This is a genomic window from Streptomyces sp. CB02009, from assembly GCF_001905825.1.
In the GTDB taxonomy this organism is placed as follows: Bacteria; Actinomycetota; Actinomycetes; order Streptomycetales; family Streptomycetaceae; genus Streptomyces.
This window is the reverse complement of sequence record NZ_LIVV01000009.1, coordinates 397,238-452,625: the sequence shown is the minus strand read 5'-3', so window position 1 is coordinate 452,625 and position 55,388 is coordinate 397,238. Positions and strand designations below refer to the sequence as shown.

The 55,388-nt window shown below is 71.9% G+C and carries 54 protein-coding genes (2 of these 54 running past the window's edge); 32 read left to right on the top strand and 22 right to left on the bottom strand.

What is annotated here, in order from left to right:
* The 7 genes from AMK27_RS32745 to AMK27_RS32715 all read left to right on the top strand — a co-directional run.
* Nucleotides 1-955: the 3' portion of an MFS transporter gene (locus AMK27_RS32745; protein ID WP_073916495.1), read on the top strand. Its footprint begins 251 nt before the window's first position; the window shows 955 of its 1,206 coding nt (coding positions 252-1,206); the start codon falls outside the window, past its left edge; the stop codon is at nt 953-955.
* A complete protein-coding gene (locus tag AMK27_RS32740; RefSeq protein WP_073916492.1) occupies nt 924-2,099 on the top strand; it encodes an acetoin utilization protein AcuC in 1,176 nt (391 codons plus the stop codon). The genes AMK27_RS32745 and AMK27_RS32740 overlap by 32 nt, the downstream gene beginning before the upstream one ends.
* Before the next feature lie 96 nt (nt 2,100-2,195).
* A complete protein-coding gene (locus AMK27_RS32735) occupies nt 2,196-3,011 on the top strand; it encodes a phosphatase (RefSeq protein ID WP_073916489.1) in 816 nt (271 codons plus the stop codon).
* A gap of 127 nt (nt 3,012-3,138) precedes the next feature.
* On the top strand, nt 3,139-3,348 hold the full coding sequence (locus tag AMK27_RS32730; protein WP_015034391.1) for a helix-turn-helix domain-containing protein: 210 nt from the start codon (nt 3,139-3,141) through the stop codon (nt 3,346-3,348).
* Between the two features lie 164 nt (nt 3,349-3,512).
* Nucleotides 3,513-3,611 carry a 30S ribosomal protein bS22 gene (locus tag AMK27_RS32725; protein WP_003948845.1) on the top strand — a complete coding sequence of 33 codons (99 nt, stop codon included), beginning with the start codon at nt 3,513-3,515 and terminating at the stop codon, nt 3,609-3,611.
* 148 nt (nt 3,612-3,759) lie between these two features.
* Nucleotides 3,760-4,872 carry an NAD-dependent epimerase/dehydratase family protein gene (locus tag AMK27_RS32720; protein WP_073916486.1) on the top strand — a complete coding sequence of 371 codons (1,113 nt, stop codon included), beginning with the start codon at nt 3,760-3,762 and terminating at the stop codon, nt 4,870-4,872.
* A 15-nt stretch (nt 4,873-4,887) separates the two neighbouring features.
* Nucleotides 4,888-5,955: a lysophospholipid acyltransferase family protein gene (locus AMK27_RS32715; protein ID WP_073916483.1), complete on the top strand. Its 1,068-nt coding sequence runs from the start codon at nt 4,888-4,890 to the stop codon at nt 5,953-5,955.
* A 132-nt stretch (nt 5,956-6,087) separates the two neighbouring features.
* Here the strand turns inward: AMK27_RS32715 and AMK27_RS32710 are convergent, their stop codons facing one another.
* The 3 genes from AMK27_RS32710 to AMK27_RS32700 form a co-directional block, all read right to left on the bottom strand.
* Complete coding sequence (locus tag AMK27_RS32710) at nt 6,088-7,335, bottom strand: DUF5667 domain-containing protein (RefSeq protein WP_073916480.1); 1,248 nt, start codon at nt 7,333-7,335, stop codon at nt 6,088-6,090.
* A 298-nt stretch (nt 7,336-7,633) separates the two neighbouring features.
* On the bottom strand, nt 7,634-8,419 hold the full coding sequence (locus tag AMK27_RS32705) for an ECF subfamily RNA polymerase sigma factor, BldN family (protein ID WP_073916477.1): 786 nt from the start codon (nt 8,417-8,419) through the stop codon (nt 7,634-7,636).
* A 498-nt stretch (nt 8,420-8,917) separates the two neighbouring features.
* Nucleotides 8,918-9,877, bottom strand: a complete 960-nt coding sequence (locus tag AMK27_RS32700) for an HAD family hydrolase (RefSeq protein ID WP_073916474.1) — start codon at nt 9,875-9,877, stop codon at nt 8,918-8,920.
* A 93-nt stretch (nt 9,878-9,970) separates the two neighbouring features.
* Between AMK27_RS32700 and AMK27_RS32695 the strand changes: the two genes are divergently transcribed.
* The 6 genes from AMK27_RS32695 (at nt 9,971) to hemB (ending at nt 16,937) form a co-directional block, all read left to right on the top strand.
* Nucleotides 9,971-10,252, top strand: a complete 282-nt coding sequence (locus tag AMK27_RS32695; RefSeq protein ID WP_073916471.1) for a glutaredoxin family protein — start codon at nt 9,971-9,973, stop codon at nt 10,250-10,252.
* Nucleotides 10,253-10,524: 272 nt separating this feature from the next.
* Entirely contained in the window at nt 10,525-11,319 is a 795-nt protein-coding gene (locus AMK27_RS32690; RefSeq protein ID WP_073916467.1) for a redox-sensing transcriptional repressor Rex, read from the top strand.
* The gene (locus AMK27_RS32685) at nt 11,316-12,671 is read left to right on the top strand and encodes a glutamyl-tRNA reductase (RefSeq protein ID WP_073916463.1); all 1,356 of its coding nucleotides are present in this window, start codon (nt 11,316-11,318) and stop codon (nt 12,669-12,671) included. The genes AMK27_RS32690 and AMK27_RS32685 overlap by 4 nt, the downstream gene beginning before the upstream one ends.
* Nucleotides 12,668-13,654, top strand: coding sequence for a hydroxymethylbilane synthase (gene hemC / locus AMK27_RS32680; RefSeq protein ID WP_073916460.1), 987 nt, complete (start codon nt 12,668-12,670; stop codon nt 13,652-13,654). Before AMK27_RS32685 ends, hemC begins: the two co-directional genes overlap by 4 nt.
* Nucleotides 13,651-15,321: a bifunctional uroporphyrinogen-III C-methyltransferase/uroporphyrinogen-III synthase gene (locus AMK27_RS32675; protein WP_073916457.1), complete on the top strand. Its 1,671-nt coding sequence runs from the start codon at nt 13,651-13,653 to the stop codon at nt 15,319-15,321. The genes hemC and AMK27_RS32675 overlap by 4 nt, the downstream gene beginning before the upstream one ends.
* 611 nt (nt 15,322-15,932) lie before the next feature.
* A complete protein-coding gene (gene hemB / locus AMK27_RS32670; protein WP_073916454.1) occupies nt 15,933-16,937 on the top strand; it encodes a porphobilinogen synthase in 1,005 nt (334 codons plus the stop codon).
* Nucleotides 16,938-16,952: 15 nt separating this feature from the next.
* On the opposite strand, the gene AMK27_RS32665 is transcribed toward hemB, so the two are convergent.
* Entirely contained in the window at nt 16,953-17,732 is a 780-nt protein-coding gene (locus tag AMK27_RS32665; RefSeq protein ID WP_073916450.1) for a DUF4253 domain-containing protein, read from the bottom strand.
* Nucleotides 17,733-17,842: 110 nt separating this feature from the next.
* Here AMK27_RS32665 and AMK27_RS32660 point away from each other — a divergent pair, with 110 nt between their 5' ends.
* Nucleotides 17,843-18,112 carry a DUF1876 domain-containing protein gene (locus tag AMK27_RS32660; RefSeq protein WP_073916640.1) on the top strand — a complete coding sequence of 90 codons (270 nt, stop codon included), beginning with the start codon at nt 17,843-17,845 and terminating at the stop codon, nt 18,110-18,112.
* Between the two features lie 65 nt (nt 18,113-18,177).
* Here AMK27_RS32660 and argS read toward each other — a convergent pair whose 3' ends face one another.
* Nucleotides 18,178-19,974 carry an arginine--tRNA ligase gene (gene argS / locus AMK27_RS32655; protein WP_073916447.1) on the bottom strand — a complete coding sequence of 599 codons (1,797 nt, stop codon included), beginning with the start codon at nt 19,972-19,974 and terminating at the stop codon, nt 18,178-18,180.
* 161 nt (nt 19,975-20,135) lie between these two features.
* Here argS and lysS point away from each other — a divergent pair, with 161 nt between their 5' ends.
* Nucleotides 20,136-21,917: a lysine--tRNA ligase gene (gene lysS, locus AMK27_RS32650; protein ID WP_073916443.1), complete on the top strand. Its 1,782-nt coding sequence runs from the start codon at nt 20,136-20,138 to the stop codon at nt 21,915-21,917.
* A 79-nt stretch (nt 21,918-21,996) separates the two neighbouring features.
* Here the strand turns inward: lysS and AMK27_RS32645 are convergent, their stop codons facing one another.
* From AMK27_RS32645 to AMK27_RS32635, 3 genes are all read right to left on the bottom strand, one after another.
* Nucleotides 21,997-23,232 (bottom strand): DUF2637 domain-containing protein, encoded by a 1,236-nt coding sequence (locus tag AMK27_RS32645; protein ID WP_198955973.1) that lies wholly within the window; start codon nt 23,230-23,232, stop codon nt 21,997-21,999.
* A gap of 154 nt (nt 23,233-23,386) precedes the next feature.
* Nucleotides 23,387-24,124 carry a DUF3558 domain-containing protein gene (locus AMK27_RS32640; protein ID WP_073916440.1) on the bottom strand — a complete coding sequence of 246 codons (738 nt, stop codon included), beginning with the start codon at nt 24,122-24,124 and terminating at the stop codon, nt 23,387-23,389.
* 88 nt (nt 24,125-24,212) lie between these two features.
* Complete coding sequence (locus AMK27_RS32635; RefSeq protein WP_073916436.1) at nt 24,213-25,178, bottom strand: hypothetical protein; 966 nt, start codon at nt 25,176-25,178, stop codon at nt 24,213-24,215.
* Between the two features lie 174 nt (nt 25,179-25,352).
* Between AMK27_RS32635 and AMK27_RS32630 the strand changes: the two genes are divergently transcribed.
* Nucleotides 25,353-26,546 (top strand): RtcB family protein, encoded by a 1,194-nt coding sequence (locus AMK27_RS32630; protein ID WP_073916433.1) that lies wholly within the window; start codon nt 25,353-25,355, stop codon nt 26,544-26,546.
* 154 nt (nt 26,547-26,700) lie between these two features.
* On the opposite strand, the gene AMK27_RS32625 is transcribed toward AMK27_RS32630, so the two are convergent.
* Nucleotides 26,701-27,465: an SDR family NAD(P)-dependent oxidoreductase gene (locus AMK27_RS32625; RefSeq protein WP_073916430.1), complete on the bottom strand. Its 765-nt coding sequence runs from the start codon at nt 27,463-27,465 to the stop codon at nt 26,701-26,703.
* Between the two features lie 163 nt (nt 27,466-27,628).
* On the opposite strand from AMK27_RS32625, the gene AMK27_RS32620 reads away from it, so the two are divergent.
* Complete coding sequence (locus AMK27_RS32620; RefSeq protein WP_073916427.1) at nt 27,629-28,111, top strand: hypothetical protein; 483 nt, start codon at nt 27,629-27,631, stop codon at nt 28,109-28,111.
* 5 nt (nt 28,112-28,116) lie between these two features.
* On the opposite strand, the gene AMK27_RS32615 is transcribed toward AMK27_RS32620, so the two are convergent.
* Nucleotides 28,117-29,586, bottom strand: coding sequence for an FAD-dependent monooxygenase (locus tag AMK27_RS32615; protein ID WP_073916423.1), 1,470 nt, complete (start codon nt 29,584-29,586; stop codon nt 28,117-28,119).
* 115 nt (nt 29,587-29,701) lie between these two features.
* On the opposite strand from AMK27_RS32615, the gene AMK27_RS32610 reads away from it, so the two are divergent.
* Together AMK27_RS32610 and AMK27_RS32605 are read left to right on the top strand one after the other, a co-directional pair.
* Nucleotides 29,702-30,262 (top strand): TetR/AcrR family transcriptional regulator, encoded by a 561-nt coding sequence (locus AMK27_RS32610; RefSeq protein WP_073916419.1) that lies wholly within the window; start codon nt 29,702-29,704, stop codon nt 30,260-30,262.
* 41 nt (nt 30,263-30,303) lie between these two features.
* On the top strand, nt 30,304-30,789 hold the full coding sequence (locus tag AMK27_RS32605) for a MarR family winged helix-turn-helix transcriptional regulator (RefSeq protein WP_073916636.1): 486 nt from the start codon (nt 30,304-30,306) through the stop codon (nt 30,787-30,789).
* A 40-nt stretch (nt 30,790-30,829) separates the two neighbouring features.
* On the opposite strand, the gene AMK27_RS32600 is transcribed toward AMK27_RS32605, so the two are convergent.
* Both AMK27_RS32600 and AMK27_RS32595 read right to left on the bottom strand, forming a co-directional pair.
* Nucleotides 30,830-31,573 carry a Mut7-C RNAse domain-containing protein gene (locus tag AMK27_RS32600; RefSeq protein ID WP_073916415.1) on the bottom strand — a complete coding sequence of 248 codons (744 nt, stop codon included), beginning with the start codon at nt 31,571-31,573 and terminating at the stop codon, nt 30,830-30,832.
* 50 nt (nt 31,574-31,623) lie between these two features.
* Entirely contained in the window at nt 31,624-32,475 is an 852-nt protein-coding gene (locus AMK27_RS32595; RefSeq protein WP_073916411.1) for an NAD(P)H-binding protein, read from the bottom strand.
* 121 nt (nt 32,476-32,596) lie between these two features.
* Here AMK27_RS32595 and AMK27_RS32590 point away from each other — a divergent pair, with 121 nt between their 5' ends.
* A complete protein-coding gene (locus AMK27_RS32590; RefSeq protein ID WP_073916407.1) occupies nt 32,597-33,046 on the top strand; it encodes a GNAT family N-acetyltransferase in 450 nt (149 codons plus the stop codon).
* Here the strand turns inward: AMK27_RS32590 and AMK27_RS32585 are convergent.
* Together AMK27_RS32585 and AMK27_RS32580 are read right to left on the bottom strand one after the other, a co-directional pair.
* A complete protein-coding gene (locus AMK27_RS32585; RefSeq protein ID WP_073916404.1) occupies nt 33,043-33,582 on the bottom strand; it encodes a GNAT family N-acetyltransferase in 540 nt (179 codons plus the stop codon). The genes AMK27_RS32590 and AMK27_RS32585 overlap by 4 nt on opposite strands.
* A gap of 14 nt (nt 33,583-33,596) precedes the next feature.
* Entirely contained in the window at nt 33,597-34,565 is a 969-nt protein-coding gene (locus tag AMK27_RS32580) for a helix-turn-helix domain-containing protein (protein ID WP_073916400.1), read from the bottom strand.
* Nucleotides 34,566-34,645: 80 nt separating this feature from the next.
* Between AMK27_RS32580 and AMK27_RS32575 the strand changes: the two genes are divergently transcribed.
* A complete protein-coding gene (locus AMK27_RS32575) occupies nt 34,646-35,248 on the top strand; it encodes a TIGR03086 family metal-binding protein (protein ID WP_073916395.1) in 603 nt (200 codons plus the stop codon).
* A gap of 16 nt (nt 35,249-35,264) precedes the next feature.
* On the opposite strand, the gene AMK27_RS32570 is transcribed toward AMK27_RS32575, so the two are convergent.
* On the bottom strand, nt 35,265-35,507 hold the full coding sequence (locus AMK27_RS32570) for a hypothetical protein (RefSeq protein ID WP_073916393.1): 243 nt from the start codon (nt 35,505-35,507) through the stop codon (nt 35,265-35,267).
* 264 nt (nt 35,508-35,771) lie between these two features.
* Between AMK27_RS32570 and AMK27_RS32565 the strand changes: the two genes are divergently transcribed.
* On the top strand, nt 35,772-36,632 hold the full coding sequence (locus tag AMK27_RS32565) for an ABC transporter substrate-binding protein (protein WP_073916390.1): 861 nt from the start codon (nt 35,772-35,774) through the stop codon (nt 36,630-36,632).
* An 81-nt stretch (nt 36,633-36,713) separates the two neighbouring features.
* Here the strand turns inward: AMK27_RS32565 and AMK27_RS32560 are convergent, their stop codons facing one another.
* Complete coding sequence (locus AMK27_RS32560; protein ID WP_073916633.1) at nt 36,714-37,133, bottom strand: MerR family transcriptional regulator; 420 nt, start codon at nt 37,131-37,133, stop codon at nt 36,714-36,716.
* Nucleotides 37,134-37,258: 125 nt separating this feature from the next.
* Here AMK27_RS32560 and AMK27_RS32555 point away from each other — a divergent pair, with 125 nt between their 5' ends.
* Entirely contained in the window at nt 37,259-39,232 is a 1,974-nt protein-coding gene (locus AMK27_RS32555) for an APC family permease (RefSeq protein WP_073916387.1), read from the top strand.
* Between the two features lie 50 nt (nt 39,233-39,282).
* On the opposite strand, the gene AMK27_RS32550 is transcribed toward AMK27_RS32555, so the two are convergent.
* The gene (locus AMK27_RS32550) at nt 39,283-39,924 is read right to left on the bottom strand and encodes a hypothetical protein (RefSeq protein ID WP_073916384.1); all 642 of its coding nucleotides are present in this window, start codon (nt 39,922-39,924) and stop codon (nt 39,283-39,285) included.
* Nucleotides 39,925-40,154: 230 nt separating this feature from the next.
* Between AMK27_RS32550 and hemL the strand changes: the two genes are divergently transcribed.
* The 8 genes from hemL to AMK27_RS32510 all read left to right on the top strand — a co-directional run bounded on the left by hemL (nt 40,155) and on the right by AMK27_RS32510 (nt 48,676).
* On the top strand, nt 40,155-41,501 hold the full coding sequence (gene hemL, locus AMK27_RS32545) for a glutamate-1-semialdehyde 2,1-aminomutase (RefSeq protein WP_073916380.1): 1,347 nt from the start codon (nt 40,155-40,157) through the stop codon (nt 41,499-41,501).
* On the top strand, nt 41,498-42,202 hold the full coding sequence (locus AMK27_RS32540) for a histidine phosphatase family protein (protein ID WP_073916378.1): 705 nt from the start codon (nt 41,498-41,500) through the stop codon (nt 42,200-42,202). Before hemL ends, AMK27_RS32540 begins: the two co-directional genes overlap by 4 nt.
* A gap of 315 nt (nt 42,203-42,517) precedes the next feature.
* Nucleotides 42,518-43,795, top strand: a complete 1,278-nt coding sequence (locus tag AMK27_RS32535) for a hypothetical protein (protein ID WP_073916630.1) — start codon at nt 42,518-42,520, stop codon at nt 43,793-43,795.
* Between the two features lie 98 nt (nt 43,796-43,893).
* Complete coding sequence (locus AMK27_RS32530) at nt 43,894-44,499, top strand: TlpA family protein disulfide reductase (protein WP_073916375.1); 606 nt, start codon at nt 43,894-43,896, stop codon at nt 44,497-44,499.
* A gap of 4 nt (nt 44,500-44,503) precedes the next feature.
* The gene (locus tag AMK27_RS32525) at nt 44,504-45,241 is read left to right on the top strand and encodes a cytochrome c biogenesis CcdA family protein (RefSeq protein WP_073916373.1); all 738 of its coding nucleotides are present in this window, start codon (nt 44,504-44,506) and stop codon (nt 45,239-45,241) included.
* Between the two features lie 5 nt (nt 45,242-45,246).
* The gene (resB, locus tag AMK27_RS32520; protein WP_073916370.1) at nt 45,247-47,025 is read left to right on the top strand and encodes a cytochrome c biogenesis protein ResB; all 1,779 of its coding nucleotides are present in this window, start codon (nt 45,247-45,249) and stop codon (nt 47,023-47,025) included.
* Nucleotides 47,022-48,110 (top strand): c-type cytochrome biogenesis protein CcsB, encoded by a 1,089-nt coding sequence (gene ccsB / locus AMK27_RS32515; RefSeq protein ID WP_073916367.1) that lies wholly within the window; start codon nt 47,022-47,024, stop codon nt 48,108-48,110. Before resB ends, ccsB begins: the two co-directional genes overlap by 4 nt.
* 32 nt (nt 48,111-48,142) lie before the next feature.
* Nucleotides 48,143-48,676 (top strand): SRPBCC domain-containing protein, encoded by a 534-nt coding sequence (locus tag AMK27_RS32510; RefSeq protein WP_073916364.1) that lies wholly within the window; start codon nt 48,143-48,145, stop codon nt 48,674-48,676.
* A gap of 16 nt (nt 48,677-48,692) precedes the next feature.
* Here AMK27_RS32510 and AMK27_RS32505 read toward each other — a convergent pair whose 3' ends face one another.
* Entirely contained in the window at nt 48,693-49,661 is a 969-nt protein-coding gene (locus tag AMK27_RS32505; protein WP_079188658.1) for an AraC-like ligand-binding domain-containing protein, read from the bottom strand.
* 220 nt (nt 49,662-49,881) lie between these two features.
* Between AMK27_RS32505 and AMK27_RS32500 the strand changes: the two genes are divergently transcribed.
* A complete protein-coding gene (locus AMK27_RS32500; RefSeq protein WP_073916361.1) occupies nt 49,882-50,391 on the top strand; it encodes a peptidoglycan-binding domain-containing protein in 510 nt (169 codons plus the stop codon).
* Nucleotides 50,392-50,408: 17 nt separating this feature from the next.
* Here AMK27_RS32500 and AMK27_RS32495 read toward each other — a convergent pair whose 3' ends face one another.
* From AMK27_RS32495 to AMK27_RS32480, 4 genes are all read right to left on the bottom strand, one after another.
* Nucleotides 50,409-51,980 carry a hypothetical protein gene (locus AMK27_RS32495; protein ID WP_073916358.1) on the bottom strand — a complete coding sequence of 524 codons (1,572 nt, stop codon included), beginning with the start codon at nt 51,978-51,980 and terminating at the stop codon, nt 50,409-50,411.
* Between the two features lie 4 nt (nt 51,981-51,984).
* Nucleotides 51,985-54,078 carry a hypothetical protein gene (locus tag AMK27_RS32490; protein ID WP_073916355.1) on the bottom strand — a complete coding sequence of 698 codons (2,094 nt, stop codon included), beginning with the start codon at nt 54,076-54,078 and terminating at the stop codon, nt 51,985-51,987.
* 89 nt (nt 54,079-54,167) lie between these two features.
* Nucleotides 54,168-55,199: an isopenicillin N synthase family dioxygenase gene (locus AMK27_RS32485; RefSeq protein WP_241847670.1), complete on the bottom strand. Its 1,032-nt coding sequence runs from the start codon at nt 55,197-55,199 to the stop codon at nt 54,168-54,170.
* Nucleotides 55,192-55,388, bottom strand: the 3' portion of a protein-coding gene (locus AMK27_RS32480; protein WP_073916351.1) for a nucleoside deaminase. Its footprint extends 268 nt past the window's final position; the window shows 197 of its 465 coding nt (coding positions 269-465); its start codon lies off the right edge, out of view; its stop codon occupies nt 55,192-55,194. The genes AMK27_RS32485 and AMK27_RS32480 overlap by 8 nt, the downstream gene beginning before the upstream one ends.

Sequence of the window (55,388 nt, the reverse complement as noted above, 5' to 3'; positions counted from 1 at the left end):
CCTGGCGCTGCTCGCCGTGGGCGTGGGGGACCGGCTGTGGCACGCGGCTCTGGCGCTGGGGCTCTTCGGGCTCGCGGTCGGGGCGCTCGACGCCTCCATGAACATGCTGGGGGTCAGCCTCCAGCGGGCGTACGGGCGGAGCATCATGCTCGGCTTCCACGCCTCGTACAGTCTCGGCGGGATCGCCGGGGCCTCGCTGGCCTGGGTCGGGGCGCACTGGCATCTGTCGCTCTTCACGTCCTACCTGCCGGTGGTGGCGGTGCTGCTGCCCCTCGCGTTCGTCGGGAGCCGGTGGTACGTGGCCGGGGGCGACGGGCCCGACGCCGTGGCGGAGGCGGGGGACGGCAAGGGGAGCGGAGTCGCCTTCACGCTGCTGCTGCCGCTCTGCCTGGTGATGACGTTCGCGTACATCGGGGACTCGACCGTCTCCAACTGGAGTGCCAAGTACCTCCAGGACGTGCTGGGCAGCTCCGAGGAACTGGCGACCGTGCCGTACAACGCGTACATGGTGACGACCCTCCTCGGGCGGGCCGTGGGGGACTTCGGGGTCAGGCGGTTCGGGGCGGCGACGGTCGTGCGGGCCGGTGCCGTCCTGGGGGCGCTGGGGTTCGCGGTGGTGGCGGTGTCGCCGGGGGCCTGGGTGGGGATCGTCGGGTTCACGGTGCTGGGGCTCGGGCTGAGCGTGATCGTGCCGCAGACCTTCGCGGCGGCCGGGAGGCTGTTCCCCGGGGCGAGCGACGCGGCGGTGGCGCGGCTCAACGTCTTCAACTACGTCGGGTTCCTGATCGGCTCGCCCCTGGTGGGGGCGCTGGGTGACGCGTGGAGCTACCGGGGCGCGATGCTGGTGCCGATGGTGCTGGTCCTGGTGACGGTGGTGTATGCCACGTCGTTCGGTTCGCGACCGGCCCGATACGGTGGCGGGCATGAGCGGCCGCGCACTGTTGATGTGGGATGAAGCTGTCACGCAGTACGACTTCGGTTCCGAGCATCCGATGGATCCGGTACGGCTCGCGCTGACGATGTCGTTGGTGCGGGCGTACGGGCTCGACCGGGCCGTGGACGTGGTCGCGGCGAAGCCGGCGGGGGACTCGACGCTGCGTCTCGTGCACCGTGAGGACTATGTGGCGGCGGTGCGGGCGGCGTCGGCCGATCCGCGGCACGCCGACCAGTCCTACGGGCTCGGCACGGTCGACGATCCCGCGTTCGCCGGGATGCACGAGGCCTCCGCGCTGATCGCGGGGCAGTCGGTGGGCGCCGCGGAGGCGGTGTGGCGCGGGGAGGCCGCGCACGCGGTGAACTTCGCGGGCGGTCTGCACCACGCGATGCCCGGGGCCGCCTCGGGGTTCTGCATCTACAACGACGCGTCCCTGGCGATCGCGCGGCTGCTCGAGCTGGGCGCGGAGCGGGTCGCGTACGTGGATGTGGACGTGCATCACGGGGACGGGGTGCAGGCGGCGTTCTGGGAGGATCCCCGGGTGCTGACGGTGTCGCTGCACGAGCATCCCCGGACGCTGTTCCCGCAGACGGGCTGGCCGGAGGAGACCGGGGCGGCCGGGCCCGGTGAGGGCGGGGCCGTGAACGTGGCGCTGCCGGCCGGGACGGGGGACGCGGGGTGGCTGCGGGCGTTCCACGCGGTCGTGCCCGAGCTGCTCGCGGACTTCCGGCCGCAGGTCCTCGTCACGCAGCACGGGGCGGACACGCACTTCGAGGATCCGCTGGCCCATCTCGCGGTGTCGCTCGACGCGCAGCGGGCGGTGCAGGAGGCCTGTCACGAGCTGGCGCACGAGTACGCCGAGGGGCGCTGGCTGGCCCTGGGCGGGGGCGGATACGCGGTGGTCGACGTCGTACCGCGGTCGTGGACGCATCTGGTGGGGATCGCCGCGCACGCCCCGGTGGATCCGGAGTCGGTGATCCCGTCGTCCTGGCGGGACGAGGTGTACGCGCGGACGCGGCAGCTGGGGCCCGGGCGGATGACGGACGGGCTGTGGCCGGTGGGCTTCCGGGACTGGTCCGAGGGCTACGACCCGGCGGACCGGCTGGACCAGGCGGTGCTCGCGACCCGGAAGGCGGCTTTCCCGCTGCGGGGGATGCTCGCGTAGGGGTCTGCCGGAACGTTCTGGCGGGCGTTACGCCGACGGTGGGGTGTCCCGGGGGTTTCGGCTCCGGGGAAGGGGTGTTCCGGCAGCATCGGGAGGGTGTTGAGTACCGGGGCGCTGCGGGCGCATCTGTTGGCGGCGGGGTTGGCGGGCACGGTGGCGACGTCGCGGGAGGAGAGCCTGCGGAGCTATCGGCTCTTCGCGGCGCGGGATCCGCGGGTGCTCCTCGGACTGGATCCCACCTGGGGGTGGGGCGAGGCGGATCTGCTGCGGCTGATGGCCGACAAGTGCGGGGTGTCGGACGATCCCGGGCATCGGTCGGGGCCCGACGTGATCGATCCCGAGCGGACGCTGAGGGCGCTGGACGCCTTCGCCGCGCGGTTGGGCGCGGCGGCCGCTCGGCGGGTCCCGGTGCTGCTCGGGACGGGTCATCCGCATCGGCTGCTCGGTTTCTACGTCGCTCTCGCAGACGCTTTGTCGGCGGCGGGATGTCTTGTCCTCACACCGGCGCAGGGGCGATGTGTCGACATAACGACCCGGTTCGGCGTACGCACGTACCTTCTCGACTACGTACGGGGGGTCGCACTGGTGCGAGAGCCGGGGCCGTCGGGAGGCGGGCGCGAGCCGGGGGCGCACTCCCACTCCCCGCTGCCGGTTAGGGCGGCTCTGGAGAGCGCCGCCGAGGCCGGCGGGCCGCTGCCCGAGCTGGTCGTCGGCGACCACGGCTGGGTCTGCGGTGCTGGTCAGCTGGGTATCGAGGCCATCGGTCTCGCCGATACGGATGATCCGGCGCTGTTCGTCGGTGAGGCGGAGGGGCAGGTGTCGGTGGTCGTTCCGCTTGATGACGGCGTGCGCTCCGCCTCCTACCGTCCGCTGACGCGCTATGTACTCAATCGAGCGTGTCTGTCACGGTAAACGGCGGGTGGTAGCTCCTCTTCCCCACTCGTACCACCCGCCCCTAGTCTGGAGCGTGAGCGCTCGGCGACGAAGAGTCACCGGAGGGGAAGCCGGTGGGCGTCGCGGCGGAAGGTACAGGTGGGTCATGGCTGCTGGCGAACGACCTCTCAACGAGGTCAAGTTTCTGACCGTGGCGGAAGTCGCCTCGGTGATGCGCGTGTCCAAGATGACCGTGTACCGCTTGGTGCACAGCGGTCATCTGCCGGCGATCCGGGTGGGCAGGTCCTTCCGGGTGCCGGAACAGGCGGTTCACGAGTACCTGCGGGAGTCCTTCGTGGGGGTGGGGACCGCGTAGCGCGAGCGCGGCGACAACGCCGGGAAAGCTCCGTATGTCCCTCGGATTACAAGCGTGGTGCTCGGGACGGTAGGCTAGGCCGACGTAGGTCGTGTGGGCCCAGACGCCCCGCACCGATCCCCGCCGGGAGGCGGGGATGTTCCGAGAAGTGAGCGAGGGTAGTCGTGGGCTCTGTTATCAAGAAGCGGCGTAAGCGGATGGCCAAGAAGAAGCACCGCAAGCTGCTGAAGCGCACGCGCGTTCAGCGTCGCAACAAGAAGTAAGGCGACAGCTGCTCCGCAGCGTTCTGTGCGTCAGACGTGGCCCTCCACCGTTCGCGGTGGAGGGCCACGTTTGTTTGCGTGTTGTTCGCGCGGAAATCTCGAGGCGCTACGGTGGCCACCAACGGAAGACGGACGGAAGGCGCTGATCTTGGGCAAGGTCGTGCTCGTCACCGGTGCCGCCCGGCATCTCGGGGGCCGCTTCGTGCGGCGGATCCAGCGGGATCCGGAGGTGGACCGGGTGATCGCGGTCGACGCGGTCGACCCGGCGCACCAGCTCGGCGCGGCCGAGTTCGTACGGGCGGACATCCGCCGGCCGGAGATCGCGAAGGTCCTCGCCGAGCACGACGTCGACACGGTGGTCCATCTGGACGTCACCGGCACGGCGCTCGGCGGCGGTGGCCGTACGTCGGTCAAGGAGACCAACGTCATCGGCACCCTGCAGCTGCTCGGCGCCTGCCAGAAGTCGCCGCGGATCAGCCGGCTCGTGATCAAGTCCAGTACCAGCGTCTACGGCTCCGCTCCCCGCGACCCGGCCGTCTTCACCGAGACGACGGCCGCGAAGTCGCTGCCCAGCGGTGGCTTCGCGAAGGACGCCGTCGAGGTCGAGGGGTACGTGCGGGGGTTCGCCCGCCGCCGCCCCGACGTGGCCGTGTGCGTGCTGCGGTTCGCGAACATCCTCGGCCCCCGGATCGACTCGCCGCTCGCCGAGTACCTCGCGCTGCCGGTGCTGCCGACCGTCCTCGGCTACGACCCGCGGCTGCAGTTCGTCCACGAGGACGACGTCATCGACGTGCTGCGGCTGACGGCGCACGAGCCCCGCAGAGCCACCCTGAACAGCGGCACCTTCAATATCGCCGGCGACGGCGTGCTCCTGCTCTCGCAGTGCGCGCGGCGGCTCGGGCGGCCCACCGTGCCGGTGCTCCTGCCGGCCGTCACCTGGGTGGGGACGGCGCTGCGGACCGTCGGGATCACCGACTTCGCCCCCGAGCAGATCCGGCTGCTCACCCACGGCCGGGTGGTGTCGACGGTGCAGACGCGCGAGGTCCTCGGCTTCGCGCCGCGCTACACCACGGCGGAGGCCCTCGCGGACTTCGCGCGGGGCCGGGGGCCGGGGCTGCTGCCGCCGGAGATGCTGGCGGGGGCGGTGGACCGGATCGCGGGGCGGCTGGGCTCGTCGGCCGGCCGGCCGGGCGACCCCGGGCCCGCCGTACCCCCCGCGCACGCGGTGCGCTCTGTTCACTCTGTTCACGACGGCGCCTGAGGAGACCGGACAGCGATGGCGGACGCCAAGGTCATTCCGTTCGACGACGACCGGTCGCGGGCCCGGCGACGGCCCGGCGGCCGCGCCGACGGCGAGGCGGCGGCCGTACGGGCCCTGCCGGGGCCTCAGCAGGGCCACCAGGAGCCCGAGGGGATCCGGGAGGGCCCGGCTTCCGATACGGCCGGAGAGGCCCCTGGCGCCGACGTGGGGGCCGAGGGCGAGACCGGAGCAGGGGCGGCGGCCGGCGGCTGGGAGAAGCGGCTCGCGGGCGGGCTCGCGTTCCTGCGGCGCCGGATCACCGGCGACTACGAGGTCGACGAGTTCGGCTACGACGAGGAGCTCACCGACCAGGTCCTGATGTCCCTGCTCCGCCCGCTGTACGAGAAGTACTTCCGGGTCGAGGTGAAGGGTGTCGAGAACATCCCCGCCGAGGGCGGGGCGCTCATCGTCGCCAACCACTCGGGGACTCTGCCGCTGGACGGGCTGATGATGCAGGTCGCCGTCCACGACCACCATCCGGCCGGGCGGCATCTGCGGCTGCTCGCCGCCGATCTGGTCTTCGTGCTGCCGGTCGTCAACGAGCTGGCCCGCAAGGCGGGGCACACCCTGGCCTGCGCGGAGGACGCGGAGCGGCTGCTGCGCTCCGGCGAGATCGTCGGTGTGATGCCGGAGGGCTTCAAGGGGATCGGGAAGCCCTTCGGGGAGCGGTACAAGCTCCAGCGGTTCGGGCGGGGCGGCTTCGTGTCGACGGCGCTGCGGGCCGGGGTGCCGATCGTGCCCTGCTCGATCGTCGGGGCCGAGGAGATATACCCGATGGTCGGGAACGCCAAGACGCTGGCGCGGGTGCTCGGCTTCCCGTACTTCCCGCTGACCCCGACCTTCCCCTGGCTGGGGCCGCTCGGTGCGCTGCCGCTGCCGACGAAGTGGACGATCCAGTTCGGTGAGCCGATCCCGACGGACTCGTACGCGCCGGAGGCGGCGGAGGACCCGATGCTGATGTTCAACCTGACGGATCAGGTGCGGGAGCAGATCCAGCACACGCTCTACAAGCTGCTGGTGCAGCGGCGGTCGGTCTTCTTCTGACGCCGGCCGTGCGTCGGGAGCGCGGACCGTGGGAAGCGTGCCGCGTCGGGAGCGTGCGTTTCGTCCGGAGCAGGGAAGCCGGAGCATGGAAGAAGGGGCGCCCCCCGTCCGTGGGGGCGCCCCTTCTCCTTGTTAGCGAGCGTCCTCGCTGTCGATGCCGAGGCCTGGAAGCAGGCCCGGCAGGATGGGCGGAATGGTGACGTCCGGCATCTCGGTCGGCGCCTGGCCGTCCGCGGGGGCGGTCGGTGTGCCGGTCGGGGAGGCCGGGGGCTTGAGGAGCCCGCCGGTGCTGCCGCCGAGGAGACCGTCGTCCTCCGGCGATTCGGTGCCGCTGTCCGCGCTCGGGCTGGTGCCCGTGCTCGGGCCCGACGGGCGGGGCGGCGCGGAGTGGCTTCCCGAGGGCGGGGCCTCGTGGGTGGACGGCGGACGCTGGGTGTCCGTGCCCTGGGAGCTCTGGGGAGTGCCCGGGCGGCCGCTGGGGCTTCCCGTGCCGATCGCGCCCTTCTCGGGAGTGCGGGGGAGCACCGACTGGAGGGGTTCGACCTCCTCGTCCATGGCCTCGAAGACGTGCGTGACCTCGCTGCCCACGTCCGACAACTGGACGGGGAGTCGCTCGCGGAGGCCGTTCCAGGTGTCCCGGTGGGCCTGGGCGAAGGAGTTGAGCCGGGCCATCGGGGCGATCTCGCCGTCCCGCTCGTACGCCTGGCGGAGCAGCCGGTGGCCCTCGGACGCGTCGTGCTTCATCCCGCCCAGGACCCGGCGGATCTCGGTCAGCGACTCGTGGTCGAGGTCGCCGACGCGGCCGCGCTCCATGAGTCTGCGGGCCTCACTGAGCCGGGTGGACGCCTGGTCCAGGTAGATGCCGCCGCGGTCCGCGTCGTCGTCCGCCATGCCCAGCTTGATGTCCTCCATGCCTCGCTTGAGTCCGTAGAGCGAGTCACCGGGGAGGGCGTCGGAGCTGGCGGCCGCGACGCCGCCGAAGGCGCCCGCCGCCACACCGACGGTGAGGCCGCCGGCGGCGAGGCCCTTGGACCAGCGGGAGCGGGGCCGGAGCTTCCGCAGGGGGGACGCCCGGTGGGCGCCCTTGCCGCCGGCGGTGCGCTGCTCGGGCACCGTGGGGGCCCCGGCCGCGCTCCCTTCCATGAGCATCGCTTCCATGGCGGCGACGAGCTGGGCTCGCTGCACCACCTTGACCTCGGGGTCCAGCTGGGGCTTCGGCAGTTCGCCGAGGCCGTTCGCCACGGCCAGCAGCCGCCCCTGTTCGGCCGGTTCTGCCGGAGTGGTCTCCGGCTGATCGGCCGCCGCGCCCTCGGACTCCCGGTCCTCCAGGACCTGGGCGAAGGCGTTCGCCCGCCGGTGCGCCGATACGTTCGCGATCACTGGCGGCACCTCCTCTCGTCATGACGGTCGACTCCCCGGGGTGTCCGGAAGGTTGCACACCTTGAGCGCATCCACACGAAAGAGTGAGTGGCTGCGGACATGGCGTGTCCACAGGGAGCCTGCATCCCGCACAACGAGCGGCGCGGCACTTGGGTTACGCGCGAAAGATGATCGGACCAGTGCGTCATCGAGGCGTCACCGACTGTGAGTTGGGCGGGGGTCGTGGGGAGGTGGGGGGAGACGCGGGGTGCGGGGCGCGGACCGGTCCGCGGGGGCGTGTGTGGGGGGCGCGAACCGGTCAGCGGGCGTCGTCCGGGAGAAGGCGGGCCAGGGTGCGGACGGCCCGGTACTGGAGGGTCTTGATCGCTCCCTCGTTCTTCCCCATGACGCGGGCGGTCTCGGCGACCGAGAGGCCCTGGAGGAAGCGCAGCGTGACGCACTCCTGCTGCTGGGGGTTGAGGCGGCGGACCGCGTCGAGGAGTGCGGCGTTGGAGAGGGACTCCAGGACGGAGTCCTCGGGGCTGCGCTCGACCTCGTTGGCGTCGAGCATCTCGCCGGTGGTCACTTCCAGGCGGAAGCGGCTGGACTTGAAGTGGTCGGCGACCAGGTTCCTGGCGATGGTGACGAGCCAGGCGCCGAAATCGCGGCCCTGCCAGGTGAAGGTGGAGATCCGGCGCAGGGCGCGCAGGAACGTCTCACTCGTGAGGTCCTCCGCCGTCGCCTTCCCGCCCACGCGGTAGTAGATGTAGCGGTAGACGGTGTCGCTGTACTGGTCGTACAGCCGACCGAAGGCCTCGGCCTCGCCCGCCTGGGCGCGCTCGACCAGGTCCATCATGCGGGCGCTGTCGCTGTCGGCGGTGGGGCGGCGGGGGGTGGTCGAGGTTCCGGACCGGGCACCCCGTCTGCCCACGGCGGCGCCGCCGTCGGCCAGGGCATAGCAAGGGCCGGCGGGTGCCGGTGCGGCGAAGGCGAAGGCGGGGACAGGGCCGGCGTACGCGGTGGGGACGAAGCCGCGCAAACGGTCGAGGACCGTTGCGCGCAGCGTAGCCAGGCCCGAGGTGTCAACCCCGACGTGTGGGTACACGGGACTCCCAGAGGCAGAGCTTCCATCACGTGCAGTGCGGGACCGTTCACCCGTCGTGGCGACGTGAGGGGTCCTTTCTGCGTCCCAGGAGAATAACGCTTCGTACAGGCAGCGCTACACCCAGTTGCTCAAATCACCGGTTCCGTCGGTTCTGTTACTGCTTGCAGTCGGATCAAGGTGCGTTTGGTGACCGATTGTTGATCGGTTTGCTTCCGAGTGTGACAGCGTGCACGTAGCGTTGTGCTCATGTGCGGGATCGGTGAGTGATCGGGGCCGCTGCGGGGTAAGGAGCCCCGAATGCCGGGGAGTCGACCTGTGCGGTGGTGTTCGAGCACGGACGGGTGAGGGCCCCTGGTCCGGGGTTGTCGCAGATGATCGCAGCCGAAACGTATCGGCAGAGCGGTCCGGCGCACCGGAGGGGGCCGGCTTCAGTAGCCGAGTCGGCCCTCAGTGGCGGAGTCGGTCCTCAGTGGAGGCGGCCCTCGGCGGAGGCGGGCGTCAGTGGCGGCGGCGGTGCAGGGCGACCGCGGCCGCCGTGCCGCCGGCCAGCGCGCCGAGGCCCGCGGCGGCGGGGATGCCGACCTTGGCGGCCTTGCGGCCGGTCCGGTAGTCGCGCAGTCGCCAGTCCCGGTCCCTCGCGTGCTTGCGCAGCTTGGTGTCCGGGTTGATCGCGTACGGGTGGCCGACGAGCGAGAGCATCGGGATGTCGTTGTGCGAGTCGCTGTAGGCGGCGCAGCGGCTCAGGTCGAGGCCTTCGGCGGCGGCGAGGGCTCGTACCGCCTCGGCCTTCGCCGGGCCGTGCAGGGGCTCGCCGACCAGCCTGCCCGTGTAGACGCCGTCGACGGACTCGGCGACCGTGCCGAGCGCGCCGGTCAGACCGAGCCTGCGGGCGATGATCGTGGCCGTCTCTACCGGGGCGGCGGTGACCAGCCAGACCTTCTGCCCCGCGTCCAGGTGCGCCTGGGCGAGGTCGCGGGTGCCCGGCCAGATGCGGTCGGCCATGTACTCGTCGTAGATCTCCTCGCCGATCGACATCAGCTCGGAGACGCGGTGGCCCTTGACGATGGACAGGGCGCTGTCGCGGGCCTCCTGGATGTGCTCGGGGTCCTCGACGCCGGCGATCCGGAACCAGGCCTGCGCCCAGGCGAAGCGGGCGAGTTCACGGCGCTGGAAGAACTTCCGCTTGTACAGGCCGCGGCCGAAGTGGAAGATCGACGCGCCCTGCATCACGGTGTTGTCGAGATCGAAGAACGCGGCCGCCCGTACGTCGCCGACGACCGGGAACTCGGGCTCGACCGGAGTCTCGGCCTCCACGGGTTCCTGGGCCGCCGCCTCCTCCCGCTCCCGTTCCAGCTGGAGCGAGGACTTGCGCGCTGCCTCGGCAGCGGCCTCGCCTGCGAGGACGCTGCGCGCGGTTGCGGAGCGCCTACGGGGGGTGAGCCATCCCAGAGCGGCCATGCCGTGAGCATAGCCAGTCTGTTCGGTACTTCCCGACTTGTGGCGATGCCGCGGCGTGAACACTGTGGGGCTCCCCTGTTAATCAGGGACAGAATGGACGTCATGTTCGGACGGACGAAGAAGAAGACGGACGCCGGGTCGCGCACGGTGACGCTGATCGGCAAGCCGGGCTGTCACCTCTGCGACGACGCCCGCGCGGTGGTCGAGGCCGTGTGCGCGGAGACGGGGGCCCGCTGGGAGGAGAAGGACATCACCCGGGACGAGGAGCTCCACCGGGCGTACTGGGAGCAGATTCCCGTGGTCCTGGTCGACGGCGAGCAGCACACCTTCTGGCGTGTCGACGCCGAGCGGCTCCGTCGCGAACTGGGTGCGTGACCGAAAGACGGCTACCATCGTGGACGTTTTGTTGGGCTTCGGGGGCGGCGTCGTGAGGAGTGTGTGCGGTTTTGCCCCCTTCGGGTTCTCAACGCGCTGACACGCCGCGCGGTTCCGTGACGATACGAACCAGCCGCGTGACCCCGGTCACTTTGGCCGGACAAAACGGACACCATCTTTGTGCACGCGTTCACAAAGACATAGCCTGCATTCGACGGGGCGGTCTTGGGACATATGGCCGCCTGCAGCCCCGCTCATCCCGCAGGAGCACCGTGGCAACTGGCCGAACTCACCGACCGGCGACCCGTAGCCGAGGAATTCCCGAGGCCACCGTCGCCCGGCTTCCGCTGTATCTGCGCGCACTCACCGCGCTCTCGGAGCGCTCCGTACCCACGGTCTCCTCCGAAGAGCTCGCCGCCGCGGCGGGGGTCAACTCCGCGAAGCTGCGCAAGGATTTCAGCTACCTGGGCTCCTACGGCACCCGCGGAGTCGGCTACGACGTCGAGTACCTCGTCTACCAGATCTCCCGCGAGCTGGGCCTCACCCAGGACTGGCCGGTCGTCATCGTCGGCATCGGTAACCTCGGTGCCGCGCTCGCCGGCTACGGCGGCTTCGCCTCCCGCGGCTTCCGCGTCGCCGCGCTGATCGACGCCGACCCCGCCATGACCGGCAAGCCGGTCGCCGGGATCCCCGTCCAGCACAGCGACGAACTCGAGAAGATCATCGAGGAGGACGGCGTCTCCATCGGCGTCATCGCGACCCCGGCCGGCGTCGCCCAGCAGGTCTGCGACCGGCTCGTGGCCGCCGGAGTCACCTCCATCCTGAACTTCGCCCCGACCGTGCTCTCCGTGCCCGACGGCGTGGACGTACGCAAGGTCGACCTCTCCATCGAGCTGCAGATCCTCGCCTTCCACGAGCAGCGCAAGGCCGGCGAGGAGTCGAACGCCGACACCGACGCCGCCGACGCGGACACCGCCACGGCCGCCACGCCGCCGGCCCCCCGCGGAGCGACGGGCGGCAGCCGCAAGGGACCCGACGGGGACGTCCCCGCCGTGATGCCCGCATGAGCCTCCTCGTCGTCGGCCTCAGCCACCGCAGCGCCCCGGTCTCCATCCTGGAACGGGCGGCACTCGCGTCGGACACCCAGGCCAAGCTCCTCCAGGACACCCTCGCCGCCGAACCGGCCGCCGAGGGCACCGTCCTCGCCACCTGCAACCGCATCGAGCTCTACGCCGACGTGGACAAGTTCCACGCCGGCGTCGCCGAGCTGTCCACGCTGCTCGCGCAGCACAGCGGCGTCGGCCTGGACGAGCTCACCCCCTACCTCTACGTGCACTACGAGGACCGGGCCGTCCACCACCTCTTCTCGGTGGCCTGCGGGCTCGACTCGATGGTCGTCGGCGAGGGCCAGATCCTCGGCCAGATCAAGGACGCCCTCGCCCTCGGCCAGGAGCTGCACACCGCGGGCCGCCTCCTCAACGACCTGTTCCAGCAGGCCCTGAGGGTCGGCAAGCGCGCCCACAGCGAGACCGGGATCGACCGGGCCGGGCAGTCGCTCGTCACCTTCGGACTCGAGCAGCTCGCCGACGGCAGCGACGTCGACACCTGGGCCAAGGGCAAGAAGGCGCTCGTCATCGGCGCCGGCTCGATGTCCTCGCTCGCCGCCGCCACGCTCGCGCGTTCCGGCGTCTCCGAGATCGTCGTCGCCAACCGCACCCTGGCCCGCGCCGAGCGCCTCGCGCAGATCCTGAACGAGCCCGGGGGCACGGGCGTCGCCGCACACGCGGTCGAGATGGTTGCCGTCGGCGACGAACTGACACGTGCCGACGTCGTCGTCTCCTGCACCGGCGCCACCGGACTCGTCCTCACCGGCGACGACATCGAGACCGCCGTCCAGGGCCGCCGCACCCCGCTCGCCCTGCTCGACCTCGCCATGCCCCGCGACATCGACGCCGCCGCCCACCGCATCCCCGGTGTCCGGCTCGTCGACATCGAGTCGCTCGCCGAGGCCTCCGCCGACGCGCCGATGGCCGCCGACGTCGACCAGGTCCGCGGCATCGTCTCCGACGAGGTCGCCGCCTTCGGCGCCGCCCAGCGCGCCGCCCACATCACCCCCACCGTCGTCGCCCTGCGCACCATGGCCGCCGACGTGGTGGCCGGCGAGGTCGCCCGGCTCGAGGGCCGGCTGCCCGGCCTCGACGACAAGCAGCGCGCCGAGATCACCCAGACCGTGCGCCGCGTGGTCGACAAGCTCCTGCACGCGCCGACCGTGCGGGTCAAGCAGCTGGCGAGCGAGCCCGGCGGTGCCGGGTACGCGGACGCGCTGCGGACACTCTTCGACCTCGACCCGGAGACGGTGGCTTCTGTCAGCCGGGCCGACCTGAATGACGCCGACGTCAAGAACCGAGGGCGAGTATGACCGAGAGGGCACTGAGGCTCGGGACCAGGCGCAGCAAGCTCGCCATGGCCCAGTCCGGGCACGTGGCCGACGCCGTCCGGCAGCTGACCGGCCGGCCCGTCGAGCTCGTGGAGATCACGACGTACGGGGACACCTCCCGGGAGCACCTCGCGCAGATCGGCGGCACCGGCGTCTTCGTCGCCGCCCTGCGCGACGCGCTGCTCGCGGACGAGGTGGACTTCGCCGTCCACTCCCTGAAGGACCTGCCGACCGCGCAGCACCCGGACCTGGTGCTGGCCGCGATCCCGGAGCGCGAGGACCCGCGCGACGTGCTGATCGCCCGCGACGGACTGACGCTGGACCGGCTGCCCCAGGGCGCCCGGGTCGGCACCGGCTCGCCGCGGCGCATGGCCCAGCTCCACGCGTACGCGCGCAACCACGGCCTGGAGATCACCTGCGTCCCGATCCGGGGCAACATCGACACCCGGGTCGGCTACGTACGCAGCGGAGAACTGGACGCGGTGGTCCTCGCCGCGGCAGGCCTCAACCGCATCGGCGGGACGGCGGAGCTCACCGGCTCCCTGTCGCTCGACCACCTGTCGGTCGACTCCGTCCTGCCCGCCCCCGGCCAGGGGGCCCTGGCGATCGAGTGCCCGGCGTCGAACGCCGAACTCGTCACCGCGCTCGCCGAGCTCGACGACCCGCTCACCCGGGCCGCCGTGACCGCCGAGCGATCCCTGCTCGCCGCCCTGGAGGCCGGCTGCTCCGCACCCGTGGGTGCGCTGGCCGACCTGCTGGCCGACGACCCCGGTCACGGGCAGGTTGTCACCGAAATGCGCCTGCGCGGCGTCGTCGGCACCACCGACGGCTCGACGCTGGTGCAGCTGTCCACCACCGGACCCGTACCCACCTCGCACGACGAGGCCATGGCGCTCGGACGCGAACTCGCGGACGAGATGCTCGCCAAGGGTGCGGCCGGTCTTATGGGGGAGCGAGCACTTTGAACCCCACCAGCCCGACCACCAGCCCGCTGTCCCCGGCCTTCGCGGGCCATGGGCACGTCACATTCCTCGGCGCAGGCCCCGGTGACCCCGGACTCCTGACCCTCAGGGCCGTGGAGGCCCTCGCCGGAGCGGATGTCCTGATCGCCGAGCCGGAGGTGCTCGAGGTCGTTCGCGGCCACGCGCGCGCGGGGGTGAGCACGCCGGAGCTGACGGTTGTTGACGAGGCGTCAACAACCGCCGGTGTCCCCGTGTTGAGGGACGCCGCCAATCTTGTCATGGAGGCGGCGAGGGGCGGCAGGCGGGTCGTCCGTGCGGTGACCGGCGACCCCGGCCTCGACGGGAACGCCGGAGCCGAGATGCTCGTCTGCGCCGCCGAGGGCATCCCCTTCGAGGTCGTCCCCGGCGTCGCCACGGCCGTCGGCGTACCCGCGTACGCCGGTGTCCCGCTCCGCGACGCCCAGGGCACCGACGTGCGCTTCGTCGACGCCCGCACCGCCGACGAGCGGTGCTGGACCGAGGTCGGCGCCTCCGACGGCACCGTCGTCGTGTCCACCTCGCTCGACTCGGTGGCCGCGGCCGCCGGTGAACTGGTGGCGGCAGGCCGTAAGCCGGACACCCCGCTCACCGTCACCATCGCCGGCACCACCACCCGGCAGCGGACCTGGAACGCCACCCTCGGCACCATCGCCCAGGTCTTCAAGCAGGGCAAGATCCTCCCCTCGCCCGAGGGCCACCGGCCGGTCATAGCCGTGGTCGGCGAGCGCAGCGCCCCGGCGCAGCGGGACCAGCTGTCGTGGTTCGAGTCGAAGCCGCTCTTCGGCTGGCGGGTGCTCGTGCCGCGTACCAAGGAGCAGGCCGCGTCGCTCTCCGACCAGCTGCGCTCGTACGGCGCGGTGCCGCACGAGGTGCCGACCATCGCCGTCGAGCCGCCGCGCACGCCCCAGCAGATGGAGCGCGCGGTCAAGGGGCTCGTCACCGGGCGCTACGAGTGGATCGCCTTCACCTCGGTCAACGCGGTGAAGGCCGTACGGGAGAAGTTCGAGGAGTACGGGCTCGACGCGCGTGCCTTCGCCGGGATCAAGGTCGCGGCGGTGGGCGAGCAGACCGCCGCGGCGCTGGTCGACTTCGGAGTGAAGCCCGACCTGGTGCCCAGCGGGGAGCAGTCCGCCGCCGGACTCCTGGAGGACTGGCCGCCGTACGACCCGGTCTTCGACCCGATCGACCGCGTCTTCCTGCCGCGGGCCGACATCGCGACGGAGACGCTGGTCGCGGGCCTGATCGAACTCGGGTGGGAGGTCGACGACGTCACCGCCTACCGGACCGTACGGGCTTCGCCGCCGCCGGCGGACACGCGTGAGGCGATCAAGGGCGGCGGCTTCGACGCCGTGCTCTTCACGTCGTCCTCGACCGTGCGGAACCTGGTCGGCATCGCCGGGAAGCCGCACAACGTGACCGTCATCGCGTGCATCGGTCCCGCCACGGCGAAGACCGCGGAGGAGCACGGGCTGCGGGTCGACGTGCTGTCGCCCGAGCCGTCCGTGCACAAGCTGGCGGAGGCGCTGGCGGACTTCGGGCTGCGGCGTCGCGCGGCCGCGCTGGAGGCGGGGGATCCTGTGACCCGGCCCAGTGAGCGGCGGCCGGGGGCGCGGAGGCGTCGGACGACGTAGCGGGTTGCGGTTGCAGTTTGTCGGGGTGCGGGTCCTCTTTGAGGGGGCCCGCACCCTGCTTTTGCTGCGGGCTGCGGGCTGCGGGCTGCGGGCTGCGGGCTGCGGGCTGGGGGTTCTGCTGCGGGGCGCGGGGTGGGCGGTGTGTGCCGGGCCACCCCCGTTGTGGGGGTTCGTTCGGCTGGGGCGGTGCCCACCCCGGCCACCCTCGTTGTGGGCATCTGTTCCGCTGGGGCGGAACGGGTGGGCACAACGGAACGGCGCCCGTTGCCGGGCCTAGGCTTCCGTGCCTTAACCCGCACCCTTGTGCACCGTCGCTTGGGGTGCGGGTCCAGGAACAAGGGGCGGAGGCGCCGCCGAGCGCGCCGTCCCGTGTGCCCACCCGTCCCGCCCCAGCGGGACGATTGCCCACACGGGGGCGGGGTGGGGGAGGGCGGCGGGTGCGGGCCACACGGGGGTGGGGGCAGGTGGGGGAGTGCTGCGGGGGGTGGGGCCGGGTGGGCTTCGCTGTGTGGGGTGACGATCGCGGCGGCGGCGGCGGGGTGGTCGGGCGGGGCGGCATGCCCACAGGTGGTCGGTAAGAGCACTGTTTGGGCGGGCGTAGCCTCGGGGCTATGAACTCGTACGGATCCTTTCCCGGGGCGCGGCCGCGGCGGCTGCGGACGACGCCTGCCATGCGGCGGATGGTGGCCGAGACGCGGCTGCATCCCGCCGATCTGATCCTCCCCGCGTTCGTCCGCGAGGGCATCACCGAGCCCGTGCCGATCCAGGCCATGCCCGGAGTCGTCCAGCACACCCGCGACACCCTGCGGAAGGCCGCGGCCGAGGCGGTGGAGGCCGGGGTCTCCGGGATCATGCTCTTCGGCGTGCCCGCGGACGGGAAGAAGGACGCGGCGGGCACGGCCGGGACCGACCCCGACGGCATCCTTCAGGTCGCCATCCGGGACGTCCGCGCCGAGATCGGCGACGAGCTCGTCATCATGTCCGACCTCTGCCTCGACGAGTACACCGACCACGGCCACTGCGGCGTCCTCGACGCCGACGGCCGCGTCGACAACGACGCCACGCTGGAACGTTACGCCGAGATGGCCCAGGTCCAGGCGGACGCCGGCGTCCACGTCGTCGGCCCCTCCGGGATGATGGACGGCCAGGTCGGCGTCGTCCGCGACGCCCTGGACACCATCGGCAAGGAGGACGTCGCGATCCTCGCGTACACCGCGAAGTACTCCTCCGCCTTCTACGGCCCCTTCCGCGAGGCCGTCGGCTCCTCCCTCCGCGGCGACCGCAAGACCTACCAGCAGGACCCCGCCAACCTCCGCGAGTCGATGCGCGAGCTCGCCCTCGACCTGGAGGAGGGCGCCGACATGGTGATGGTCAAGCCCGCCGGGCCGTACCTCGACGTCCTCGCCAAGGTCGCCGCATCCGTGGACGTGCCCGTCGCCGCGTACCAGATCAGTGGCGAGTACGCGATGGTCGAGGCCGCCGCCGAGAAGGGCTGGATCGACCGCGACCGGGCGATCTTCGAGACCCTCACCGGCATCCGGCGGGCCGGCGCGCAGATGATCCTCACCTACTGGGCCACCGAGGTCGCCCAGAAGCTCGCCGACGCGCGCGACTAGGCCGTCTCTGTCCGCCTAGTCCCACCAGAAGGTCCAGACGGGGCTGTCCAGCAGCCCCGTCCTCGCGTATCCGCGCAGACCGCCGTCGCCGCTGCCCTGCTCCACGTTGTCCGGGCAGAACGCGAAGTGCTCCGCCGCCAGCGCCTCGGCCTCCTCCAGGGTCGTCGGCGGGGCCCCGACCGACACCACCAGCTGGTCGAAGGTGAGCGCGACGACCCGCGCCCCGAAGCGGTCCTCCCAGGACCGCAGCACCGCGCACAGCCGGGCCACGTCGTTCTCGTGGTTCAGCGGCCCCGTCCAGCCGATCACCGCCGGGATGTCCGCGCTGCGCCGCGCCGGAACCAGGGCCGGACGGGCGTCCTCCAGCCAGAAGCCCGGCTCCGTCAGCATCTCGGCGACGGCGGCCGCCGCCCCGTCCGGGTCCGTGTCGTACGCCTGCTCGGGAGCGAGGCCCGGCCAGTCGCCGCTTCCCGGTATCTCCTCGGACGCGTTCGCCCGCCAGAACCCGGCGAGGACCTCGTCCGCGTCATGGTCGGCCGGGTCGCTCATCCGCTCCGGCATCAGCTCCCACCGGTCCAGGCCCCAGTCACCGCCCAGCAGCACCGGCAGCAGTCCCGCCGTGCGGGCCGCCGGGCGCAGCGCGCCCCATGCCGACGGGCCCGCCGCCCCGTGCCCCGACCAGAGGTACGGGGCGTCCGCCGGGCCGGTGAGGGCGCCGGGCGGCAGGTCGAGGCCGAGGGAACGGCCGGTCGGATCGGCTGCGAGCCGGGGCAGCTGGTTCGGGATCATCGCCATGCCGAGAACGTACGCGGCGCCACTGACAACGAAGCGAGTGGTGGTGCGGCACGCGGCGGCGCACCCTGGAGAGGTAGCCGACAGGTACCTCGCTGGAGGTGGTCCTCATGATGCACACGCTTGTCGGATGGCATGTCGAGATGGAGTTCCAGGAGGAGGGCGACCGGACGCGGGCCGCGGCCATGGTGCGGCTCAGCGACGGCACCGAGTTCCGGGCCCACGGCACGGCCAACCGGCACCCCTCCGACCCGGACCAGCTGAGAGTGGGCGAGGAGATCGCCGGCGCACGCGCGCTGATGGACCTCGCCTCCCAGCTGCTCCAGAAGGCCCATACGGAGATCGACGAGGTCTCGGGCCGGACCTCGCACACCCTCCGCTGACGACGAGGCCCCCGGCACGGTGATCCGTACCGGGGGCCTCGCCCTTCATGCCGCTTCCGGGACCGTCAGAGGCGCTCGGGCGTCCTGATGCCCAGCAGGGCCATGCCCTGGTGCAGGGTGCGGGCGGTCAGGTCGGACAGGAAGAGGCGGTTCTCCGCGATGTCCTGCGCCGGCGCCGGCTTGATGACCGGGCACTCCGAGTAGAACGTCGTGAACAGCGAGGCCAGCTGGTACAGGTACGCGGCCAGCTTGTGCGGGGCGTACTCCGCGGCCGTCTCCTCGATCACCTCGCCGAACTGGTCCAGGTGCAGACCGAGCGCGCGCTCGGCCGGGGCCAGCTCCAGCTCCGGGTGCGCCAGCGGCGTGCGGTCGCCGGCCTTCCCGAAGATCGACTTCACACGCGCGTAGGCGTACTGCACGTACACCGACGTGTCGCCGTTCAGCGAGACCATCTGGTCCAGGTCGAACTTGTAGTCGCGCGCGGCCGACGTCGACAGGTCGGCGTACTTCACCGCGCCGATGCCGACGTACTGGCCGTTCTCGACGATCTCCGACTCGGTCAGGAGCGCCTCGCCGTTCTTCGCGAGGTAGTCGTCCGCCTTGCCGCGCACGACCGACGTCGCCCGGTCCACCGCCTCGTCCAGCAGGTCCACCAGCCTGACCGTCTCGCCCTCACGGGTCTTGAACGGCTTGCCGTCCTTGCCGAGGACCGTGCCGAACGCCAGCTGGACCGCCTTCACGTCCTCGTTCAGCCAGCCCGCCCGGCGGGCGGTCTCGAAGACCATCTTGAAGTGCAGCGACTGACGGGCGTCCACCACGTACAGCAGGGACGTCGCCTTCAGGTTCTGCACACGGTCGCGGATCGCCGAGAGGTCCGTCGCCGCGTAGCCGAAGCCGCCGTCGGACTTCTGGACGATCAGCGGCGTCGGGTTGCCGTCCGGGCCCTTCACGTCGTCGAAGAACACGCACAGCGCACCCTCGGAGCGGACGGCGACGCCCGACTCCTCCAGGATGCGGCAGGTCTCCACCAGCATGTCGTTGTAGCCGGACTCGCCGACGACGTCGCCGTCCCGGATGTCCATGTCCAGCTTGTCGAAGACCGAGTAGAAGTAGATCTTCGACTCGTCGACGAACCGCTGCCACAGGGCGAGGGTCTGCTCCTCGCCGGCCTGGAGGTCGACGACGCGCGCCCGGGCCCGCGTCTTGAACTCCTCGTCCGAGTCGAAGAGCGCGCGCGAGGCCTTGTAGAGCCGGTTCAGGTTCGACATGGCCTCCTCACCGGAGACCTCCGCGCCGTCCTCGGCCTTGTGGTCCAGCTCGTGCGGGTGCTCGATCAGGTACTGGATGAGCATGCCGAACTGGGTGCCCCAGTCGCCGATGTGGTGGCGGCGGACCACGCTCTCACCGGTGAACTCCAGGATCTCGACCATCGCGGCGCCGATCACGGCGGAGCGCAGGTGCCCGACGTGCATCTCCTTCGCCACGTTCGGCTGGGCGTAGTCGATCACCGTCGTGCCGGCCGACTCGTTGAACGGCACCCCGAGCCGGGCGTCGGCGGCGCGGGCCGCGAGGGTCCGCACGATCGCCGCGTCCGTGACCGTGATGTTCAGGAAGCCGGGGCCCGAGACCTCGATCTCCTTCAGGACGTCGTTCTCCGGGATCGCGGCGACCACCTGGGTGGCCAGCTCACGCGGATTGCCCTTGAGGCGCTTGGCCAGCGCCAGGATGCCGTTGGCCTGGAAGTCGGCCCGGTCGCTTCGTCGGAGCAGCGGGTCGGCGGACCCGGCGTCCGGCAGAGCTGCCGAGAGGCCGTCCGCGAGGCGCTGCTGCACGGTCGAAGCGAGGGAAGGGACCGAGGCCATGAGCTTCCGTTCCTGTTGAGTTCGGGGAGTTCTGCGCGTCTAAATCGCTTGTCAAGTGTCCCATGGCGGCGCAACGTGATTTCCCCGCCTGTGGACAACCGGGGGACGCGGGCGATCTCCGCCTGTGGACAACCTCGGGGAGCGCTCTTCCGTCTGGGAGAATGGCTCACGTAGCTCCCTCAGGCAGCACCCCACCCAGGAAGAAGGACGTACCGACCGTGGCTCAGAGCAGCACCGAGACCGACTGGGTCTCCCGTTTCGCGGACGAGGTCATCGCCGAGTCGGAGCGACGTGCGCCTGGCAAACCGGTCGTCGTCGCCTCCGGCCTCTCCCCGTCCGGCCCGATCCACCTGGGCAACCTCCGCGAGGTCATGACCCCGCACCTGGTCGCCGACGAGATCCGCCGCCGCGGGCACGAGGTCAGGCACCTGATCTCCTGGGACGACTACGACCGCTACCGCAAGGTGCCGAACGGCATCGAGGGCATCGACGAGTCCTGGGCCGAGCACATCGGCAAGCCGCTGACCTCGGTCCCGGCCCCCGCCGGCTCGCCCCACCCCAACTGGGCCGAGCACTTCAAGGCCGCCATGGTCGAGTCCCTGGCCGAGCTCGGCGTCGAGTACGACCCGATCAGCCAGACCGAGCAGTACACCGCGGGCACGTACCGCGAGCAGATCCTGCACGCCATGAAGCACCGCGGCGACATCGACGCCATCCTCGACCAGTACCGGACGAAGAAGGCGCCGAAGAAGCAGTCGCAGAAGGCGGTCGACGAGGCCGAGCTGGAGGCCGAGGAGGGCTCCGGCGCGGCGAACGAGGACGACGGCTCCGGCGGCTCCTCGGGCTACTTCCCCTACAAGCCCTACTGCGGGCAGTGCGAGAAGGACCTCACCACGGTCACCTCGTACGACGACGACACCACCGAGCTGGCCTACACCTGCACCGACTGCGGCTTCGCCGAGACCGTGAAGCTCAGCGAGTTCAACCGCGGCAAGCTGGTCTGGAAGGTCGACTGGCCGATGCGCTGGGCGTACGAAGGCGTCATCTTCGAGCCCTCCGGCGTCGACCACTCCTCGCCCGGCTCGTCCTTCGTCGTCGGCGGCCAGATCGTCCGCGAGATCTTCGACGGCGTCCAGCCCATCGGCCCGATGTACGCCTTCGTCGGCATCAGCGGCATGGCCAAGATGTCCTCCTCGCGCGGTGGCGTCCCGACCGCCGCCGACGCGCTCAAGATCATGGAAGCACCGCTGCTGCGCTGGCTGTACGCACGCCGCCGCCCCAACCAGTCCTTCAAGATCGCCTTCGACCAGGAGATTCAGCGGCTCTACGACGAGTGGGACAAGCTGGAGGCCAAGGTCGCCGACGGCAGCGTGCTGCCCGCCGACGCCGCCGCCCACACCCGGGCCGCCCGCACGGCCGCCGGCGAGCTTCCGCGCACCCCGCGCCCGCTCCCGTACCGCACGCTCGCCTCGGTCATGGACATCACCGCCGGCCACGACGAGCAGACCCTGCGGATCCTGACCGAACTCGACCCCGAGAACCCGGTCACCTCCCTCGACGAGGTCCGGCCGCGCCTCGACCGCGCCGAGAACTGGATCACCAACCAGGTCCCGGCCGACCAGCGCACCATCGTCCGCGAAGAGCCCGACACCGAACTCCTCGGCTCCCTCGACGACGAGGGCCGCGAGTCGCTCCGGCTGCTCCTCGAAGGCCTCGACAGCCACTGGTCGCTCGACGGGCTCACCACCCTCGTCTACGGCGTCCCGAAGGTCATGGCCGGTCTCGACGCCGAGGCCAAGCCGACGCCCGAGCTGAAGCTCGCCCAGCGCGCGTTCTTCGCCCTGCTCTACAAGCTCCTCGTCAGCCGCGAGACCGGGCCCCGACTGCCCACGCTGCTGCTCGCCGTGGGCGCGGACCGGGTGAGGAAGCTCCTCGGCGCGTGAGCGCGCGGAGGAACTGACCACGCGTGAGGGCCGCCACCCGGAAACCGGGTGGCGGCCCTCACGCGTACTCCCGAGCGGATCAGGGAGTGCGGTACTCCTGCATGTCCTGCTGGATCCGCTGCTGGACCTCGGGGATCACCTGGTGGAGCAGCTCCGGATTACGGAGCTGCTCGACGCCGTAGTGATCGGCCACCAGCCGTTCGAGCTCCTGGGTCTCGGGGAAGCGGTCGTTCTCCACCGCGTACGCCCAGGTCTGCTTGTAGACGACCTCGCGGAACTCCTCGACCTCCTGCGGCTCCGGCTGCTCCTCCACGTACTCGGGATACTCGACGAACTCCTCCGGCCCCGGCGGCGGAACGTCCTCCGGACCGAGCGGCACCGGCACCGGGATCGGCTCCAGACCGTCGACGATCTGCGGGTTGTACGAACCCTGGTAGCCGTCCGGCCGCGCCTGCCCCGCGAACCACGGGCTGCCCTCGGCATCCTCCGGCGCATCGGGAAGCGGCTGCGGCGCGGCCGCGAGCTGCACCGGCTGGGGCTGCTGGGCCGACTGGAGAGGCTGCGGCGCCTGAGGCTGCTGAGGCAACAGCGGCGACCCGCCCTGCGGCTGCGGAGGCAGCACGGCCGGCTCGATACCGGCCGCCGCGAGACCCGCCGCCGCCGTCTCCGCGAGCGGCACCCCGTACCGCGCCAGACGCAGCGGCATCAACGCCTCCACCGGCGCCTTACGGCGCCAGCTCCGGCCGAAACGCGCCTGGAGACGCGCCTGGTAGATCAGCCGCTCCTGCTCCAGCTTGATCACCTGCTCGTACGAACGGAGCTCCCACAGCTTCATCCGGCGCCACAACCGGAACGTCGGCACCGGCGACAGCAGCCAGCGGGTCAGCCGGACGCCCTCCATGTGCTTGTCCGCGGTGATGTCCGCGATCCGGCCCACCGCGTGCCGCGCGGCCTCCACGGCCACGACGAACAGGATCGGGATCACCGCGTGCATCCCGACACCCAGCGGGTCGGGCCAGGCGGCCGCACCGTTGAACGCGATCGTCGCCGCCGTCAGCACCCACGCCGTCTGCCGCAGCAGCGGGAACGGGATCCGCAGCCACGTCAGCAGCAGATCCAGCGCGAGCAGCACACAGATGCCCGCGTCGATGCCGATCGGGAAGAAGTACGAGAAGGTGCCGAAGCCCTTCTGCACGGCGAGCTCGCGCACCGCCGCGTACGAACCCGCGAAACCGATCCCCGCGATGATCAGCGCACCGGCGATGACGAGGCCGATGAGTATTCGGTGTGTCCGTGTCAGCTGCATCGCGGCCACCCGCGATCCCCTCCCCGTCAATCGACATCTCGCGCGCACAGACTGGCACATGTGCGCGAAGCCCGGCCCCCGGGGGAGGGACGGGCTCCGCATCGACGTGCCACTCTGCGCGGGTTTGCGACCGGTTGTCGGTCTTCGCCCGCGCCGCTCGCGCCTACTTGTTCGCGGCGGCGACCGCGGCGACGGCCTCCTTGGCCGCCTTCACCGCACCACTCATGATCGTCTTGTCCGACGGGGTGTCCGCACCCGCGTACCCGGCACCGTTGTACGACAGCAGCACCAACACATTGCCCGTGCGCGCCACGATGGACCCGTAGACGAAATCCTCGTCCGTCTTGCGCAGCTGGTACGCGACCGACTTCGCCTCGTCGCCGATGCCCGTCGCCGTCGCGGTGCGGAGCTTCTTCGCGCCCGAGGTCGCCTCGATCTTGGCGAGCTCCTTCGCCAGGTTCTCCTGCGCACGCTCCTGACCACTGCCGAGCGCGGCGTCCGACTCGTACCGGTAGAAGGACACGTCCAGCCAGCGGTACTGCGAACCCTTCACACCCTTGTCGTCCAGACCGTTCCACGAGCAGCCGCTCCGGCTGCCGAGGTCACTGGACACGGCCGGCGTGCCGTTCTTCGTCTTCGCCTTCGGCACCAGCGACGACGTCGTCTTCGCGACGATCGCCTTGCACGCCGCCGGCAGCTTCGCGAACTTCGCCAGCTCGACCGCCTTCGTCGTCTGCGAGGGCGAAGGGGTCGCCGAGGCCGACGAGGACGCCTTGTCCTTCGAACCCGTCGCACCGGACCCGCTGTCGCCGGAGTCCGAGGAGCAGCCTGCGACGACGAGCATCACCGGGACGGCGGCGCAGGCGAGTATGCGGGTGAGTCGCGGGGCTGTTCGCTGCATGGTTCCTTCAGTCGCTTGTCGTACGGGTCCGGCCGGTACGCCGACACGTTACGTGGTGTCCCTCCCCTCACGGAGCGGGTGCGGACCGCTACTCCTCCAGGCGCTCCGCGAGCAGCCGGGCCAGATTCCGGGCCTTTTCCTGCAGCTCCGCGCTGTCCGGGGCCTCGGCCAAACCCGTCGTCTGCTCCCGGTACGAGACGGTCACGATGACGTTGGATGTGCGGAACACCACGCTCACGGCACGCTGATGGCCGTTCGCGCCGACCGTGCTCAGCGTGTCGTCGAGGTACGCGACGTTCCCGAGGCCCGGGAGGACGCGGGGCTCGAGCCCGGTCGGGGAGGGGCCCGAGGGCGTGGCTCCGGAGGAGGGCGCGGTGGCCCCAGCGGGGGGCTTGCCCGACGGGGCGCCGGCGGCGTCACCGGGCTTGGTCTCCGCACCCGCCGTCCCGGCCGCCGCCTGCGTCGCGCCCGGGACCGGGCCGCTCGCCGTGGGGCTGCCCGGTGACACCGGGGCCGAGGGCGTCGTCGTGGGCGGGGTGGTGGCCGGCGGCGCGGTGGTCGGCGGCGCGGTCGGGGGCAGCGGGATGCCCGCCGCGAGCTGCTTGCGGACGTACACCTCCTGCGCCCGGTCGTCGTCGCTGACGGCGGTGTCGTACGAGACGACCCGCTCGATGTCGAGCGCCAGCCGGTGCGAGATGTCCGGGGTGTCCGCCTTCCAGGTGCAGCCCACCCGCCGGTCGGTGTCGTACGTCACGGAGGCGACACCGCGGTACGCCTTGTCGCGCTCGGCGTCGGCGAGGGCGGCTGCGCCCGGGAGCAGGTCCTTGAGCGTCGCCTGGGGGACGGCGCCGCAGGGCTCGAAGAGCGTGCGGTAGCGGCCCGGGGGCGCGACGGCCGCGGCGGGGCCTGCCTTGGCGTCGACGGCGATGTCGTCGGCCGGGGTGCCGGACGAGCAGCCCGTGAGGCCGATTCCGAGGCCGAGGCCGAGTGCGAGGACGACGGCGGTACGAGCCGTGGACCCGGTGCGGCCGGGGGTGTACCTCTTTCGCTGCACGCTCCCAGGCTCCCTTCTCCCGAGGTCTTTCCCGAAAACTGTTTGCCGCGCGAACCCGGCCGATGGACACAATGTCTATCGCACACGCAGCTGTTGATGCCGGTCCGCTGTCACCTGTACGGGCTTTGGCGCCGGTTTTTGCGTTATCAGACTTTTCGGGGGAATCGAGGGAGTATGTCGTACGTAGAGGTACCGGGGGCGAAAGTTCCGATCCGGATGTGGGCCGACCCCGCCACGGTGGAGGGCGGTGCCATGCAGCAGCTGCAGAACGTGGCGACGCTGCCGTGGATCAAGGGCCTCGCCGTGATGCCCGACGTGCACTACGGCAAGGGCGCGACGGTCGGTTCGGTGATCGCGATGCAGGGGGCGGTCTGCCCCGCGGCGGTCGGTGTGGACATCGGCTGCGGCATGTCGGCGGTCAAGTCCTCCCTGACGGCGAACGACCTGCCGGGTGACCTGTCGAGGCTCCGCTCGAAGATCGAGCAGGCGATTCCGGTGGGCCGGGGCCTGCACCGGTCGGAGGTGGACCCGGGGCGGCTCTACCAGTTCCCGACGTCGGGGTGGGACGACTTCTGGTCGCGGTTCGACGGGGTGGCGGATGCGGTCAAGTTCCGCCGGGAGCGCGCTGCTCTGCAGATGGGAACCCTTGGCTCGGGGAATCATTTTGTGGAGCTATGTGTCGATACGTCCGATTCGGTATGGCTCATGCTGCACTCGGGCTCGCGGAACATCGGCAAGGAACTCGCGGAGTTCCACATCGGTGAAGCGCAGAAGCTGCCCCACAACCAGGGCCTCGTTGATCGCGACCTCGCGGTGTTCGTCGCGGACACGCCGCAGATGGCGTCCTACCGGCACGACCTCTTCTGGGCCCAGGAGTACGCGAAGTACAACCGCGCGATCATGATGGCGCTCTTCCAGGAGGTCGTCCGCCGGGAGTTCCGCAAGGCCCGGGTGACCTTCGACCAGGTGATCTCCTGCCACCACAACTACGTGGCGGAGGAGCGGTACGAGGGCATGGACCTGCTGGTCACCCGGAAGGGCGCGATCCGGGCAGGCTCCGGGGAGTTCGGGATCATCCCGGGCTCGATGGGCACCGGTTCGTACATCGTGAAGGGCCTGGGCAACGCGGCGTCCTTCAACTCGGCCTCGCACGGCGCGGGCCGGAAGATGAGCCGGAGCGCTGCGAAGAAGCGCTTCTCGACGCGCGACCTTGAGGAGCAGACGCGGGGTGTGGAGTGCCGTAAGGACTCCGGCGTCGTGGACGAGATCCCGGGGGCGTACAAGCCGATCGAGAAGGTCATCGAGCAGCAGCGGGACCTGGTGGAGGTCGTCGCCAAGCTGAAGCAGGTCATCTGTGTGAAGGGGTGAGGCTGCTTGTCGGTGGGGCCTGGTGCGCATGTGCACCAGGCCCCACTTGTCTGAGCGGCGGCGCGTGGGTTCTTCGGGCGGCAGGGGAGCCTGCCCTGCCCTCGGAAGCGTGATCCAGCCGGCTCACCCGAACGTGGACGTCGGCGGCGTGGTGTCAGAGGTCGCGGTGGACCTTGGTGTTGGAGGCCTGGGCGCGGGGGCGGACGACCAGGAGGTCGATGTTGACGTGCGGGGGGCGGGTGCAGGCCCAGGTGATGGTGTCGGCCACGTCGTCCGCGGTGAGGGGTTCGGTCACGCCGGCGTAGACCTTGGCGGCCTTCTCGGTGTCGCCGCGGAAGCGGGTGGTGGCGAACTCGTCGGTCTTGACCATGCCGGGGGCGATCTCGATGACGCGGACCGGGGTGCCGACGATCTCCAGGCGGAGGGTTTCGGCGAGGACGCGGGCGCCGTTCTTCGCGACGACGTAGCCGGCGCCGCCCTCGTAGGTGGAGTGGCCGGCGGTCGAGGAGAGGACGACGACGGTGCCGTCGCCGCTCGCGGTGAGGGCCGGGAGCAGGGCCTGGGTCATGTGGAGCGTGCCGATGACGTTGACCTCGTACATCTGGCGCCAGTCGGCGGGGTCGCCGGTGGCGACGGGGTCGGCGCCGAGGGCGCCGCCGGCGTTGTTGACGAGGACGGCGAGGGTCTGGAAGGCCGTGGCGAACTCGTCGACGGCGGTGCGGTCGGTGACGTCGAGGGCGTAGGCGGTGGCCTGGTGGCCGGCCTCGTTGATCTCGGCGGCCAGTTCCTCGATGCGGTCCTTGCGGCGGGCGGTGAGTACCACGCGGTAGCCGGCGGCGGCGAGCTGCCTGGCCGTGGCGGCGCCGATTCCGCTGCTCGCTCCGGTGATGACGGCGATGGGGGTACCGGGGGCGGTCATGACGTCGTGCTCCTCGCGCAGGTGGTCGATGGGGTCGATCGCCCGGCCAAGGATAGGCGGCGTCGATCGGGCGGGGCGCGGTGTGTGGGGGGTCGTCCGCCCGGGGGACACGCTGGCTGAGAGGTTGTCAGGAGATCAGATGTTCTGTGGTTATTTTGTGCTTATGCGTGGATTGCGGAAGGCTGTGCTCGGGGTCGCCCTCGCGGCCGCGGTGGTGATGGGCGCGGGTGCGAGTGCCGGTGCCGTGGGGCCGGTGGTGGGGCCCGAGGCGGATCTGTCCCATCACGGTCATGTCTCCCTCTGGGGCGGGCAGGTCGGGGTGTGGCTGGTCAGTGAGAACTTCGGTCCCGCCGATCTCTCCCAGGCGACGGTCCGGCTCGCGTTCTCGGTGCCGATGGCGGGTGGTCAGGAGCTGCCCGAGGCCTGTCTGTGGAGCAGCGACCGGGTGGTCTCCTGCCGGACGGGTGAGCTGCCGGCCGCGGGGGGCGCCGGTGAGCTGGTGCTCGACCTGCGGACCGCGGGCCTTCCGGACGAGCTGACCGTGGACGTCACCACGGCCTGGCGGGACGGGGTGGCGGACCGGAATCCGGCGAACGACCGGCATCGGGTGCTGGTGCTCGCCACGGGTGACCTCTACGTCTTCTGAGGGGTTCAGCCGTTCGTCCAGTGGATGTAGCCGTCGGGGCGGACGAGTACCGCGGTCTTCTTTGCCGGGTCCGTCCAGGTGGCCCGGACCAGGTGCTCGGGGGAGACCGGGGCCGTCTTCGGGAGGGGCGGCGCCTCGCCCTCGGGGGTGATCAGGACGAACTCGCCCGCGCGCAGCAGTTCGTGGAGGCGGCCTTCGCGGAGTCGTACGTCCGGTGCGCGGCGGCCGGCCGGGCGCTTGGAGCCGGTCGGGGGCGCGTACGCGATGCCGAGTCCGCTGATCATGCCCATGGCGCGGGTGGAGGCGGGTCGCAGCACGCTCAGGAGTCGGGCGGCGAGGGCGCGGGCGGCGCGGGTGAGCGGGGTGTGGGCCATCGCGAGGCGCACGAGCGCGCCGCTGGTGCGGAGTACGGCGGCGCCGACGGGGTGGCGCTCGGACTGGTAGCTGTCGAGGAGGGCTTCGGGGTCGGGGGCGTCGCCGCGCAGGACGGCGGTGAGTTTCCAGGAGAGGTTGGCGGCGTCCTGGAGCCCGGTGTTCATGCCCTGGCCGCCGGCGGGGGAGTGGACGTGGGCGGCGTCTCCGGCGAGGAGGACCCGGCCCACGCGGTACGAGGGGACCTGGCGCTCGTCGCTGTGGAAGCGGGAGATCCAGCGGGGGTCGTGCATGCCGAGGTCGGTGCCGAGTGCGCGGCGGGTGATCTCGCGGATCTCGTCCAGGTCGACGGGTTCGGTGTCGGGGACCTGGCGGGTGCGGCTCCAGCCCATGACCCGGTACCAGCCGTCGCCGAAGGGGGCGAGGAAGGCGAAGGTGTCGCCGGAGCCGCTGACGCTGAAGGCGTCGGCCGGCTCCTCCGCGAGGCGGACGTCGGCGAGGACGAGGGAGCGGATCACGGATCCGCCGGGGAAGGGCAGGCCCAGGGCGGTGCGGACGGCGCTGCGGACGCCGTCGGTGCCGACCAGGTGGCGGGCGGTGAGGGTGAGCGGGGTGCCGTCCGGGTCGGTGAACTCGGCTGTCACCGTGTCGGTGTCCTGGTGGAGTCCGCGCAGCTCCGTGCCGTAGCGGAAGGTGACGCCGGCGGACTCGGCCCGGCGCTCCAGGAGGCGCTCGACCTCGTACTGCGGGGTGACGAGCAGGTGGTTGAAGCGGCTGGGCAGTCGGGTGAGGTCGAGGTCCAGTCGGCCGAAGAGCCGTGCGGTGCCGAGGGTCGTGCCGGTGGCGACGAGCTCGTCCGCGAGGCCGCGGGCGTCGAGCTGCTCCAGGGTGCGGGCGTGGACGCCGAAGGCGCGGGTCATGTTGGCGAGGCCGTGCGGGCGGCGCTCGACGAGGGTGACGTCGATGCCGGCGGTGGCGAGGTCGCCGGCGAGGAGCAGGCCGGTGGGGCCGGCGCCGATGACGAGGACCTGGGTGTCCGTCGGGGCGGTGCGCCCGGTGCTCTCGGTGGTGCGGGGGGTCTCGGGTGTGTCCGCGGTGCTCATGGCTGCCTCCAGGGTGCCCACGGCCGTTGGCCAACGGCTGTTGGTCAACGCTTGTTGGCAACGATAGAGGCCGCCCTGATGGAATGTCAACGCCCGTTGGCCTACAGTTGTTGGTATGACGACCGCCCGCCGTTCCGACGCCACCAGAGCCGCCATCCTGGAGGCCGCCCGCGAGCGCTTCGCCTCCGACGGGTACGACCGCGCCACCATCCGGGCCATCGCCCGGGACGCCGGGATCGATCCGTCGATGGTCATGCGCTACTACGGCAACAAGGAGGGCCTGTTCGCCGCCGCCTCGGAGATCGAGCTGCACCTGCCCGAGCTGGGCGGCCTGCCCGCGCGGCACATCGGGGCCGTCCTGGTCACCCACTTCCTGGAGCGCTGGGAGCGGGACGACGTCCTCACCGGGCTCCTGCGGGTGGGGGTAACCAACGAGGCCGGGGCGGAGCGGATGCGGGCGGTCTTCGCCGAGCAGCTCGGGCCCGTCACCCGGGGGGTCTGCCCCGACCCGGAGGAGGCGCCGCGGCGGGCGGCGCTCGTCGCGTCCCAGATCCTCGGCATGGCGCTCACCCGCTATGTCCTGCGGCTGTCGCCGCTCGTCGAGATGACGCCCGAGGAGGTCGTGGCCTGGCTGGGCCCGACCGTGCAGCGCTATCTGACCGCCGAGGCCCCCTGAGGGTCGGGGCGGGGGCGGTGTCCGGTTCGTACAATCTCTGCATGACGCAGAAGAGTTCAGGCCGGCGCGGGGCCCTGATGACCGAGCTGTACGGGGAGGCCCGCCGCTACATGGCGGCGTACGCCCTGTTCAACCAGGCCGTCGCCGACCGCCTGGGGCTCCACCCGACCGATGTGCAGTGCCTGAACCTGCTCAGTCTGGAGGAGGGGCCGGTGACCACCGGGCGGGTCGCCGAGCTGACCGGGCTCACCACCGGCTCCGCGACCCGGCTCGTCGACCGCCTGGAACGGTCCGGCTACGTCACGCGCGAGCGGGACACCGAGGACCGGCGCCGGGTACTGGTGGCCCTCGTGCCCGAGCGCGTCGCCGAACTCGGGGCTCTGTGGCGCAAGCTCAACAGCACCTGGGGCACGATGTTCGACGTCTACAGCGACGCCGAGCTCGCCCTGCTCATCGCCCATATGCGGCGCACCGTCGAGATCAGCGCCGCGCAGATCGAGCGGCTGCGCGGCGGCGCCCTGGACTGACCGCGCCGGGCGGCCGGCGCGGTGGCGGCGCCGGAGCGGCTCAGCCGGCCGTCGTGGCGCCGCCGAACTCGCGTACCGCGTCCGAGACGATCGCCTCCAGCCGGGCGTGGTGGGCGCCGCGCCAGTAGACCCGGCCGCACTCCACGCACTCGGCGAACACGTCGTACGACTTCTCCGTGCCCTGCTCCAGGCGCTGGCGCACCGCGTCCTTGTCGGCGTCGCTCAGCCGCCCGTTGCACGCCGTGCAGCGCGTCCAGGGCGTGAGCGGCGGCGCGAAGCGCTCCAGGACGTCGCGGAGCTGGTCGTCCGGGCGGTCACTGTAGATGTAGGCCCCCGCCCACAGTTCGCGGCGGCGGAGCAGGCCGCGGTCGCGCGAGAGCATGACGCGCCGCTCGCGCGCGGACAGCGCGGCCAGGGCGGGGTCGCCGATGTCCTCGCTCTCGTACGCCGCGTCCACCCCGAGCAGCCGAAGCCGCCGGGCCAGCGTGCCGAGGTGCACGTCGAGCAGGAACCGGAGGGGTGCGCCGGGGCGCACCGGCTGCGGGCGGGCGACGCTCTCCACCTCGACGGTCTCGCCCGCCGCGGCGACGTAGGAGACGTCGACGGGCCGTCCGTCGACCAGCAGCCGGCCGGCCTCGGTGAGCGGTACGCCGAGGGACTCCACGACGTGGCCGAGCGAGGAGGCGCCGTCGGTGGTCACGGGCGTGCGGCCCGCGCGGCGGTCGGCCGAGACGAAGAGCCCCAGGTCGGGGGCGAAGCTGATGTGGATCTCCGGTCCGTTCACGGGGACAGGATCGCATCGGGGCGGGACGGGCGGCCAGGGAATTCGGCGGGTCAGGGGCGGAAGTCCTCCTCGTGGTCGGCGGCCCAGGCGGCGAAGGTGCGGGCCGGGTGACCGGTCAGTTCCTCGACCGTGCGGGTCAGCGGCGTCGGCCGGCCGTCGTGGGCGGCCCAGTAGGAGAGCAGGGCGTCGGCGAAGGGCTCCGGCATGAAGCCGGTGACCGACGCCTTCCACTCCTCGGGAGTCACGACGGTGTGCGGCGCGGGCCGCCCGGTCACCTCGGCGAGCACCGCCAGCTGCTCGACGAAGGTCAGCGACTCGGGGCCCGTCAGGAGGTACGAGGAGCCGCGCAGCCGGGGCTCGGTGAGGGCCGCGAAGGCCGCCTCGGCGACATCGCGCTCATGGATCGGGTCGCCGTGGGAGTGCGGGTGGGGCAGTGCGGGTCCCCGTCCGTCCCGGAGGGGCCGGGCCCACTGCAGGGCGTTGGTGGCGAAGGCGCCCGGCTGGAGGTGGGTCGCCTCGAAGAACCCGGCGTCCGCGGCGGCGGAGAGGGCGCGCTCGGCGGCGAGGTGGGAGGCGGCGATCGGGTTGTCGGCGGCGTCCGGGGCGAGGACGGAGCTGGAGGAGAGCAGGACGACGTGCTCGACGCCGGCGGCGCGGGCCCGCTCGGCGAAGGTCCCGGCATGGCCGGCCTCGGCGTACAGGAAGACGGAGTCGACGCCGGTCAGGGCGGTGTCGAAGGTGGCCGGGTCGGTGAGATCGCAGCGCACGGTGTCGACCCCGGGCGGTGGGGAGAGGTCCGCGGGGTTCTTGGATGCGGCTCTCGCCTTGAGTCCGGCGGCGTCGAGGAGGCCGAGCAGGGTGGAGGCGACGCGGCCGCGGCTGCCGGTGACGAGAACGGTCATGAGGGGTCCTTCCGGAGAGGCGACTGTTTCCTTCGTGGCGCATCATCTGCGTCACGCAGATAAATATCCAGCCTCCTGCCGTGTCCGTCAACCCGGAGAAGACCTGAGGTACCGTCCCGGCATGAAGATCATCGACCTCGAGCCCGGCGATCCCCGGCTGGAGAACGACCTCCTGCCCGTCCTCCGCGAACTCCGCCCCCACCTCACCCCGGAGCTCTTCCGCGAGGTGTACGGGACCGGGCATGCCCAGGGACTGCGCTTCAGCGCCGCCTACAGCGACGAGGGCCGCTGCGTCGGCGCGGCCGGCTGGCGGATCGTCGTCAACACCAGCACCCTGCGGAGTCTCTACGTCGACGACCTCGTGACCGCCGCCGCCACCCGCTCCACCGGGGTCGGCCACGCGCTCGTCGCCCATCTGGAGGGCCACGCGCGCGCGGCCGGCTGCCACGAGTTCACCCTGGACTCCGGCACCCACCGCACCGGAGCCCACCGCTTCTACCTGCGCGAGCGCTTCGACATCGTGGCCTTCCACTTCGCCCGGTCGCTCGCCGCACCGGACGACGCCTCCTAGGCGTCCCCGGCCCGCTCCTCCAGGTCGAGACGCCAGTCGTTGCAGCGCATCGGGTGCCCCGGCGGGTACTCGAAGTCCCGCTCGCCGAGCAGCTCGAACCCGGCCTTGCGGCACACCGCGTTCGACGCGGCGTTCTCCGTCGAGGGGAACGCGTGGAGGAAGCGGTGGAGGCCCGCGGCCCGGGCCTCCGCGGCCACCGCGCGCGTGGCGGCGCTCGCCACGCCCCGGCCCTGGAAGCCCGGCAGCACGGCCCACCCGGTCTCGTACACCGGCTCGCCGTCGTCGGTCCGCACCCAGAAGCCGATGCTGCCGGCCACGGCCTCCTCCGGCAGCAGCACGATCCGGTACATGCGCCCCGCGCCCGGCTCGTCGGCGCTCAGCTCCACGTACCGCCGGTGGCGCCGGACGAGCTGCTCCTCCGTCTCCGGCCCTCCGAGGTGATCCATCAACTCCGGTGCGTTCAGCGCGCGCAGCAGGCCGGCGTCGGCCTCCGACCAGGGTTCGAGCCGCACGGGCGAGGGGGTGTCGGTGTCCATCTCCGTACGGTAGGTCAGGGCACTGACACTCCCCGGGCGTACGCCGTCGGCGGCACCCCGATCGTCGCCGTGAACTCCCGTACGAGATGGGCCTGGTCGCTGTAGCCCAGCTCCACCGCCAGGGCCGCCCAGTCCGGACCGCCCGCCGGGTCCGCGGCCTCGGCGCGCTCCAGGGCCTCGTGGATGCGGTAGCGCAGGATCACCCACTTCGGGCCGACGCCGACATGGCGCGCGAACAGGCGCTGCAGCGAGCGCGCCGACAGGCCGGACGCCGCGACCAGTTGGGCCACCTTGCGGATCGTGCGGTCCCCTCGGACCAGGTCCACCAGCTCCATGGCCCGGTCGGCGTCCGGATCGGGCGCGGGGCCGTGGGCGAGCAGGAAGGCGTCGAGCGCCGCCACGCGCGCGTGGTCGGTGTCGGGGGAGAGGACGGCGGACAGGAGGCCGGGGTCCGTGGCCGGGTGGCCCGCCTCCGCCGCGTCGGCATCCGCACCCGCGCCGGCACCGGCATCCGCACCCGTGCCTGCGCCGGCACCCGCGCCCGTGCCCGCGCCCGTGCCCGTGCCCGCGTCAGGAAAGACCTCCGCCAGCGGGACCCGGCGGCCCGTCCAGGCCGACACGGGCCACGCGGGCGCGAAGGGGCGGAAGCCGCCGGGGCGGAACTGGATCCCGCAGACCCGGCCCGCCTCCGTCAGCTTCTGGGTGAACAGGCCGAGCCCGATCCCGGAGACCTCGGCGGACGCGCGCGCGTCCGCGGCCGGGGCGCCGAGGGCCCCGTACCGCTGGAAGACGATGTTCATCGACGGGTGCGGGACGACATGGCTCGCGTACGGCTCCGGCAGCTCCCAGTCGATCAGCCAGTAGTGCTCCAGATAGGGCCGCAGCTCCGGCGCCGGGGTGTGGCGGCGGAAGCGGACGCGGGAGAGCAGTTCGGCGGGGTCGACGATGCCGCGGGTGTCCTTGCGGGGAGCGGGGTCCGACATGCTCCGATGCTAGGTGCGGAATCCCGCCCTGGCGTGTTTCTTCAAGACGGGGCCGGGCAGCCTCTCCTAACGTCGCTCCCATGACGAACGAGGACCCGCTCCGTACCGGTGCCCCGCCCCGCATCGGTGACCTGCTCCGTAGCGCCGCCGCGCAGGCGACACCCCTGGTCAGGGGCATCGCCGACGACTCGCTCGGCGCGCCCACGCCCTGCGCCGAGTACGACGTGCGCGCCCTGCTGAACCACCTTCTCGGCGTCGTCGTCCACTTCCAGGCGCTCGCCGCCAAGCAGTCCGCCGACCTCTCCGCGACCACGGACTGGCTCGCCGACGCCGACTGGCGGGACCGCTTCGAGGCGGAGACCGGGAAGCTCGTCGAGGCCTGGTCGGCGCCCGGGGCCGAGGAGGGCACCACCGGAGGCATGGCCATGCCGGCGCGGACCGTCGGGTCCATGGTGCTGCTCGACCTCACCGTGCACATCTGGGACCTGGCCCGCGCCACCGGGCGGAGCTTCACCCCCGACCCGGGCGTGGTCGACGGGCTCGTCGACGAGGTGGAGCGGATGGCGCCCATGGCCCGGAAGATGGGCGTCTTCGGGGAGGCCGTCGAGCTGCCCGGCGACACCACCGCCTTCGAGCGGCTGCTCGCGACGACCGGCCGCGATCCGCGCGCCTGGGAGGCCTGAGGCCGGTCCGCGACGCTCAGCGCAGACGGCCCGCCGACCCCGGGGAGAGCCGCGAGACGACCTGGCCGAAGGCGTGCTCCTCCGCGGGCGTCAGCGGTATCGACTCCTGCGGATGCCAGACCCGCTCCAGCGGGGTGCGCGCCTTGTCGCGCCGGGCGCGGGCCCGCAGGCCGAGCGAGAGCCACACCACCGTCGAGACGGCGAGCAGGCCGAAGAGCGTGATCACACGGGGGTCGGAGAACTGGCCGGGGAAGGACATGACTCACTCCAGGGCGTGAGGGCCGCCCGACACCGCGCCCCGGCAGGGGGCGCGGGAGGCGAGGACCCGACTGTTTCTACTGCTTCCTCCCGACCTGTTCAGTTAACACCACCCTGGGGGACTTTCGGCAGGGGGTCCGGGACCTTGGTCTCGGACCCGGCCGCCCGGTGGCCCGCGCGGCGGGCAGGCCCTCTTGTGCGGGCCGCGGAACCGCTCCAAGGTGCTCGGAAGAGGCACATGTCCGGCCGGGGAGGGAGCAGCCGTATGTCCGGGACGCAGGCATGGGGATTCACGGACGACAGAGGTACGGAGCTGGGGGCGGCCCGCGTACCGCGGCGGGTGGTCGCGTACGTGCGGGCCGGGTCGGCCCTGTGCGACCTGGGCGTGACGCCGGTCGCGGTGTACGGCTCCGGGCACGACGGGGAGGTTCTCGACCCGGCGAAGGAGGGCGGGCTGACGGCGGCCGCGGTGACCTACCTCGGGCCGGGCCGCGTCCTGGACGAGGGGCTGCTGCGGGAGCTGCGGCCGGACGTGATCGTCGACGTGACGTACGACGGGAAGAGCCCCTACGCACTCGACGAGGCCGTCGCCGAACGGCTCGGGGTGCCGCTCGTCGCGCTCTCCGTCGGCAACGAGCTCAGCCTGCCGGCCATCCTCGACCGGTTCGGCGCGCTGGCGGCGAGTCTGGGGGCGGCGCCGGTCGACGGGACGGCCGACGGGACGGCCGACGGGGGTTCCCCGGCCGATCTCCGGGCCGCCGAGGACGAGCTCCGGGCGGTGGCCGCGCGGACCGGGCTCGGGGTGCTCGCCCTCTCCGGGGCCGGCCCCGACCAGGTGCACCTCGCCCGGCCGCTCGCCTGGCCGGAACTGGCCAGGCTCGCCGAGCTCGGCGTCCGGCTCGTCGATCCGGGCCCGGGGCCCGGCGCCAACTGGCTCACCGGCGACTGGGGCCGGGCCGCGGAGCTCCGGCCCGATCTGGTCCTCTTCGACAGCAGGGCGCACGCCACGGCGCCGGACGGGGCCCTGTCGGGCGTCCGGTTCACGCCGTGGAACCCGGAGACCCCGCCCAGCCCGGCGGCGTACGCGCGCTTCTTCCGCGCGGTGGCCGGAGCGCTCGCGGACTGAGCCGGGGAGCGTCCGCGGGCCGGTCGGCGTCCGGTCGGGCGCGCGGGCGGCGCGGGCTGCATGCCCGGGCCCGCCCCGCCCTCAGGCCGGAGCCGCCGTGAGGCGGGTCCGGCGGAGGGAGTCGGCGAACTCCTCGGCGCGGGAGAGCTGGGCCCGCAGTTCGGCGACCCGTTCCGCGGCGGCCTGCTCGTAGCCGCGGACGCGGGCCACCAGCGCGGCCCGCTCGTCCGGGTCGAGCTCGGTGTCCGTGCCCGGGCGCTCGGCCGCCAGCAGGTCCACGGCCCTGAGGAGTTCGCGGGTCTCGTCGAGGGTGAAGCCGAGCGGCTTCATGCGGCGGACGACCATCAGCCGGGACACGTCCGCGTCCGTGTAGAGCGGGAACCCGCCGGGCGAGGCGGCGGACGGGACGACCAGGCCGTTGTCCTCGTACTGCCGGATCGTGCGCAGGGACAGTTCGGTCCGTGCCGCGACCTCGCCGATCTGCATGGGCTCGCCGGCGATCCGCATTCCTCGTACTCCGCTCACGCGTCAGGTCCTTCCTCGGACGGGGTTCCCACCGGGCGTACGGGTCCCCACAGGGCGCGGCGTCCGCGCATTACATACCATTCGTCCTAACTTCAGCACTTATGAGAGCTGGAAGTGCGGCGAAACGCCTGCTCGTAGGTCGTCCGTTGGACAGTGGCCGGCTCGGGGAGACCCTGCTGCCGAAGCGGGTCGCCCTGCCGATCTTCTGCAGCGACCCGCTCTCCTCGGTCGCGTACGCCACCGAGGAGATCCTGCTGATCCTGGCCCTGGGCGGCCTCGCCGTGCTCCATCTGGCCTGGTACGCGGCGGTCGGCATCGTGATCCTGCTCCTGGTCGTCGTCGCCTCGTACCGGCAGACCTGCTACGCCTATCCGGGCGGCGGCGGGGCCTATGTCGTCTCCGCCGAGAACCTCGGGCAGACCGCCGCGCTCACTGCCGCGTCCGCGCTGCTGATCGACTACGTGATGACCGTCGCCGTCTCCGTCGTCTCCGGGGTCGCCGCCATCACCTCGGCCGTCCCCTCGCTCGACGGGCACGCCGTGGCCCTGTCGGTGTTCTTCGTGGCCGTGCTGGCCTGGCTGAACCTGCGCGGGGTGCGGGAGTCGGGGCGCTGGTTCGCCCTCCCGACGTACGCCTTCATCGCGGTGATCTATCTGATGTTCGCGGTGGCGGCGGTACGGATGGCGACCGGTGCGACGATCCGGGCCGAGTCCGCCGACCTGCCGGTCGAGGCGGTCTCCACCTACTCGGGGATCGCGCTCGTGCTGCTCGCGCTGCGCGCCTTCGCCTCCGGCTGCACCGCGCTGACCGGTGTCGAGGCCGTCAGCAACGGGGTCCCGGCGTTCGCCAAGCCCAAGAGCCGCAACGCGGCGATGACGCTGGCGATCATGGGCGGGCTGTCCGTGACCATGTTCTTCGGGATCACCGTGCTCGCGATGGTCTACGAGGTGCACGTCGCCGAGGACCCCACCGAGCTCGGGCTCCCGCCCGGCACGCCGACGTCCACCGCGCTGGCGCAGATCGGACGGGCCACCTTCGGCGACTGGCACGTCCTCTTCTACGCGCTCCAGGCCGTCACCGCGGGTGTCCTGATCCTGGCGGCCAACACCGCCTTCAACGGCTTCCCGATGCTCGCGTCCGTCCTCGGCCGCGACCGCTACGCGCCCCGCCAGCTCTTCCACCGCGGCGACCGGCTCGTCTACTCCAACGGCATCGTCCTTCTCGCGCTCGCCGCGATCGTCCTCATCGTCGCCTTCGACGCGCAGCTGACCCGCCTGATCCAGCTGTACATCATCGGCGTCTTCGTCTCCTTCACCCTGTCCCAGGCCGGCATGGTCAAGCACTGGCGGCGAGAACTCGCCACACCCGCGGGCGCCGCCGACCGCCACAACATCCACCGCCGTCTCGCGATCAACGCCTTCGGCGCCTGTCTGACGGCGGTCGTCCTCGTCATCGTCCTGATCACCAAGTTCACCCACGGCGCCTGGATCGTCGTGATCGCGATGCCGGTGCTCTTCGCCGGGATGAAGGGGGTGCGGCGGCACTACGACGCCGTCGCCGCCGAGGTGGCCGTCGGCCCCGGCGAGCGGCCCCGCGTCCTCGCCGGCAACCACGTCCTCGTCCTGGTGGCCTCCGTGAACGCGCCCAGCCTCCGGGCCCTGTCGTACGCGAAGACCCTGCGCGGCACCTCGCTGACGGCGGTGACCGTCGCCGAGGACCCGGGGGAGGTGGAACTGCTCCGCGCGACCTGGGAGGCGCACGGCATCGACGTACCGCTGCGGGTGCTGAGCTCCCCGTACCGCTCGATCGTCCAGCCGGTCCTGCGGCACGTCCGGGAGGCGCCGGAGCGGACGGGGGACTCGGTGGTCTCGGTGGTCATCCCCGAGTACGTGGTGGGTCACTGGTGGGAGCAGCCGCTCCACAACCAGAGCGCGCTGCGGCTCAAGACCCGGCTGCTGTTCATGAAGAACGTCGTCGTCATCGACGTGCCGTACCGGCTCGCCTCGGCCCGGGAGCTGGCCGCCGAGCGCGCGAGGGCGGCGGACGCCGCGAAGGCGGCCGAGGACCGGACCTGACGGAGGGCCGGTCCCCCCGCCGGCACCGACGGCCAGTCTCTTCCGAAGGCCTAGGGCCACACCAGGCAGTACGGCTGGTGGCCCGCCTCGTGGAGGCGGACCGAGAAGTCCTGCCACTCGTGGAGAAGCTGGTAGACGTCGAAGGCGTCGCGCGGTCCGCCGCGGTCCGGGACCGTGGACCAGATGAACGCGGCGGCGCCGACCGACTCCTCGCCGATCGCGCGCAGCGGGTCGACCACGGTCATCGGCAGCTTCACCACGGCGTAGTCCGGGTGCAGGACGACCAGCTCCAGCGGCGGCACCTTGTTCAGGGGCATGCCCTGGATGCCGGTGAGGACCATGGCCGCTATGGTCTCCGGCTTGATCTTGGTGAACATGCCGCCCATGCCGAGCTCGTCGCCGCCGAGTTCCTCGGGGCGCATCGAGATCGGGACGCGGGCCGCCGTGGCGCCGTCGGGCGCGCCGAAGTACTTGTACGTCACCCCCAACCGGCCACTCCCGCTCGCGCTTCCGCCGGCCGGATCTCCCGGAGGGCCCGAGGTGTCGGGGATGCCGGGAATGCCTGGAGTGCTGGGACCGCCCTGGCTTCCCGAGGCCGAGTCCTCGCTCCGCCGGCGCCGGTGCCTGCCCCGGCGGGCAGACTCCGGACCCAGATCGTCCGTCCCCTCGCCCGGTCCGCCACCGCGATGCATATCTCCACCCGACTGCTTTTTCTCGGCAACACGACCCCGCCGCGCAACCCGATCATCGTGTCAGTGACCTCCCCCGCGTTCGTACGGTGAAACACCTGTCCGCAAGAACGCCGTGGCCTCTGACACCATGGATTCCGTGAGCCATCCCTATGACGCCCCAGTTTCGCAGACGCGGAGGGCGAACGCCCCGGCGTAATACTCAGGATGTCCACGCCCTCCCTCTGTCCCCGATGTCGTGCCCGAAGTCGCTCTCGCAGGTCAGGATCACAGTGCCGTATTCATACGAAGCCCCAGTCTCACAGACGCTTTTCGACCGCGCTTCCCTCGTGACGCCCGGCGGCGTGAACTCACCGGTGCGTGCCTTCCGGGCCGTGGGCGGTACGCCCCGGTTCATGGTGTCCGGTTCCGGCCCCTACCTCACCGACGCGGACGGTCGTGAGTACGTCGACCTGGTGTGCTCGTGGGGTCCGATGATCCTCGGCCACGCGCACCCCGAGGTCACCGCCGCGGTGCAGCAGGCCGTGGCCCGCGGCACCTCCTTCGGTACGCCGGGCGAGGGCGAGGTGGCGCTCGCCGAGGAGATCGTGGCGCGCGTCGAGCCGGTCGAGCAGGTCCGGCTCGTCTCCTCGGGGACCGAGGCCACGATGTCCGCGATCCGGCTCGCCCGCGGGTTCACCGGCCGCGCCAAGGTCGTCAAGTTCGCCGGCTGCTACCACGGCCACGTGGACGCGCTGCTCGCCGCGGCCGGTTCCGGTGTCGCCACGCTGGGGCTTCCCGACACGCCCGGTGTGACCGGCGCCCAGGCCGGGGACACGATCGTGCTCCCCTACAACGACCTGGAGGCCGTCCGGGCCGCGTTCGCCGCGCACCCGGGCGAGATCGCCTGTGTGATCACCGAGGCCTCGCCCGGCAACATGGGCGTCGTGCCGCCGGCCGCCGGCTTCAACCAGGGGCTCGCGGACCTGTGCCGGGAGAACGGCGCGCTGTACATCTCCGACGAGGTGATGACCGGATTCCGTACGTCGAAGGCCGGCTGGTACGGCGTCGACGGCGTCAAGGCCGACCTGCTGACCTTCGGCAAGGTCATGGGCGGCGGCTTCCCGGCCGCCGCGTTCGGCGGCCGCGCCGACGTCATGGGGCACCTCGCCCCGGCCGGCCCGGTCTACCAGGCGGGCACCCTCTCCGGTAACCCGATCGCGACGGCCGCCGGGCTCGCGCAGCTGCGGCTGCTCGACGACGCGGCGTACGAGAAGGTGAACGCGGTCTCGGCGGAGATCCAGGGCCTGGTCACCGCCGCGCTGGCCAAGGAGGGCGTGGCGCACCGGCTGCAGACCGCGTCCAACATGTTCTCGGTCTTCTTCACCGCCGACGAGGTGCGGAACTACGACGAGGCGAAGCAGCAGGAGGCCTTCCGCTTCAACGCCTTCTTCCACTCGATGCTGGCCGACGGTGTCTACCTGCCGCCGTCCGCCTTCGAGTCCTGGTTCGTGTCGGCCGCGCACGACGAGCGGGCGATCGAGCGGATCGCCGCCGCCCTGCCGGCCGCCGCCCGCGCCGCCGCGGAGGCGACGGCATGAGCGACGCCACCGCCAGCGCCGAGAACGGCCAGGACATCACCGTCGTCCATCTGATGCGGCACGGCGAGGTGCACAACCCCGACGGCGTCCTCTACGGGCGCCGCGCCGGCTACCACCTCTCCGAGCTCGGCCGGCAGATGGCGGACCGGGTCGCGGAGAGCCTGGCCGACCGGGACATCACGTACGTCGTCGCCTCCCCGCTGGAGCGGGCGCAGGAGACGGCGACGCCGGTCGCCAAGGCGCACGGCCTGGACCTGGTCACGGACGAGCGGCTCATCGAGGCGGCGAACGTCTTCGAGGGCAAGACGTTCGGCGTCGGTGACGGGGCGCTGCGCAAGCCGGGGAACTGGAAGCACCTGACGAACCCGTTCCAGCCGTCCTGGGGCGAGCCGTACGTCGAGCAGGTCGTCCGGATGATGGGGGCGCTCGACGCGGCGAAGGACGCGGCCCGGGGGCACGAGGCGGTGCTGGTCAGCCACCAGCTGCCGATCTGGATCGTCCGCAGCTTCGTGGAGAAGCGCCGGCTCTGGCACGATCCGCGGCGGCGCCAGTGCACGCTCGCCTCGCTGACCTCGTTCACGTACCGGGGCGACAAGATCGTCTCGGTCGGCTACAGCGAGCCGGCCCGTGATCTCGTTCCGGCGCATCTGCTCGCGGGCGCGAAGCCGGTCAAGGGAAAGTCGAAGGCTTTCGGAGCGTAGGCCTTCCCCGGGATCCTCCCCGGGATCTTCCCCGGAGTCCCCGGAATCTTCCTCAGAGTCCCCGGAGTCTCCCGCGGAGTGTGTCCGCGGGGAGTCTCCTGTAGTCCTTCGGTGAAGGATTTCGTCCCCGCTGGACAGTGCGGGAGTCGGCGGTCCACAGTTCAGGGCGGTCGGGTGGTGTTCATGCCAACCGACCGCCCTGAAATTTTTGTGCGATTTCCCGGAACCTCCGTGTTCCTCCCGGCATCTCACTCATTGTCGGATTGGATGACGTTTCGTTAATACGTCAGCGCGAATGGGGATGGCATGCGCGGGATGAGTGGGATCAGTCGAAGGGGGCTGCTCGGGGCGGGCGTTGGTGTCGCGGCGGCGATGGGTGTCGCCGCGTGCAGCAACGGCAATCAGGACAAGTCGGGGCGTTCCGGACCCGGCAAGGGGGGTGACGTCTCGGCGGAGCCGAGCACGGGCACCCCGACCAAGGACGACGTGAAGCCCATCGGCGACGGTTCCACCGCCGACACCGGAAAGCAGCCGCACCAGCCCGACGCCCCCGTCCCGCTCGAACCCGGCCAGACCCCGCCCCAGTTCGTGATCTTCTCCTGGGACGGTGCGGGCGAGGTCGGCAACGGCCTGTTCCCGCGCTTCCTCGAACTCGCCAAGAACCACGACGCGGCGATGACCTTCTTCCTCTCCGGGATCTACCTCCTCCCCGAGTCGAAGAAGAACCTCTACCGCCCGCCGAACAACCGCGTCGGCGCCTCGGACATCGGGTACCTCACCGACGGCCACATCAAGGACACCCTGAAGTACGTCCGGCAGGCCTGGCTCGACGGCCACGAGATCGGCACCCACTTCAACGGCCACTTCTGCGGCGGCTCCGGCTCCGTGGGCAACTGGACCCCGGCCCAGTGGCAGAGCGAGATCGACCAGGCCGTGAAGTTCGTCACCGAGTGGAAGACGAACAGCGGCTGGACCGACCTCGACCCGCTGCCCTTCGACTACTCCAAGGAACTCGTCGGCGGCCGCACGCCCTGCCTGCTCGGCCAGGACAACCTGCTGCCCACCGCCAAGCGGCTCAACTGGCGCTACGACGCCAGCTCGCCCGGCGGCCGGCAGATGTGGCCCACCAAGCGCCAGGGCATCTGGGACCTCCCGCTGCAGGCCGTGCCCTTCCCCGGGCACTCCTTCGAGGTCCTGTCGATGGACTACAACATGCTCGCCAACCAGTCGAAGAACACGACGAAGGGCATGCCCTCGCGCTACCCGGGCTGGCGCAAGCAGGCCACCGAGGCGCTGCTCGGCGGCTTCACGCGCGCGTACGAGTCGAACCGCGCGCCCTTCTTCATCGGCAACCACTTCGAGCAGTGGAACGGCGGCATCTACATGGACGCCGTCGAGGACGCGCTCAAGGGCATGGCCGGCAAGAAGGACGTCCGGCTCGTCTCCTTCCGGCAGTTCGTCGACTGGCTCGACGTCCAGGACCCGAAGATCCTCCAGAAGCTGCGCTCGCTGGAGGTGGGACAGAAGCCGGCCGGCGGCTGGAACGCCTTCCTCAGGCCCGCGGCGACGGCCTCGTCGACCCCGTCCGCATAGTCGTCCGCCGTGTCCGCTTAGACGATCTTGACAAGGGGCTTTACGGGCACGTAGGGGGGTGCCCAAGATCCCCCAAACGCCCATGCGAAACTTTTCACATGAGCCTTAGCCGTGCCCCTCGACGCACCCTGCTCGCCGTCGGAGTGCTGACCGCCGCCCTCACGCTCTCGGCCTGCGGCGACGACAGCAACGGCAAGTCCGGCGGCGGTGGCAACACCAACTTCGTGACCAACACGGGCGGTATCGCCACCGCGGCCAAGGGCGAGCGCGCCGCCACCGGGGAACTCGCGGGCGAGACCCTCGACGGCAAGCAGCTCGACGTCGCGGACCTCAAGGGCAAGGTCGTCGTCCTCAACGCGTGGGGCTCCTGGTGCGCCCCGTGCCGCGCCGAGGCCCCGCACTTCGCGAAGGTCGCCAAGGACCTGGAGGGCAAGGGCGTCGCGTTCGTCGGACTCAACACCCGCGACCCCAACAAGCAGCCCGCCCTCGCGTTCGAGGAGGACTACGGGGTCACCTACCCGAGCCTCTACGACCCGCAGGGGAAGCTGATCCTCTTCGGCTTCCCCAAGGGCACGCTCTCCCCGCAGTCCATCCCCTCCACCGTCGTCCTCGACAAGGAGGGCCGGATCGCGGCCCGCTCGCTCATGGCGCTCGACGAGGAGAAGCTGCGGTCGATGATCGACCCCCTCCTCAAGGAGAAGTGAGCCGGTGAACGAGACCGTCACCAGCGGAGCCCTGCTGCTCGCCCTGCCCATCGCGGTGCTCGGCGGGCTCGTCTCCTTCTTCTCGCCGTGCGTCCTCCCGCTCGTCCCCGGCTACCTGAGCTACGTCACCGGGGTCACCGGCACCGACCTCGCCGAGAGCCGCCGGGGCCGGATGACCGCCGGGGCGGTCCTCTTCGTCGTCGGCTTCTCCGCCGTGTTCGTGTCCGGCGGGGCCCTCTTCGGCTACTTCGGGTCGACCCTCCTGAAGTACCGGGAGGGGCTCACCACGGTCCTCGGCGTGCTCATGATCCTCATGGGCGTCTTCTTCCTCGGCCTGCTGCCCTGGTTCACCCAGCGCGAGTTCCGCTTCCACAAGAAGCCCGTCGCCGGACTCGTCGGCGCTCCGCTGCTCGGCGCGCTCTTCGGCATCGGCTGGGCGCCGTGCATCGGCCCGACCCTCGCCTCGGTGCAGGCGCTCGCCTTCCAGGAGGCCAGCGCCGGACGCGGGGCGATACTCGCCACCGCGTACTGCCTGGGCCTCGGCGTGCCGTTCGTGCTCGCCGCCCTCGCCTTCCGCAAGGCCCTCGGGGCGTTCGGGTGGGTCAAGCAGCACTACGCGTGGGTCATGCGGATCGGTGGCGGCATGATGGTCGTCACCGGTGTCCTGCTCCTCACGGGCGCGTGGGACAGCATGGTCGCCACGATGCAGGGCTGGTCCAGCGGTTTCACGGTGGGGATCTGAGTTCCATGAGCACGACCGACACGTCCGGTACGACGGACACCTCCGGTACGACGGAACAGCAGGAGAACCTCGGTGCGGCCGGGGCCCAGCTGTCCACCGCACCCCTCGACGACCGCGCCGAGCCGCCGGTCGTCGGCGGCCCGACCCTCGGCGTCATCGGCTGGATCCGCTGGTTCTGGCGGCAGCTGACCTCCATGAGGGTCGCGCTGATCCTGCTCTTCATGCTCTCGCTCGGCGCCGTCCCCGGCTCCCTCATCCCGCAGACCAGCGTGGACGAGATCAAGGCGCAGGCCTTCAAGGACGCCCACAAGACGCTGACGCCGCTGTACGAGAAGCTCCAGTTCTTCGACGTCTACAGCTCCGTGTGGTTCTCCGCGATCTACATCCTGCTGTTCGTCTCCCTCATCGGCTGCATCGTGCCCCGCAGCTGGCAGTTCGTCGGCCAGCTCCGCAGCCGCCCGCCGGGCGCCCCCAAGCGCCTCGACCGGCTTCCCGCGTCCACCACGTGGCGCACCACGGCCGAGCCCGAGCAGGTCCGGGCCGCCGCGCTCACCCTCCTCAAGGGACGCCGCTTCCGCGCCCACACGGCGGGCGACGCGATCGCCGCCGAGAAGGGCTACCTGCGCGAGGCCGGCAACCTGGCCTTCCACGTCGCCCTGATCGTCATGCTCGTCGCCTTCGCCTGGGGCCAGCTCTTCAAGTCCGAGGGCGGCAAGCTGATCGTCGAGGGCGACGGCTTCTCCAACACGCTCACCCAGTACGACGACTTCAAGTCGGGCTCCCAGTTCGGCATCGACGAGCTGGAGCCGTTCAGCTTCAAGCTCGACGCCTTCGACGGCACGTACGAGAAGAACGGCCCCCAGCGCGGCACGCCCCGCACCTTCGAGGCGAAGGTCTCGTACTCGCAGGGCGGCGCCGACAAGAAGGCCGTCATCCGCGTCAACGAGCCGCTCAAGGTGGGCGACTCCAAGGTCTACCTGATCGCCCACGGCTACGCGCCCGTCGTCACAGTCAAGGACGGCCGCGGCAAGGTCGTCTTCCACGGCGCCGTGCCGCTGCTCCCCATCGACAACAACATCACGTCCACCGGCGCCATCAAGGTGATGGACGGCTACCGCGACAAGAACGGCAAGAAGGAGCAGCTGGGCTTCCAGGCCTTCTTCGTGCCGACGTTCGCGGGCAAGGGCGCGGGCACGATGTTCTCGCAGTTCCCGGGTCTGGACTTCCCCGTCATGGCGCTCACCGGGTTCCACGGCGACCTGCGGGTCGACTCCGGTCTTCCGCAGAACGTGTACCAGCTCGACAAGTCCAAGCTGAAGCAGTTCACGGACGCGTCCGGCAACAAGCTCGCCCAGCGGCTGCTGCCCGGCGAGGAGATGAAGCTCCCCGACGGCGCCGGCTCGATCACGTTCGAGAAGGACGTCAAGGAGTGGGCGAGCTTCCAGATCTCGCAGCAGCCCGGCAACGGGCTCGCCCTCGCGGGCGCGATCGCCGCGATCGCCGGTCTGACCGGCTCGCTCTTCATCCAGCGGCGCAGGATCTGGGTCCGGGCCGTGCGCGGTGAGGACGGCGTGACCGTCGTCGAGATGGCCGGCCTGGGCCGCAGCGAGTCCGCGAAGCTGCCGGAGGAGCTGGGCGACCTCGCGGTCGCGCTCACGGCGGACGCGCCCCCGGCGCCGGACGCCGGCCCCGAGACCGAGTCCCACGCCGATCCGGAAGCCGCGCCGGAACCCGCGGAAGAACCCGCAGAAGACCCCGCCCCTTCTGGAGAGGCCGACAAGTGATCCTCGCCGCCACGACCAACGAGAGCCTGGCGCGGATGAGCGACCTGCTCATCTACTCCTCGATGGCCGTCTACACCCTGGCCTTCTTCGCCCACATCGCCGAGTGGGTGCTGGGCAGCCGCAGCAAGGTCGGCCGTACCGCCGCCGCGCTCACCTCCCGGGCATCGGCCGCCGGCTCCGCCGTGACCGTCCAGGTCAAGCAGGCGTCCGGTGGCACGGCCGTCCTGGAGAAGCCGAAGGTCGTCACCCGGTCCGCGGCCGGCACCCGTGACGTCCCGGACGGCCCCGGCGCCGCCGGCGGCACCGCCAAGGGCGATCTGTACGGCCGTATCGCCGTCTCGCTCACCGTCCTCGCCTTCCTGGTCGAGGCGTCGGGCGTGGTCACCCGGGCGCTCTCCGTGCAGCGGGCCCCCTGGGGCAACATGTACGAGTTCTCCACCACCTTCTCGACGGTGGCGGTCGGCGCGTACCTCGGCTTCCTCGTCGCGAAGAAGAACGTGCGCTGGCTCGGCCTGCCGCTGGTCACCACGGTCCTGCTCGACCTGGGCATGGCCACCACCTGGCTGAAGACCCCCAGTGACCAGCTGGTCCCCGCGCTCGACTCGTACTGGCTGTGGATCCACGTCTCCACCGCGATCTTCTGCGGCGCGGTCTTCTACCTGGGCGCCACCGCCACCCTGCTGTACCTCTTCCGCGACTCGTACGAGAACAAGCTCGCGACCGGCGGGAACCCGGGCGCGTTCGCCCGCTCCGTCATGGAGCGGCTGCCGTCGGCGGCCTCGCTGGACAAGTTCTCGTACCGGGTCAACGCGGCGGTCTTCCCGCTCTGGACCTTCACGATCATCGCGGGCGCGATCTGGGCCGGCGACGCGTGGGGCCGCTACTGGGGCTGGGACGCCAAGGAGGTCTGGTCCTTCATCACCTGGGTCGGTTACGCCGCGTACCTGCACGCGCGCGCGACGGCCGGCTGGAAGGGGCGGAAGGCCGCGTACATCGCGCTCATCGCCTTCGGCTGCTTCCTCTTCAACTACTACGGCGTGAACATCTTCGTGAACAGCAAGCACTCCTACGCGGGCGTGGAGTAGCGGGCGAGGGACCCCGGGGCCACCCTGGTGGCATGAGCGAGATACCCCGGGGCAGGTGCGAGACCCACGACGGGGAGGCACAGCTGCTGCGGTTCGCCGTGGAGCTGCCCCATCCGCTGTCCGAGGTCTGGGAGGCCGTCGCCACCCCCGAGGGCCTGGAGGGCTGGCTCTGCGCGGCGGACCCGCTGGAACCCCGGCTCGACGGCCGGGTCACCCTCCGCTGGCTGAACAGTGACTCCGAGGTGTCGGGGCGGGTGACCGCCTGGGACCCCGAGTACGTGGCCGAGTACACGGTCGATCCGACGCACGGACGCATCCGGTTCCATCTGGAACCGGGGGCGCCCGGGGGCGGCGGGTCGACCGTGCTGCGTTTCACGAACGAACTGCGGGCCGACCGGGAGTACCGGCTGGACTGCCTCGCGGGGTGGCACGACCACTTCGAGCGGCTCGCTGCCGCGCTGGACGGGCGCCCGTCGGACTGGACCGCCTGGTCGCCCGAGCGGTGGCAGCACCTGCGCGACCTGTACGAGCGGGACGAGGCGCGCTGGCCCCGTTGGGAGCCCTGAGGCACCGGCCGAGCCGTCATGCCGAGGAGCGGGGGTGGTTCTGATCGCGCCAGGCCCGAGGGGGCATGCCGTACACCTGCCGGAACACCTTGCTGAAGTGGGCCGCGTTCACGAAGCCCCAGCGCCGTCCGATCGCCGCGACGGTCCGCAGGCGGCCGTTCGGCCCGGCCAGTTCCCGCCTGCACTCGGCCAGGCGACGTGTACGGATCCAGTCCCCGAGGCTGATGCCCGAGCGGGACAGCACTGCGTAGAGATGACGCACGGAGATGCCGTGCGCGGCGGCGATCCGGGCCGCTGACAGATCCGGATCGGCCAGGTGCGTCCGGACGTACTGGGTGATCCGCAGGCTGAGTGTCGCCTCCAACGGTCCTCTGGCCAGGGCGGGGTCGCCGTGCCGGGTCGTCAGTGCGGCACGGAGCAGTTCGACGCCCGGTCCCACGACGGCGTCGGCGTGCGCGCCCTGGTGCAGTTCGTCGTCGGCGGCCAGCTGGGAGAAGTAGCCGAAGGCGAGGCGCGCGACGGGGTTGCCGGAGCACAGGGGGACCGCGGTGACATCGCGTAACAGCCGCTCGGGGAGCGCGAGTGCGGCACGGGGCAGACGAAGGAAGTGGTGGTCGACTCCCTCGTCGAAGAGCAGCGTGTAGGGAGCGGCCGATTCGTAGACGGCGAAGTCTCCGGGCCTCAGCAGGCACTCGCGGCCGTTCTGCACCACCAGGCTGGTGCCCGTCATCTGCAGACCGAGGAAGACGGCCGGCTCCTCGTCCTTCCTGGCCAGCCGCGCTGTCCGGTGGATCGTGACCGCGGTCGCCCGCGCCGAGCAGATCGTGAGCGGCCCGACGGAGGCGAGCCCGATGCGAACCGAGAGGTCCTCGGCCGCGGGGCGGTGGTCGATGTCGACCGCCACCACCGATTCCCACACGGCGTGCCGGACCACTTCTTCCCGGTCCCGCGGCGGTACGAACGCGGTGTCCAGCACCGGACTCATGAGGCGGGCCTTCCTGGTGCGGTACGGACGGAGTTCCCTGCGTGTGAAGGACGAACGGACCGTCGCCACGGTTCTCCCCGCGGTGGCGACGGGATCGCTGCGCGTACGGAGAAGTTCCCTGCACGCACGACACAGTGCGATGCCCACGGCGAACCTAGGGTCCGTTGGCGGGGCCGTCACCAGGCCGCGTGACGACCACACCGACCGGAAGGACTGCATCGTGCGACGAGTACCGAGGACGCCCGGCCTGCGGAAGGGGACGAGGGGAGCTCTGGCGCTCCTCTTCACCGCCGGCCTGACCGCCGGCCCGGCGATGACCACGCCCGCCTACGCCGCGTACGGCCCCTGCAACACCACCTCGTGGCGGGACGTGCCCTCCCTCGGCGGAAGCAACGAGTACCGGATCCCGGCCCGCACGGGCAACGGGCTCTCCTGCTACCTGCGCTACTTCGAGGGCGCCGACGCGGCGGTCGAAGAGCTCCAGAAGGCCATCGTCATCTGCTACGGCGGCACATGGGCCTCGGAGCGGATCACCCGGTCCGGTGGCTTCGACGGCGTCTACGGCACGGGCACGGTCGAGGCCGTCGAGTGGCTCCAGAAGAACCGGCTCGGACTCTCCGCCAGCGCCGACGGCGTCTACGGCCCCGAGACCCGCAGCCGCATGCGCTGGCCGCACTACTACGACCGTGGCGCGCTCCTCTACAGCTGCACCAACCCGTCGACGCTCTGACCTGGGGGCCGCGGGGCTCATCCCCGCTTCGGCGGCAGGCAGGAGGCCGACGGCGGTCTGCCCTCCGGCCAGGCGATCTGGACGAAGCGCTGGCTGCCGTCCTGGGCGAGTTCCACGATCGGGACCGCCTTGTTGTAGGGGTTCCCGTAGTTGTCCAGGCAGATCCAGCCGCTCGCCCCCTGCACCCGCAGCGAGCCCTTGACCTGCGGCCACTGGGTGACCACGTCGGCGAGTTCCGGGTACTGCGCGCCCTGCGGGGTCGCCTGGCGGATCGCGTGCACCGCCGTCGCCATCGCGTCGTACGCGACGATCGCCTGGCCGTCCGCGAGCGGCACCGGCTCCTTCGACGCACGGGCGATGTCCGTCACGAAGGTCGAGTACGCCACCACCGAACCGCCCGTCGCCGGGACCTTCCGCCCCGCCCCCGGCTTCCACGCGTCCGGGTGGGCGAGCGCCGCGTACCGCACGGTCAGCTTCGCCTTCAGGGCGCTCCGGTCGAGCTTCTCGTCCGCGCCCAGGTACGAGCCCTCGTCGCCGGTCAGGATCGTGAAGGCGCGGTCGAGGCAGCCGCGCGAGCCGAGCGCGTTGATGAACTGGCGCAGCTGGGTGTGGCGGCCCGCGAAGAAGACCGTCTCGGCGCGGGTGTCGCAGATGAGATGGGTGATCTGCCGGAAGGTGTTGGCGGTGGTGCCCTCGTCGGTGGGGTCGGCGGGCGAGGTGAAGAGCTGCGGCTCGTAGGGCGCGCCCTTGAGGGAGGCGGCGAAGGCGGACTTGAGGGTGTCGGTGTAGTGGTCGCCGCTGCGGGTGTCCTGGACGAGGAGGGCCTTGGCGGCGTCGACGCGGCCGAAGTTCGCGAGGGCCTTGGCCTCGTCGTTGTTGGTGGGGGAGACGCGGGCGAGGCCGGGGTAGCGGTTGTGTCCGGGGCCCGGGCCGTTGGCGATGTCGTCGGCGGTGATGGTGGTGCCGACGACGGCGATCCCGGCGCCGGTGAGGGCGGTCACCGACTCGCGCACCTCGGTGGAGGAGGTGGCGACCCCGGAGACGGCCCGCAGCCGGTCGGGGGCGCCGGTCATGCCGATGAGCCGGTCGACGGTGCCGCGCCAGTGGGCGTTTCCCTTGCCGGTGTTGGCGAGGACGAGGCGGATCTTCGGGGTCTCGCTGTTGGACTCGTGGTTGGCCCGGTACTGGTAGGCGTACGCGCCCTGGACCTCGTGCAGCACCTTGACCCGCATGCCGCTGTCGGTGGAGGTCAGCGGCAGGAGGACGGCGACGGTGGCGTACTCGCCGGGCTTGAGCGAGGCGTTCTCGGCGCCGATGGCCCGGGCGACCTCGGCGAGTTCGGGTATGCCGAAGGCGTGGCCGTCGCCGTTGACGCCGACGCATTCGCCGCTGCCCTCGGGTCTCTCGACCCCCGCGGCGCAGGAACGGTCCTCCGGGGTGGTGATCCGGACGACGGCGTACCCGCCGAGGCCGAGGACGACGGCGGCGGTGACGACGGACGCGACGAGCTTCTGGCGGGGGGTGCGGACGCGGCGCCGCAGCCGGTCGAGCGGTCGGCCGATGCGCGGGGCGGTCGGGCGGTCGGGCATGGCGTCAGACTCCGTCCTCGCGGCCCGGCGGCAGCGACGGCTCCCGCCAGGCACGGATGTCGCGCGGCCAGTGGGTGGCCGCGTCCCAGAGCGAACCGCTGCCCGTCAGATGGCGGCCGGAGAGCCGGCGCAGTTCGTGCGCGAGGCGGTCGGCCACCTCGTCGTCGGGCAGTGCGAGCGGATCGGTCAGCAGCCATACGGCATGCAGCAGTCGCCGTACGGACAGGTGGAGTTCGGTGGTGTCGTGGTCGAGTCCGGGAGGCAGGGCGTCGGTCGCGGCGCCCCTCGTCCCTTCCGCGGGCCGTTGGCCGAGGGCGATCGCCCGGCGCGGGTCCGGCCCGGTCCTGCCGTGCTCGCGGGGGTACGGGGCGGAGCCGATGAACCGCAGGCGCCCCAGCCAGCCGAGGACGTCCCGCTCGGGGAAGGTGAGCCGCAGCTGGGTGACGGCCTCCTCGGTGCGGCCGAGGGCCAGGTCGTGATGGAGGCGGTACGGGCCGGGCTCGGGGCCGTAGTGCCGGTGCAGGGTCTCGTGGACGGCGTGCCAGGCCGCGTACCGGGGATGGTCGCCGTCCTCGAAACGGAGGCGGTGCAGCAGCAGGGCGCGCAGCAGCGGGTCGGCGACGAAGTGGCCCGAGCCCGGTTCGGAGGCGGCCCAGTCCTCGGCGCGCAGCTGGTCGCGGACGCGCAGCGCCACGTCCCCGTCCAGGGACTCGCCCTGGAGCCGGGCGTGGGCGAGCATCCGGGCGGACTCCTCGTCGTGGGCGGCGGCGAGCACGGCGTACGGGCCGGGCCGCCGCACCGGGAGGAGTTCGGCGAGGAGGGTGGGGGCGACGGGCACCGGCGGGGCGTCCTCGCGGAGCTCCACGGTCAGGTCGAGCAGCCCGCCCGGGGTGAGGCCGGCCCGCAGGTGGGCCGGGGCCTCTCCGGCGGCCTGGCCGAGGAGCGCGACGCCGAGCGGCCGGCCGCCGGTCAACCGGTGGACGGCACGCGCGAGTTCGGTGGGCGTCCGGCCGGCCGGGTCGTGGTGGTCGAAGGCGGAGCGGGTCTGGGAGGGGGAGAGCGGGGTGAGTTCCACGGCGAGGATGCCGGAGCCGACGCGGGCGTCGCGCGGGCTGGGCGCCCGGTGCGCGGTCTCCGGCAGCCGGGTCCTGGTGGCGTTGCGCAGTCCCTCGTGCTCGCGGACCCGGGAGGCGGCGAGGATGACGACCCGGTCGCGGCGGCCCTCGGAGCGGGCGCGCAGCACCGGTTCGACGAGCTGCCGGCCGAGCGGTTCGTGGGCGTTGTCCAGGAGGATCAGCGGGCGGCCGATCCGGCCGCCGCGCCGGATCCCCACGTACGGGTGGAGGAGGTCCTCGGTCAGCGCGCCGACGAGGAAGCCCTCCGCCTCGGCGCGGCGCCGGCCGCCCTGCTCGAAGTCGATCGCGAGCTGCTGGAGCCCCGCCTTGCCGCGTCCGCCGGCGTTGCGGTAGGCGCCGTACCAGCTCTCCGAGGCGCGCTGGAGGCGGCCGAACACCTCCTCGAGGACGGTCTCCACGGTCGCCTCCGCGAGGAGTCCGGCGAGCGGGACGGTGGCCTCGGCGAACGTGGCGGCCAGCTTGGCGAGCACCTTGCCGACCCAGTGGGTGGCCGCGCCCCGGGTCGGGTCGACGGTCGCGAGGAGCGGCCCGAGCCGCTGGAGGTCGCGCCGGGCCCGCTCGTCGTCCTCCTGCGACCAGCCGAGCGAGGCGACCGCGACGAGGCCGAGCGACACCCGGGGGAACTTCACCGGCCGCGCGCCGAGCACCTTCGGCGACAGCTGTACGGCGAGCTCGGCGAGGGCCCCGGTGAGCGGGGTCCAGCCGGGCCCGTGGTCGGCGGGCGGCTCGATGTGGGCGCAGTCGAGGAGCGCCAGCGGCGTGTACCCCTTGTAGCGGTTGCGGACCTCCTTGAGCAGGGCGGTCTTGCCCGTACCGCGCCCGCCGGTGAAGACGGTGACCGGCGGATCGTCACCGTGCTCGAACGGCACCCGGGAGGCGCCGTGCTTCGTGAGGCCGCTGAGGCGCGCGACCAGTCCGGCATCGTGCAAGGCCGCCTCGCGGCCGTACAGCTCCCTGTCCACGACCTGCCACCCCCGTCACAGTCAACTCAAGGATATCGACGGTGTGTTGGGAAAGCGGTCGGCTTTTCGAGTCTGTTCCGCACCTGTTGTCAGTCCGTGGCGATCGCGTCGAGCTGGGCCCGCAGATATCCGTGCGACTCGATGCCGTGGATCGTCGTCCCGGGCGTGCACTCGTAGAAGTACACGAGCGACATCAGCTCCTCCGCGGGGGCCTCGGCCGGCGGCGGCAGCACCCGGTGGCGTCCCGAACGCCAGCGGCCGCCGGTCCAACCGGCCATGAGGTCACCGATGTTGACGGTGAAGGCGGCCGGGTCGTACGGGGCGTCCTGCCAGCCGCCCGCGTCGGTGAAGACCTGCAGACCGCCCTTGCCGGCCTCCCGGTCAAGCACGGTGACCGTGCCGAAGTCCGTGTGCGGGCCGATGCGGAACTGGCCGGGCTCCGGCTCGCCCGTCCGCTCCCGCCCCGGGTACCAGTTGATGTTGAAGCCGAAGGTGGGGTGCCCGGTGTGCCGGGTGAAGAAGTCCCGCTCCTCGCCGAGGGCCTCGCCGAGCAGGTCCAGGACCCGGTCCGAGAGCGCCTTCATCTCCGCCAGATACGTCTCCACCAGCGGTTTCAGCTCGGGGATCTCGGCGGGCCAGGAGTTCGGCAGGAACCATTCGGCGTCCACGGCCGGGTCGCCGGTCGGTTCGTCCGCCGCGAAGGACAGCGACTCCTTCAGGTCCGGCGGCGTCGCCGTGCCCTCCGCGTATCCGTTGGCCTCGGCGCCGGGCCCGAGCCAGCCCCGGCCGCCGACCCGCACGGCGTACGGCTCCTTCGCGGCGGACGGGAGGTGGAAGAAGCGGCGGGCGGCCGCGCGGATCCCGGCCCGGAGCCCGGGGTCGACACCGTGGCCGGTGACGAGGAGGAACCCGGCCTCGCGCAGGGCGCGGTCGACGGCGGGCAGCTGCGGGGCGGCGTCACGGGTCAGATCGACGGTGGGGAGCCGCGCCGCGCCCGCGCCGCCGGGGCCTGTTCCGTGGCGTGCCCCGCCCGGGCCGCCGTCGCCCGTTCCGCGGCGCGCCCCGCCCGGGCCTCTGTCGCCCGTTCCGTCGCGCTTCCGCTCGCCCGTCCCGTCACTCATCGCCGATGTCCTCGTTCCAGAGAGCCGGCTGCTCGGCGATGAACTCCCGCATCAGCGCCGTGCACGCGGGGTCGTCGAGGACGAAGACCTCGACCCCGTGCCCCGCCAGCCAGTCGTGCCCGCCGTGGAAGGTCTCGGCCTCCCCGACGACCACCCGCGAGATCCCGAACTGCCGCACCAGACCGGAGC

Coding starts and splice junctions, on each gene's coding strand:
- AMK27_RS32740 (WP_073916492.1), top strand. CDS start 924: ATGAGCGGCCGCGCACTGTTGATGTGGGATGAAGCTGTCACGCAGTAC.
- AMK27_RS32730 (WP_015034391.1), top strand. CDS start 3,139: ATGGCTGCTGGCGAACGACCTCTCAACGAGGTCAAGTTTCTGACCGTG.
- AMK27_RS32715 (WP_073916483.1), top strand. CDS start 4,888: ATGGCGGACGCCAAGGTCATTCCGTTCGACGACGACCGGTCGCGGGCC.
- AMK27_RS32700 (WP_073916474.1), bottom strand. CDS start 9,877: ATGGCCGCTCTGGGATGGCTCACCCCCCGTAGGCGCTCCGCAACCGCG.
- AMK27_RS32695 (WP_073916471.1), top strand. CDS start 9,971: ATGGACGTCATGTTCGGACGGACGAAGAAGAAGACGGACGCCGGGTCG.
- AMK27_RS32685 (WP_073916463.1), top strand. CDS start 11,316: ATGAGCCTCCTCGTCGTCGGCCTCAGCCACCGCAGCGCCCCGGTCTCC.
- hemC (WP_073916460.1), top strand. CDS start 12,668: ATGACCGAGAGGGCACTGAGGCTCGGGACCAGGCGCAGCAAGCTCGCC.
- hemB (WP_073916454.1), top strand. CDS start 15,933: ATGAACTCGTACGGATCCTTTCCCGGGGCGCGGCCGCGGCGGCTGCGG.
- AMK27_RS32665 (WP_073916450.1), bottom strand. CDS start 17,732: ATGGCGATGATCCCGAACCAGCTGCCCCGGCTCGCAGCCGATCCGACC.
- AMK27_RS32660 (WP_073916640.1), top strand. CDS start 17,843: ATGCACACGCTTGTCGGATGGCATGTCGAGATGGAGTTCCAGGAGGAG.
- argS (WP_073916447.1), bottom strand. CDS start 19,974: ATGGCCTCGGTCCCTTCCCTCGCTTCGACCGTGCAGCAGCGCCTCGCG.
- lysS (WP_073916443.1), top strand. CDS start 20,136: ATGGCTCACGTAGCTCCCTCAGGCAGCACCCCACCCAGGAAGAAGGAC.
- AMK27_RS32640 (WP_073916440.1), bottom strand. CDS start 24,124: ATGCAGCGAACAGCCCCGCGACTCACCCGCATACTCGCCTGCGCCGCC.
- AMK27_RS32630 (WP_073916433.1), top strand. CDS start 25,353: ATGTCGTACGTAGAGGTACCGGGGGCGAAAGTTCCGATCCGGATGTGG.
- AMK27_RS32625 (WP_073916430.1), bottom strand. CDS start 27,465: ATGACCGCCCCCGGTACCCCCATCGCCGTCATCACCGGAGCGAGCAGC.
- AMK27_RS32620 (WP_073916427.1), top strand. CDS start 27,629: ATGCGTGGATTGCGGAAGGCTGTGCTCGGGGTCGCCCTCGCGGCCGCG.
- AMK27_RS32615 (WP_073916423.1), bottom strand. CDS start 29,586: ATGAGCACCGCGGACACACCCGAGACCCCCCGCACCACCGAGAGCACC.
- AMK27_RS32610 (WP_073916419.1), top strand. CDS start 29,702: ATGACGACCGCCCGCCGTTCCGACGCCACCAGAGCCGCCATCCTGGAG.
- AMK27_RS32605 (WP_073916636.1), top strand. CDS start 30,304: ATGACGCAGAAGAGTTCAGGCCGGCGCGGGGCCCTGATGACCGAGCTG.
- AMK27_RS32595 (WP_073916411.1), bottom strand. CDS start 32,475: ATGACCGTTCTCGTCACCGGCAGCCGCGGCCGCGTCGCCTCCACCCTG.
- AMK27_RS32590 (WP_073916407.1), top strand. CDS start 32,597: ATGAAGATCATCGACCTCGAGCCCGGCGATCCCCGGCTGGAGAACGAC.
- AMK27_RS32585 (WP_073916404.1), bottom strand. CDS start 33,582: ATGGACACCGACACCCCCTCGCCCGTGCGGCTCGAACCCTGGTCGGAG.
- AMK27_RS32580 (WP_073916400.1), bottom strand. CDS start 34,565: ATGTCGGACCCCGCTCCCCGCAAGGACACCCGCGGCATCGTCGACCCC.
- AMK27_RS32575 (WP_073916395.1), top strand. CDS start 34,646: ATGACGAACGAGGACCCGCTCCGTACCGGTGCCCCGCCCCGCATCGGT.
- AMK27_RS32570 (WP_073916393.1), bottom strand. CDS start 35,507: ATGTCCTTCCCCGGCCAGTTCTCCGACCCCCGTGTGATCACGCTCTTC.
- AMK27_RS32565 (WP_073916390.1), top strand. CDS start 35,772: ATGTCCGGGACGCAGGCATGGGGATTCACGGACGACAGAGGTACGGAG.
- AMK27_RS32555 (WP_073916387.1), top strand. CDS start 37,259: ATGAGAGCTGGAAGTGCGGCGAAACGCCTGCTCGTAGGTCGTCCGTTG.
- AMK27_RS32550 (WP_073916384.1), bottom strand. CDS start 39,924: ATGCATCGCGGTGGCGGACCGGGCGAGGGGACGGACGATCTGGGTCCG.
- hemL (WP_073916380.1), top strand. CDS start 40,155: ATGTCGTGCCCGAAGTCGCTCTCGCAGGTCAGGATCACAGTGCCGTAT.
- AMK27_RS32540 (WP_073916378.1), top strand. CDS start 41,498: ATGAGCGACGCCACCGCCAGCGCCGAGAACGGCCAGGACATCACCGTC.
- AMK27_RS32535 (WP_073916630.1), top strand. CDS start 42,518: ATGAGTGGGATCAGTCGAAGGGGGCTGCTCGGGGCGGGCGTTGGTGTC.
- AMK27_RS32530 (WP_073916375.1), top strand. CDS start 43,894: ATGAGCCTTAGCCGTGCCCCTCGACGCACCCTGCTCGCCGTCGGAGTG.
- resB (WP_073916370.1), top strand. CDS start 45,247: ATGAGCACGACCGACACGTCCGGTACGACGGACACCTCCGGTACGACG.
- AMK27_RS32510 (WP_073916364.1), top strand. CDS start 48,143: ATGAGCGAGATACCCCGGGGCAGGTGCGAGACCCACGACGGGGAGGCA.
- AMK27_RS32505 (WP_079188658.1), bottom strand. CDS start 49,661: ATGAGTCCGGTGCTGGACACCGCGTTCGTACCGCCGCGGGACCGGGAA.
- AMK27_RS32495 (WP_073916358.1), bottom strand. CDS start 51,980: ATGCCCGACCGCCCGACCGCCCCGCGCATCGGCCGACCGCTCGACCGG.
- AMK27_RS32485 (WP_241847670.1), bottom strand. CDS start 55,199: ATGAGTGACGGGACGGGCGAGCGGAAGCGCGACGGAACGGGCGACAGA.